Annotated in this window: 57 protein-coding genes (2 of these 57 only partly in view); 25 read left to right on the top strand and 32 right to left on the bottom strand. The window is 54.7% G+C overall.

Going from position 1 to position 56956, the window contains the following annotated elements; genetic code table 11:
- From FE839_RS04245 to feoC, 4 genes are all read left to right on the top strand, one after another.
- Positions 1-1866 carry the 3' portion of a Tex family protein gene (locus FE839_RS04245; protein ID WP_138359468.1) on the top strand. It extends 468 nt beyond the left edge of the window, so only the last 1866 of its 2334 coding nucleotides appear in the window; its start codon lies beyond the left edge, outside the window; the stop codon is at positions 1864-1866.
- A gap of 553 nt (positions 1867-2419) precedes the next feature.
- The gene (gene feoA, locus FE839_RS04240; protein ID WP_138359466.1) at positions 2420-2647 is read left to right on the top strand and encodes a ferrous iron transporter A; all 228 of its coding nucleotides are present in this window, start codon (positions 2420-2422) and stop codon (positions 2645-2647) included.
- A 27-nt stretch (positions 2648-2674) separates the two neighbouring features.
- Entirely contained in the window at positions 2675-4993 is a 2319-nt protein-coding gene (gene feoB / locus FE839_RS04235; RefSeq protein WP_138359690.1) for a Fe(2+) transporter permease subunit FeoB, read from the top strand.
- A gap of 9 nt (positions 4994-5002) precedes the next feature.
- The gene (gene feoC / locus FE839_RS04230; protein WP_138359464.1) at positions 5003-5239 is read left to right on the top strand and encodes a [Fe-S]-dependent transcriptional repressor FeoC; all 237 of its coding nucleotides are present in this window, start codon (positions 5003-5005) and stop codon (positions 5237-5239) included.
- A 131-nt stretch (positions 5240-5370) separates the two neighbouring features.
- On the opposite strand, the gene bioH is transcribed toward feoC, so the two are convergent.
- Positions 5371-6153 (bottom strand): pimeloyl-ACP methyl ester esterase BioH, encoded by a 783-nt coding sequence (bioH, locus tag FE839_RS04225; protein WP_138359462.1) that lies wholly within the window; start codon positions 6151-6153, stop codon positions 5371-5373.
- A 36-nt stretch (positions 6154-6189) separates the two neighbouring features.
- Between bioH and gntX the strand changes: the two genes are divergently transcribed.
- The 5 genes from gntX to rsmJ all read left to right on the top strand — a co-directional run bounded on the left by gntX (position 6190) and on the right by rsmJ (position 12172).
- Entirely contained in the window at positions 6190-6864 is a 675-nt protein-coding gene (gntX, locus tag FE839_RS04220; protein ID WP_138359460.1) for a DNA utilization protein GntX, read from the top strand.
- A 58-nt stretch (positions 6865-6922) separates the two neighbouring features.
- Positions 6923-7498, top strand: coding sequence for a Fe-S biogenesis protein NfuA (gene nfuA, locus FE839_RS04215; protein WP_138359458.1), 576 nt, complete (start codon positions 6923-6925; stop codon positions 7496-7498).
- Between the two features lie 365 nt (positions 7499-7863).
- Positions 7864-9180, top strand: a complete 1317-nt coding sequence (gene gntT, locus FE839_RS04210) for a gluconate transporter (protein WP_138359456.1) — start codon at positions 7864-7866, stop codon at positions 9178-9180.
- A 192-nt stretch (positions 9181-9372) separates the two neighbouring features.
- Positions 9373-11415: an oligopeptidase A gene (prlC, locus tag FE839_RS04205; protein ID WP_138359454.1), complete on the top strand. Its 2043-nt coding sequence runs from the start codon at positions 9373-9375 to the stop codon at positions 11413-11415.
- Between the two features lie 4 nt (positions 11416-11419).
- Positions 11420-12172: a 16S rRNA (guanine(1516)-N(2))-methyltransferase RsmJ gene (gene rsmJ, locus FE839_RS04200; protein WP_138359452.1), complete on the top strand. Its 753-nt coding sequence runs from the start codon at positions 11420-11422 to the stop codon at positions 12170-12172.
- 83 nt (positions 12173-12255) lie between these two features.
- On the opposite strand, the gene uspA is transcribed toward rsmJ, so the two are convergent.
- Positions 12256-12693 (bottom strand): universal stress protein UspA, encoded by a 438-nt coding sequence (gene uspA / locus FE839_RS04195; protein WP_138359450.1) that lies wholly within the window; start codon positions 12691-12693, stop codon positions 12256-12258.
- Between the two features lie 378 nt (positions 12694-13071).
- Between uspA and uspB the strand changes: the two genes are divergently transcribed.
- Positions 13072-13407: a universal stress protein UspB gene (gene uspB / locus FE839_RS04190; protein ID WP_138359448.1), complete on the top strand. Its 336-nt coding sequence runs from the start codon at positions 13072-13074 to the stop codon at positions 13405-13407.
- 263 nt (positions 13408-13670) lie between these two features.
- Here the strand turns inward: uspB and pitA are convergent, their stop codons facing one another.
- Complete coding sequence (gene pitA, locus FE839_RS04185) at positions 13671-15164, bottom strand: inorganic phosphate transporter PitA (protein WP_138359446.1); 1494 nt, start codon at positions 15162-15164, stop codon at positions 13671-13673.
- 228 nt (positions 15165-15392) lie between these two features.
- On the opposite strand from pitA, the gene FE839_RS04180 reads away from it, so the two are divergent.
- The 6 genes from FE839_RS04180 (at position 15393) to FE839_RS04155 (ending at position 22063) form a co-directional block, all read left to right on the top strand.
- Positions 15393-16586, top strand: a complete 1194-nt coding sequence (locus tag FE839_RS04180) for a BaiN/RdsA family NAD(P)/FAD-dependent oxidoreductase (protein WP_138359444.1) — start codon at positions 15393-15395, stop codon at positions 16584-16586.
- 523 nt (positions 16587-17109) lie between these two features.
- Positions 17110-17784 carry a helix-turn-helix transcriptional regulator gene (locus FE839_RS04175; RefSeq protein WP_138359442.1) on the top strand — a complete coding sequence of 225 codons (675 nt, stop codon included), beginning with the start codon at positions 17110-17112 and terminating at the stop codon, positions 17782-17784.
- Positions 17785-17951: 167 nt separating this feature from the next.
- Positions 17952-19031, top strand: a complete 1080-nt coding sequence (locus tag FE839_RS04170) for an alanine racemase (protein ID WP_138359440.1) — start codon at positions 17952-17954, stop codon at positions 19029-19031.
- 18 nt (positions 19032-19049) lie between these two features.
- The gene (locus FE839_RS04165) at positions 19050-20210 is read left to right on the top strand and encodes a M20 family metallopeptidase (protein WP_138359438.1); all 1161 of its coding nucleotides are present in this window, start codon (positions 19050-19052) and stop codon (positions 20208-20210) included.
- Positions 20211-20225: 15 nt separating this feature from the next.
- Positions 20226-20687: a RidA family protein gene (locus tag FE839_RS04160; protein WP_138359436.1), complete on the top strand. Its 462-nt coding sequence runs from the start codon at positions 20226-20228 to the stop codon at positions 20685-20687.
- Positions 20688-20779: 92 nt separating this feature from the next.
- Complete coding sequence (locus FE839_RS04155; protein ID WP_138359434.1) at positions 20780-22063, top strand: MFS transporter; 1284 nt, start codon at positions 20780-20782, stop codon at positions 22061-22063.
- 138 nt (positions 22064-22201) lie between these two features.
- Here FE839_RS04155 and FE839_RS04150 read toward each other — a convergent pair whose 3' ends face one another.
- Positions 22202-23116, bottom strand: coding sequence for a LysR family transcriptional regulator (locus tag FE839_RS04150; protein ID WP_138359432.1), 915 nt, complete (start codon positions 23114-23116; stop codon positions 22202-22204).
- Between the two features lie 102 nt (positions 23117-23218).
- Here FE839_RS04150 and FE839_RS04145 point away from each other — a divergent pair, with 102 nt between their 5' ends.
- Complete coding sequence (locus FE839_RS04145; protein ID WP_138359430.1) at positions 23219-24127, top strand: DMT family transporter; 909 nt, start codon at positions 23219-23221, stop codon at positions 24125-24127.
- Positions 24128-24233: 106 nt separating this feature from the next.
- Here FE839_RS04145 and FE839_RS04140 read toward each other — a convergent pair whose 3' ends face one another.
- The 8 genes from FE839_RS04140 to FE839_RS04105 form a co-directional block, all read right to left on the bottom strand.
- Positions 24234-25658 carry a DNA cytosine methyltransferase gene (locus FE839_RS04140; RefSeq protein ID WP_138359428.1) on the bottom strand — a complete coding sequence of 475 codons (1425 nt, stop codon included), beginning with the start codon at positions 25656-25658 and terminating at the stop codon, positions 24234-24236.
- Between the two features lie 127 nt (positions 25659-25785).
- Entirely contained in the window at positions 25786-26202 is a 417-nt protein-coding gene (nikR, locus tag FE839_RS04135; protein ID WP_138359426.1) for a nickel-responsive transcriptional regulator NikR, read from the bottom strand.
- A gap of 4 nt (positions 26203-26206) precedes the next feature.
- On the bottom strand, positions 26207-26992 hold the full coding sequence (nikE, locus tag FE839_RS04130) for a nickel import ATP-binding protein NikE (RefSeq protein WP_138359424.1): 786 nt from the start codon (positions 26990-26992) through the stop codon (positions 26207-26209).
- The gene (gene nikD, locus FE839_RS04125; protein ID WP_138359422.1) at positions 26992-27753 is read right to left on the bottom strand and encodes a nickel import ATP-binding protein NikD; all 762 of its coding nucleotides are present in this window, start codon (positions 27751-27753) and stop codon (positions 26992-26994) included. Before nikD ends, nikE begins: the two co-directional genes overlap by 1 nt.
- A complete protein-coding gene (gene nikC, locus FE839_RS04120) occupies positions 27753-28586 on the bottom strand; it encodes a nickel ABC transporter permease subunit NikC (RefSeq protein ID WP_138359420.1) in 834 nt (277 codons plus the stop codon). The genes nikD and nikC overlap by 1 nt, the downstream gene beginning before the upstream one ends.
- Entirely contained in the window at positions 28583-29527 is a 945-nt protein-coding gene (gene nikB / locus FE839_RS04115) for a nickel ABC transporter permease subunit NikB (RefSeq protein ID WP_138359418.1), read from the bottom strand. Before nikB ends, nikC begins: the two co-directional genes overlap by 4 nt.
- Positions 29527-31095 (bottom strand): nickel ABC transporter substrate-binding protein, encoded by a 1569-nt coding sequence (gene nikA / locus FE839_RS04110; protein WP_138359416.1) that lies wholly within the window; start codon positions 31093-31095, stop codon positions 29527-29529. Before nikA ends, nikB begins: the two co-directional genes overlap by 1 nt.
- A gap of 250 nt (positions 31096-31345) precedes the next feature.
- Positions 31346-32206 carry a LysR family transcriptional regulator gene (locus tag FE839_RS04105; RefSeq protein WP_138359414.1) on the bottom strand — a complete coding sequence of 287 codons (861 nt, stop codon included), beginning with the start codon at positions 32204-32206 and terminating at the stop codon, positions 31346-31348.
- 97 nt (positions 32207-32303) lie between these two features.
- Here FE839_RS04105 and FE839_RS04100 point away from each other — a divergent pair, with 97 nt between their 5' ends.
- The 8 genes from FE839_RS04100 (at position 32304) to arnF (ending at position 40590) form a co-directional block, all read left to right on the top strand.
- Positions 32304-32810 (top strand): phenolic acid decarboxylase, encoded by a 507-nt coding sequence (locus tag FE839_RS04100; protein WP_171034819.1) that lies wholly within the window; start codon positions 32304-32306, stop codon positions 32808-32810.
- A gap of 401 nt (positions 32811-33211) precedes the next feature.
- A complete protein-coding gene (gene arnB, locus FE839_RS04095; protein ID WP_138359688.1) occupies positions 33212-34351 on the top strand; it encodes a UDP-4-amino-4-deoxy-L-arabinose aminotransferase in 1140 nt (379 codons plus the stop codon).
- A 1-nt stretch (position 34352) separates the two neighbouring features.
- Entirely contained in the window at positions 34353-35336 is a 984-nt protein-coding gene (gene arnC / locus FE839_RS04090; RefSeq protein ID WP_138359410.1) for an undecaprenyl-phosphate 4-deoxy-4-formamido-L-arabinose transferase, read from the top strand.
- On the top strand, positions 35333-37315 hold the full coding sequence (gene arnA / locus FE839_RS04085) for a bifunctional UDP-4-amino-4-deoxy-L-arabinose formyltransferase/UDP-glucuronic acid oxidase ArnA (RefSeq protein WP_138359408.1): 1983 nt from the start codon (positions 35333-35335) through the stop codon (positions 37313-37315). The genes arnC and arnA overlap by 4 nt, the downstream gene beginning before the upstream one ends.
- Entirely contained in the window at positions 37315-38199 is an 885-nt protein-coding gene (gene arnD, locus FE839_RS04080; protein WP_138359686.1) for a 4-deoxy-4-formamido-L-arabinose-phosphoundecaprenol deformylase, read from the top strand. The genes arnA and arnD overlap by 1 nt, the downstream gene beginning before the upstream one ends.
- Before the next feature lie 17 nt (positions 38200-38216).
- Positions 38217-39872, top strand: coding sequence for a lipid IV(A) 4-amino-4-deoxy-L-arabinosyltransferase (gene arnT / locus FE839_RS04075; protein ID WP_138359684.1), 1656 nt, complete (start codon positions 38217-38219; stop codon positions 39870-39872).
- Entirely contained in the window at positions 39869-40207 is a 339-nt protein-coding gene (gene arnE, locus FE839_RS04070) for a 4-amino-4-deoxy-L-arabinose-phosphoundecaprenol flippase subunit ArnE (protein WP_138359406.1), read from the top strand. The genes arnT and arnE overlap by 4 nt, the downstream gene beginning before the upstream one ends.
- The gene (gene arnF, locus FE839_RS04065; protein WP_138359404.1) at positions 40207-40590 is read left to right on the top strand and encodes a 4-amino-4-deoxy-L-arabinose-phosphoundecaprenol flippase subunit ArnF; all 384 of its coding nucleotides are present in this window, start codon (positions 40207-40209) and stop codon (positions 40588-40590) included. The genes arnE and arnF overlap by 1 nt, the downstream gene beginning before the upstream one ends.
- On the opposite strand, the gene acpT is transcribed toward arnF, so the two are convergent.
- The 20 genes from acpT to FE839_RS03965 form a co-directional block, all read right to left on the bottom strand.
- Entirely contained in the window at positions 40559-41161 is a 603-nt protein-coding gene (gene acpT / locus FE839_RS04060) for a 4'-phosphopantetheinyl transferase AcpT (protein ID WP_138359402.1), read from the bottom strand. The genes arnF and acpT overlap by 32 nt on opposite strands.
- Before the next feature lies 1 nt (position 41162).
- Positions 41163-42392 (bottom strand): beta-ketoacyl-ACP synthase, encoded by a 1230-nt coding sequence (locus tag FE839_RS04055; protein WP_130028252.1) that lies wholly within the window; start codon positions 42390-42392, stop codon positions 41163-41165.
- Entirely contained in the window at positions 42389-43120 is a 732-nt protein-coding gene (locus FE839_RS04050; RefSeq protein WP_012135608.1) for a 3-ketoacyl-ACP reductase FabG2, read from the bottom strand. Before FE839_RS04050 ends, FE839_RS04055 begins: the two co-directional genes overlap by 4 nt.
- A complete protein-coding gene (locus FE839_RS04045) occupies positions 43117-43593 on the bottom strand; it encodes a hotdog family protein (RefSeq protein ID WP_104868076.1) in 477 nt (158 codons plus the stop codon). The genes FE839_RS04050 and FE839_RS04045 overlap by 4 nt, the downstream gene beginning before the upstream one ends.
- On the bottom strand, positions 43590-44759 hold the full coding sequence (locus tag FE839_RS04040) for a beta-ketoacyl-[acyl-carrier-protein] synthase family protein (RefSeq protein WP_138359400.1): 1170 nt from the start codon (positions 44757-44759) through the stop codon (positions 43590-43592). Before FE839_RS04040 ends, FE839_RS04045 begins: the two co-directional genes overlap by 4 nt.
- A 1-nt stretch (position 44760) precedes the next feature.
- Positions 44761-45312 carry a DUF3261 domain-containing protein gene (locus FE839_RS04035; protein ID WP_096753934.1) on the bottom strand — a complete coding sequence of 184 codons (552 nt, stop codon included), beginning with the start codon at positions 45310-45312 and terminating at the stop codon, positions 44761-44763.
- A gap of 122 nt (positions 45313-45434) precedes the next feature.
- Positions 45435-47759, bottom strand: a complete 2325-nt coding sequence (locus FE839_RS04030; protein ID WP_138359398.1) for an MMPL family transporter — start codon at positions 47757-47759, stop codon at positions 45435-45437.
- On the bottom strand, positions 47728-48333 hold the full coding sequence (locus FE839_RS04025) for a LolA family protein (RefSeq protein ID WP_138359396.1): 606 nt from the start codon (positions 48331-48333) through the stop codon (positions 47728-47730). The genes FE839_RS04030 and FE839_RS04025 overlap by 32 nt, the downstream gene beginning before the upstream one ends.
- Positions 48330-48752 (bottom strand): acyl-CoA thioesterase, encoded by a 423-nt coding sequence (locus tag FE839_RS04020; protein WP_012135602.1) that lies wholly within the window; start codon positions 48750-48752, stop codon positions 48330-48332. The genes FE839_RS04025 and FE839_RS04020 overlap by 4 nt, the downstream gene beginning before the upstream one ends.
- 3 nt (positions 48753-48755) lie before the next feature.
- On the bottom strand, positions 48756-50447 hold the full coding sequence (locus FE839_RS04015) for a glycosyltransferase family 2 protein (RefSeq protein ID WP_138359394.1): 1692 nt from the start codon (positions 50445-50447) through the stop codon (positions 48756-48758).
- Positions 50438-50791, bottom strand: coding sequence for an ApeI family dehydratase (locus tag FE839_RS04010; RefSeq protein ID WP_138359392.1), 354 nt, complete (start codon positions 50789-50791; stop codon positions 50438-50440). The genes FE839_RS04015 and FE839_RS04010 overlap by 10 nt, the downstream gene beginning before the upstream one ends.
- Entirely contained in the window at positions 50778-52139 is a 1362-nt protein-coding gene (locus FE839_RS04005; RefSeq protein ID WP_138359390.1) for a class I adenylate-forming enzyme family protein, read from the bottom strand. The genes FE839_RS04010 and FE839_RS04005 overlap by 14 nt, the downstream gene beginning before the upstream one ends.
- Positions 52136-52717 (bottom strand): COG4648 family protein, encoded by a 582-nt coding sequence (locus tag FE839_RS04000; protein WP_138359388.1) that lies wholly within the window; start codon positions 52715-52717, stop codon positions 52136-52138. The genes FE839_RS04005 and FE839_RS04000 overlap by 4 nt, the downstream gene beginning before the upstream one ends.
- 6 nt (positions 52718-52723) lie before the next feature.
- The gene (locus tag FE839_RS03995) at positions 52724-52975 is read right to left on the bottom strand and encodes an acyl carrier protein (RefSeq protein ID WP_012135597.1); all 252 of its coding nucleotides are present in this window, start codon (positions 52973-52975) and stop codon (positions 52724-52726) included.
- Positions 52976-52987: 12 nt separating this feature from the next.
- Positions 52988-53245, bottom strand: coding sequence for a phosphopantetheine-binding protein (locus tag FE839_RS03990; RefSeq protein WP_023285764.1), 258 nt, complete (start codon positions 53243-53245; stop codon positions 52988-52990).
- A complete protein-coding gene (locus FE839_RS03985; RefSeq protein ID WP_228096617.1) occupies positions 53226-53996 on the bottom strand; it encodes a lysophospholipid acyltransferase family protein in 771 nt (256 codons plus the stop codon). The genes FE839_RS03990 and FE839_RS03985 overlap by 20 nt, the downstream gene beginning before the upstream one ends.
- Before the next feature lie 41 nt (positions 53997-54037).
- Positions 54038-54760: a beta-ketoacyl synthase chain length factor gene (locus FE839_RS03980; RefSeq protein ID WP_138359378.1), complete on the bottom strand. Its 723-nt coding sequence runs from the start codon at positions 54758-54760 to the stop codon at positions 54038-54040.
- A gap of 57 nt (positions 54761-54817) precedes the next feature.
- Positions 54818-55879 (bottom strand): class I SAM-dependent methyltransferase, encoded by a 1062-nt coding sequence (locus FE839_RS03975; RefSeq protein WP_138359376.1) that lies wholly within the window; start codon positions 55877-55879, stop codon positions 54818-54820.
- Between the two features lie 68 nt (positions 55880-55947).
- Positions 55948-56325 (bottom strand): hypothetical protein, encoded by a 378-nt coding sequence (locus FE839_RS03970; RefSeq protein ID WP_138359682.1) that lies wholly within the window; start codon positions 56323-56325, stop codon positions 55948-55950.
- Positions 56326-56791: 466 nt separating this feature from the next.
- A protein-coding gene (locus FE839_RS03965; RefSeq protein ID WP_138359374.1) for an AI-2E family transporter crosses the window boundary here: on the bottom strand, positions 56792-56956 show its final stretch. The gene runs 885 nt beyond the window's last position; only the last 165 of its 1050 coding nucleotides appear in the window; the start codon falls outside the window, past its right edge — the gene reads right to left on this strand; it ends in the stop codon at positions 56792-56794.

Here is a 56956-nt window from a genome sequence, read left to right as displayed (position 1 = left end):
GCGGCCCTCGACGGCGCGCGCTATATCCTGATGGAGCGCTTCGCTGAAGACGCGGCGCTGCTGGCGAAAGTGCGCGATTATCTGTGGAAGAACGCCCATCTGGTGGCGACCGTCGTCAGTGGCAAAGAGGAGGAAGGGGCGAAATTCCGTGATTATTTCGATCATCACGAACCGATCGCCACCGTGCCGTCGCACCGCGCGCTGGCGATGTTCCGTGGCCGCAACGAAGGCGTGCTGCAACTGTCGCTGAATGCCGATCCGCAATTTGATGAGCCGCCGAAAGAGAGCCACTGCGAGCAAATCATCCAGGATCACCTCGGTCTGCGTCTGAACAACGCTCCGGCGGATAGCTGGCGCAAAGGCGTGGTGAGCTGGACATGGCGCATCAAAGTGCTGATGCATCTGGAAACTGAACTGATGGGCTCCGTGCGTGAGCGTGCGGAAGATGAAGCCATTAACGTCTTTGCCCGCAACCTCCATGACCTGCTGATGGCGGCACCGGCTGGCCTGCGCGCGACTATGGGCCTCGATCCGGGCCTGCGCACCGGGGTGAAAGTCGCCGTTGTTGACGGTACAGGCAAACTGGTCGCCACCGATACTATTTATCCGCATACCGGCCAGGCGGCTAAAGCGGCGGTGGCGGTTGCCGCGCTGTGCGAAAAACACAACGTTGAGCTGGTGGCGATTGGTAACGGCACGGCGTCGCGTGAAACCGAGCGTTTCTTCCTTGACGTGCAGAAACAGTTCCCGAAAGTGACGGCGCAGAAAGTGATCGTCAGCGAAGCCGGAGCATCAGTGTATTCCGCTTCCGAACTGGCGGCGCTGGAGTTCCCGGATCTGGACGTTTCGCTGCGCGGCGCGGTCTCTATCGCTCGTCGTCTGCAGGATCCGCTGGCGGAACTGGTGAAAATCGATCCGAAATCCATCGGCGTCGGCCAGTATCAGCACGACGTCAGCCAGACCCAGCTTGCCCGTAAACTGGATGCCGTTGTGGAAGACTGCGTAAACGCCGTCGGCGTCGATCTGAACACCGCGTCCGTGCCGCTGCTCACCCGCGTGGCGGGCTTAACGCGCATGATGGCGCAGAATATCGTCGCCTGGCGTGATGAAAACGGTCAGTTCCAGAATCGCCAGCAGTTGCTGAAAGTGAGCCGCCTGGGGCCGAAAGCGTTTGAGCAGTGCGCGGGCTTCCTGCGTATCAATCATGGCGATAACCCGCTGGATGCCTCAACCGTGCACCCGGAAGCCTATCCGGTGGTTGAGCGAATTCTTGCCGCGACCCAACAGGCGCTAAAAGACCTGATGGGCAACAGCAGCGAGTTGCGCAATCTGAAAGCGGTGGATTTTACCGATGATAAATTCGGCGTGCCGACGGTGTCCGACATCATCAAAGAGCTGGAAAAACCGGGGCGCGACCCGCGTCCGGAGTTTAAAACCGCGCAGTTCGCCGATGGCGTGGAGACGATGAACGATCTGCTACCGGGGATGATTCTTGAAGGCGCGGTCACCAACGTTACCAACTTCGGCGCGTTTGTCGATATCGGCGTCCACCAGGATGGTCTGGTACACATCTCTTCCTTGTCGAATAAGTTCGTTGAAGACCCGCACACGGTGGTCAAAGCGGGCGATATTGTGAAGGTCAAAGTCATGGAAGTCGACCTGGCGCGTAAGCGCATCGCCCTGACCATGCGTCTGGACGAACAGCCGGGCGAAACCAGTGCCCGCCGCGGCGGCGGCAATAACGAGCGCTCTCAGGGTAATCGTCCGGCAGCGAAAGCGGCGAAGCCGCGCGGTCGCGACGCGCAACCTGCGGGCAATAGCGCGATGATGGACGCGCTGGCCGCAGCAATGGGTAAAAAACGCTAACCGCTTCCCGGCCTCTCTCGCTGAGGGGCCGATTTCCCTCAGCGCTTCACCCTGTTGCGTACACAATTATTAATATTTTCTTATAATCTATTAATAAATATGCGTTGCGCCTGATGATTCAGGAAAAATTATCATTTTCATTTTGTTAACTAACTAAACCATAATTAAACATTGTGTCATTAAGAAAAATGATTAACCCGGTGGCCGTTACAAAATAGAGTTTGCTCAATATCAACAAAAGCTCAATTTCCTGTTTAAAAATAGCGTCAATCGTATTATATGTATTGATGATAAAAACTATTCTCATTATCATTATTTACAGTAATTATTCTGATTCCTTGTTATCTATGCCCTAAATAATTCGAGTTGCGTGACAAACCGGCGAGCCGTTTTGAACAGCGCTTACGCTGGCTCCGAAGGCGTGAGGCCGTAGGCCAGGTCATCCGCAGCCAACGCATATGCAGCTTGAAGTATGACGGGCACATGCCCCTGGGGCGGCACCTCCGCATATACGGAGTACTCTCTTTCGGTTAGCGATATATAAGTAGGTCCTATGCAATTCACTCCTGATAGTGTGTGGAAAATCACTGGTTTCTCCCGCGATATTAGTCCGGCTTATCGGCAGAAATTACTCTCTCTTGGGATGTTGCCGGGTTCTTCTTTTAGTGTGGTGCGGGTCGCGCCGCTTGGTGACCCTATTCATATTGAGACCCGACGCGTTAACCTGGTATTACGTAAAAAGGATCTTGCATTAATTGAACTGGAAGCGGTTGCACAATAATGTCTGACCGGTACTAAGAGCATGAATATGAAAAAATTAACCATTGGTTTAATTGGTAATCCTAATTCCGGTAAGACAACATTATTCAACCAGCTTACCGGCGCGCGTCAGCGCGTCGGCAACTGGTCGGGGGTGACCGTTGAGCGTAAAGAAGGGGGATTCAATACGACGGATAGTCGGGTCACGCTGGTTGATCTTCCCGGAACCTATTCTCTCACCACCATCTCTTCACAAACCTCGCTGGATGAGCAAATTGCCTGTCACTATATTCTTAGTGGCGATGCTGACATGCTGATTAACGTGGTCGATGCGTCGAATCTGGAGCGAAACCTCTATCTGACCCTGCAACTGCTGGAACTCGGTATTCCCTGCGTGGTTGCGCTGAATATGCTGGATATTGCGGAAAAGCAGAACATCCGTATCGATGTCGATGCGTTGGCCGCTCGTCTTGGGTGCCCGGTTATTCCCCTGGTTTCCACGCGTGGGCGAGGTCTCGACACCTTAAAAATGGCTATCGACCGTCATCAGCAAAATCAGTCCATTGAGCTGGTGCACTATCCGCAACCGCTGCTGGATGAAGCAGATAAGCTGGCACAGGTTATGGCGCAGGATATTCCCCAGCGTCAGCGCCGTTGGCTGAGTCTGCAGATGCTCGAAGGCGACATTTATAGCCGTGCCTATGCTGGTGATGCCGCCCATAAACTGGATGTCGCTCTGGCGCATTTGAATGACGCGCTGGACGATCCGGCGCTGCATATTGCCGATGCCCGTTACCAAAGTATTGCCGCGATTTGCGATGCGGTCAGCAATACTCTGACCGTCGAACCCAGTCGTTTTACTGTGGCGATGGATAAAATTATCCTCAACCGCTTTCTTGGGCTGCCGATTTTTCTGTTTGTCATGTATCTGATGTTTTTACTGGCGATCAATATCGGCGGCGCGTTACAGCCGTTCTTCGATGCCGGTTCCGTGGCCATCTTTATCCACGGCATTCAGTGGATTGGCTATACGCTGCATTTCCCGGACTGGTTGACGGTCTTTCTTGCCCAGGGGATTGGCGGCGGTATCAACACCGTGCTGCCGCTGGTGCCGCAGATCGGCATGATGTACCTGTTTCTCTCTTTCCTTGAAGATTCCGGTTATATGGCACGGGCGGCGTTTGTAATGGACCGTCTGATGCAGGCGCTGGGGCTACCGGGAAAATCCTTTGTGCCGCTAATTGTTGGTTTTGGCTGTAACGTACCGTCGGTGATGGGCGCGCGTACGCTTGATGCGCCGCGTGAGCGCCTGATGACCATTATGATGGCGCCGTTTATGTCCTGCGGCGCGCGGCTGGCGATTTTTGCCGTTTTCGCTGCCGCCTTCTTTGGGCAGGATGGCGCGCTGGCGGTCTTCTCGCTGTATGTACTGGGGATCGTGATGGCGATTGCCACGGGTTTAATGTTGAAACACACCATTATGCGCGGCGAAGCTTCACCATTTGTGATGGAACTGCCGGTGTATCATGTCCCACACGTGAAAAGCCTGATTATTCAGACCTGGCAGCGCCTGAAAGGCTTTGTGCTACGGGCGGGTAAAGTCATCGTCGTTGTCAGTATCTTCCTTAGCGCGCTGAACAGCTTCTCGTTAAGCGGGAAGGTGGTCGATAACATTAACGATTCGGCGCTGGCATCGGTCAGCCGTATCATCACCCCCGTGTTTAAGCCGATTGGCGTACATGACGATAACTGGCAGGCGACCGTCGGCCTGTTTACCGGCGCGATGGCGAAGGAAGTGGTGGTGGGGACGCTGAATACTCTCTACACCGCGGAAGATATCCAGAATGCGGAGTTTGATCCGCAGGCGTTTAACCTTGGCGATGAGCTGCTGGCCGCAGTGGATGAAACCTGGCAGAGCCTGAAGGATACGTTCAGCCTGAGCGTGCTGGCGAACCCGATAGAAGCCAGCAAAGGCGATGGCGAAATGGAAACCGGCGCGATGGGGGTGATGAGCAGCAAATTCGGCAGCGCGGCGGCGGCATACAGCTACCTGATTTTCGTTCTGCTCTATATTCCCTGTATTTCGGTGATGGGGGCGATTGCTCGCGAATCGAGCCGTGGCTGGATGTCCTTCTCCATTTTGTGGGGGCTGAATGTCGCCTATTCGATCGCCACGTTGTACTACCAGAGCGTCAGCTTCAGCCAGCATCCGCGCTATAGCCTGGCGTGCATTCTGGCGGTGATCGTGTTCAATATTGTGGTTTTTGGCCTGTTGCGCAGAGCGCGTAGCCGGGTGGAGATTTCGCTGCTGGCGACGCGAAAAACCCCATCCTCCTGCTGCCATAGCCCGGCTGGCGATTGCCACTAAGGAGCGATAATGGCGTCGTTAATTGACGTTCGTAATATGCTGGCCCTGCAAGGGCGGATGGAGGCAGAGCAACTGAGCGTTCGCCTGCACACGCCACAGCCGTTAATTGATGCCATGCTGCTCCGCCTGGAAGCGATGGGTAAAGCGGTAAAAATGACGGAAGATGCCACGGGCTGCCTCTCCGGCAGTTGTAAAAACTGCCCGGAAGGCAAGGCCTGTCTGCGAGAGTGGTGGTCGCTACGCTGATCAGGCGACGGTACCGCTCCGTGCGGTAACCCGGAGGCGCAGTTCGCCGCCTCCGGGTAGCCATGTACATGTAAAAGAGCCAATCACCGTAACAGGCTACGTATTGCGGCCCAGCTTTTTATCCCATTCAGCTAAACACAATGTTCCCACTGATTCTTCAGCGCCACCAGTGGGGCACAAAACGCCTGTGGATGGGAAATAAACGGCGCATGAGCGGCTTTATCGAAGATGATCGACGCACTTCCCGGCCACATGGCGTCGAGAAGCGGGATGATTTTACGCGGGACCAGACCATCCAGACGACCATACATGCGCAAAAACGGCATGGTGAGCGTCGTCAACGGCTGGCGTAAATCGGCGGTTTTGAGGATCTCCAGCCCGCCGTTTAATACCTCCGGCGATGGCATCGGCAACGACAGCACGGCACTTTTCAATGCCCTGGCGTCCTGACGGGCGCTCTCGGTGCCCAGGGTTTGCAGCGCCAGAAAACGTTCCACGGTACGCTGAAAATCTTCGCTGAGCTGCTGCTGGAAACCGCTCAACACGTCGGGTTTAATTCCTGGCCAGCCCGCGTAAGCGCTAAAACAGGGAGAAGAAGCGACGGTGACCAGCGCCTGTACGCGTTCCGGATAAGTTAATGCAATCTGGCTTGCAACCAGCCCGCCCAGGCTCCAGCCGAGCCAAATCGCTTTCTCTGGCGCGTTGGCCAGCACCCGCTGCGCCATCTCCTCCAGCGACAGGGTGCCAAAACCGCCGCTGCGGCCATAGCCCGGAAGGTCGACGAGGTGCAGTGTAAAATGCGAGGCCAGTTGCGGCGCGATGCAATCCCACACCTGGGCATTCAGCCCCCATCCGTGCAGCAGCACAAGATGACAGTTTCCTTCACCAGCGGTTTGCCACCAGATCTCTTTCATCAGTTACTGTTCTCTTTCCACAATATGAGGGGAAATATGCTAACAGCACACAGCTTATGCTGGCTATGTCAAATGCCGCTGGCCATCGCCCGCTGGGGAATCTGCTCACGCTGCACGTCAGCGCTGCGGGTTTCTGTGCCGCTCTGCCCGCAGTGTGGTCTGCCGGCTCAGGCAAGCGCGTTGCCCTGTGGACGATGCCTGCAAAAACCGCCGCCATGGCAGCGGCTGGTGACCGTCAATGACTATTGTCCGCCACTGAGCCGCCTGATTCACCAGTTGAAATTTCATCATCGGCCTGAACTGGCGCCGGCGCTGGCGCGTTTGCTCCTGTTGCGAATCTATCACAGTCGGGTTCTCCCTCGTCCGGACCGGATTATTAGCGTCCCGCTCTGGCAACGGCGCCAGTGGCGGCGGGGGTTTAATCAAAGCGATCTGCTGTGCCGTCCGCTGGCGCGCTGGACAGGCTGCGCCTGGCGTAGCGATGCGCTAACACGCCAGCGTCGTACTGCCAATCAACATCAGCTCAGCGCCAGATTGCGTAAACAGAACCTGAAAAACGCCTTTCAGCTTGAATTGTCGGTGCAGGGTCACCATATCGCCATTGTGGATGATGTCGTCACAACCGGAAGTACCGTCGCTGAGATATCCCGCCTGCTTTTGCGAAACGGCGCCGCGACGGTTCAGGTATGGTGTATATGCCGTACCTTGTAGACCCCTGCTGATGGGCGTATTATAACCCAGTAAAATAGTCAACTATTAGGCCAACGCTATGATCCGTATTTCCGATGCTGCACAAGCGCACTTTGCCAAACTGCTGGCAAATCAGGAAGAAGGGACGCAAATTCGCGTATTTGTGATCAATCCCGGTACCCCAAACGCCGAGTGCGGTGTTTCCTATTGCCCGCCGGATGCGGTGGAAGACAGCGATACTGCGCTGAAGTTTGAGCAACTGACCGCTTATGTCGATGAACTTAGCGCGCCGTACCTTGAAGACGCTGAAATTGATTTTGTTACCGACCAGCTTGGCTCGCAGCTGACGCTGAAAGCGCCAAACGCCAAAATGCGCAAAGTGTCTGACGATGCGCCGCTGATGGAGCGTGTCGAGTACCTGTTACAGTCGCAGATTAACCCGCAGCTAGCCGGTCACGGCGGGCGCGTATCGCTGATGGAAATCACCGAGGACGGGCTGGCGATTCTGCAATTCGGCGGCGGCTGCAACGGCTGCTCGATGGTGGATGTCACCCTGAAAGAGGGGATCGAGAAGCAATTGCTGAACGAATTCCCGGAACTGAAAGGCGTGCGCGATCTGACCGAGCACCAGCGCGGCGAGCACTCCTACTACTAGGCTGTTTCCCACAGGATTACGGAACACAGCCTGGACCCTCCCGGCCCAATAGCCTCTTCGCTGTTGGGCTGTTTTTTGCGTTACCGCACAACATCCCCGCCAGACATCTCTGCAAAAACCGGGCAAAGAGCATGACTTAAGTCTCATATTTGACATTTTTACCGGCAAAGTGATTCTCAAACTTTATATGTTACCCGTATCATTCAAAACAGATGCCATAGGTTAAAAAATAGTCGGCTATCCTTTCTCTGGGTAAGGATAACGCCAGGTTTTATGGCACCAGACATTTTTTGTTCCTGTTGGAACGGATGAAGTCATTGTTGAAACTATAACGTTACCCATAACAAATTAAGGCCAGGTAAATCATGCCATTAGTCATCGTTGCTATCGGTGTTGCCCTGTTATTATTGTTGATGATCCGTTTCAAGCTTAACGGATTTATCGCTCTGGTTCTGGTGGCGCTTGCCGTCGGGCTCATGCAGGGCATGCCTCTGGATAAAGTGATTGTCTCCATCAAAAACGGCGTTGGAGGAACCCTCGGCAGCCTTGCGCTGATCATGGGCTTCGGCGCTATGCTCGGGAAAATGCTGGCGGACTGCGGTGGGGCGCAGCGTATCGCCACGACTCTGATTGCTAAATTTGGTAAACAACATATTCAGTGGGCGGTTGTACTGACCGGTTTTACCGTCGGTTTTGCCCTGTTTTATGAAGTCGGCTTTGTGCTGATGCTGCCGCTGGTCTTTACCATCGCCGCATCAGCCGGTATTCCGTTGCTCTATATCGGCGTACCGATGGCGGCCGCGCTCTCCGTAACCCACGGCTTCCTGCCTCCACACCCAGGGCCAACGGCGATTGCCACCATTTTCCATGCGGATATGGGTAAAACGCTGCTGTTTGGTACAATTCTGGCGATCCCGACGGTGATTCTGGCCGGTCCGGTTTATGCGCGCTTCCTGAAAGGGATCGATAAACCGATTCCGGAAGGCCTGCATAACCCGAAAACGTTCACCGAAGAAGAGATGCCAGGCTTTGGCGTCAGCGTCTGGACCTCTCTGGTCCCGGTTATTCTGATGGCGACGCGCGCCGTGGCTGAGATGGTGCTGCCGAAAGGTCATGCCTTCCTGCCGATTGCCGAGTTCTTTGGCGATCCGGTAATGGCGACGCTGATCGCGGTGCTGATAGCGCTGTTTACCTTCGGCCTCAATCGTGGGCGTTCAATGGAGCAGATTAACGACACGCTGACGTCTTCGATCAAAATTATCGCCATGATGCTGCTGATTATTGGCGGCGGCGGCGCTTTCAAGCAGGTGCTGGTCGATAGCGGTATGGACAAATACATCGCCTCTATCATGCATGAATCCAATATGTCTCCGCTATTTATGGCCTGGTCGATCGCCGCGGTACTGCGTATCGCGCTGGGTTCGGCGACCGTTGCGGCTATCACTGCGGGCGGCATTGCCGCGCCGCTGATCGCCACCACCGGCGTGAGCCCGGAACTGATGGTTATTGCCGTTGGTTCCGGTAGCGTTATTTTCTCTCACGTTAACGATCCGGGTTTCTGGCTGTTTAAGGAGTATTTCAACCTGACAATTGGCGAGACCATCAAGTCGTGGTCGGTACTGGAAACCATTATTTCCGTGTGCGGCCTGATTGGTTGCCTGTTGTTGGGGATGGTGGTGTAAGCAGAGGATAAAACAGGCCGGGCGCAGCGAGGCTGTCCCGGCTTTTTAGCCCAGAGCGAAAACTTATCGCAGTAATACCCCGTTCCGGGCGGTGCCCGACATTGAAATTCACCCAACGATCCCCCATTCTAGATCTCATGCTACAGCGCCGGATGTGCGTTTCATTTACCTATTTCAACAGGACTGCGCAATATGACCAATCCATTACTGACGCCTTTTTTATTGCCGCCATTTTCTGCGATCAAACCTGAGCACGTGGTCCCTGCGGTCACCAAAGCGCTGGATGATTGCCGGGCTGTGGTAGAGCGCGCGGTGGCGCAAGGTGCGCCGTACACCTGGGAAAATCTTTGCCAGCCGCTGGCGGAAGTAGACGATGTGCTGGGGCGTATTTTTTCTCCGGTCAGCCACCTGAATTCGGTGAAAAACAGTCCGGAATTGCGTGAAGCCTACGAGCAAACCCTGCCGCTGCTCTCCGAGTACAGCACCTGGGTTGGGCAACATGAAGGGCTGTACAAAGCCTACCGTGATCTCCGTGACGGCGATCACTACGTCACGCTGAATACCGCGCAGAAAAAAGCGGTTGATAACGCGCTGCGTGATTTTGAACTTTCCGGTATTGGCCTGGCGAAAGAGCAGCAGAAACGCTACGGTGAAATCGCCGCGCGCCTGTCTGAGCTGGGTAACCAGTACAGCAACAATGTGCTTGACGCGACCATGGGCTGGACGAAGCTGGTGACCGATGAAGCGGAACTCGCCGGGCTGCCGGAAAGTGCGCTGGCCGCTGCGAAAGCGCAGGCTGAAGCGAAAGGACAGGAAGGCTATCTGCTGACGCTGGATATCCCGAGCTATTTGCCGGTGATGACCTACTGTGATAACCAGGCGCTGCGTGAAGAGCTTTATCGCGCCTATTCAACCCGCGCCTCTGACCAGGGACCGAATGCCGGGAAATGGGATAACAGTCCGGTGATGGCGGAAATTCTTGCCCTGCGCCACGAACTGGCGCAACTGCTGGGTTTCGACAGTTATGCCTATAAGTCGCTGGCCACCAAAATGGCGGAAAATCCGCAGCAGGTGCTCGACTTCCTGACCGATCTGGCCAAACGCGCCCGTCCGCAGGGCGAGAAAGAGCTGGCGCAACTGCGTGCATTCGCGAAAGCGGAATTTGGCGTTGATGACCTGCAGCCGTGGGATATTGCTTACTACAGTGAAAAGCAGAAGCAGCATCTTTACAGCATCAGCGATGAACAACTGCGCCCGTATTTCCCGGAAAACAAAGCCGTTAATGGCCTGTTCGAAGTGGTTAAGCGCATTTATGGTATTACCGCGAAAGAGCGTACCGATGTCGACGTCTGGCATCCGGAAGTCCGCTTCTTCGAACTGTACGATGAACACAATGCGCTGCGCGGTAGCTTCTACCTTGACCTCTATGCGCGCGAACACAAACGCGGCGGGGCATGGATGGATGACTGCGTCGGCCAGATGCGCAAGCTGGACGGTTCGCTGCAAAAGCCGGTGGCGTATCTGACCTGTAACTTTAATCGCCCGGTCAACGGTAAACCGGCGCTGTTTACTCACGATGAAGTGATCACCCTGTTCCACGAGTTCGGCCACGGTCTGCACCATATGCTGACCCGTATCGACACCGCCGGGGTTTCCGGCATCAGCGGGGTGCCGTGGGATGCGGTCGAGTTGCCGAGCCAGTTTATGGAAAACTGGTGCTGGGAGCCGGAGGCGCTGGCGTTTATCTCCGGTCATTATGAAACCGGCGAACCGCTGCCGCAGGAACTGCTGAATAAAATGCTGGCGGCGAAAAACTACCAGGCGGCGATGTTTATCCTCCGTCAGCTTGAGTTTGGGCTGTTCGATTTCCGTCTGCATGCGGAATTTATCCCGGAACAGGGCGCGAAGATTCTGGAGACGCTGGCGGAAATTAAGCAGCAGGTCGCGTTGATTCCCGGGCCGTCGTGGGGCCGTTTCCCCCATGCCTTCAGCCATATCTTTGCGGGTGGTTATGCGGCGGGTTACTACAGCTATTTGTGGGCCGACGTGCTGGCGGCGGATGCCTTCTCGCGCTTCGAAGAAGAGGGTATTTTCAATCGCGAAACCGGACAGTCGTTCCTCGACAACATCCTCAGCCGCGGTGGTTCCGAAGAGCCGATGGTGCTGTTTAAACGCTTCCGTGGCCGTGAGCCGCAACTGGATGCGATGCTGGCGCATTATGGGATCAAAGGCTGATTGAGTGAAGATCTGCTTAATTGATGAAACGGGCGCCGGAGACGGCGCCTTATCTGTTCTTGCCACTCGCTGGGGGCTGGAGCAGGATGATGATAATCCGATGGCGCTGGTGATGACGCCAGCGCATCTGGAACTGCGTAAGCGTGACGAGCCGAAGCTGGGCGGCATTTTCGTTGATTTTGTCGGCGGGGCGATGGCTCATCGACGCAGGTTCGGCGGCGGTCGCGGCGAGGCGGTGGCGAAAGCGGTCGGAATTAAGGGCGACTACCTGCCGGATGTGGTCGACGCCACGGCGGGGCTGGGGCGCGATGCTTTTGTGCTGGCTTCCGTCGGCTGTCGCGTGCGGATGCTGGAGCGTAATCCGGTCGTTGCAGCGCTGCTCGACGACGGCCTGGCGCGCGGCTATGCGGATGCGGAAATTGGTTCGTGGTTGCAGGCGCGTTTGCAACTGATCCACGCCTCCAGTCTGACGGCGCTGACCGATATCACGCCGCGTCCGCAGGTGGTTTATCTTGATCCGATGTTTCCCCATAAGCAGAAAAGCGCGCTGGTGAAGAAAGAGATGCGGGTGTTTCAGTCGCTGGTGGGAGCGGATTTGGATGCTGATGGTCTGTTGCAACCGGCGCGTCTGTTGGCGACCAAACGCGTGGTGGTCAAACGCCCGGATTACGCGCCGCCGCTGGCGGATGTCGCGACGCCAAACGCAGTGGTAACCAAAGGTCACCGGTTCGATATTTATGCCGGCACAATGGAATAGGGATTATTTATCCGATGATTTTTGGCTGCAAAATGCCCGCATAAGCGGGCGTTGGTCATCAGTGAAGTTAAGTAACCCTCTGTTTATTCCTCTTCTTCGTCACGCAGTGGAACAATGAGCATATCGACGTGAACGGTATTGATGAGCTGACGAGCAGAAGACATCAGCTTGCTCCAGAAATCCTGATGATGACCGCAAACCACCAGATCCATATCATATTTTTTAATCGCATCAACGAGAACCTGACCAAGATCGCCGCTACCACTCAGGGTTTCAGTGATCGGATAGCCGGCGTTTGTAGAGAGTTCGTTTAATGCGTGGTGAGTCTCTTCGGAAATGCGTTTCTGCATGTCGCCCAGATTGACATCAATAAGCCCGGTGTAGAGATCGGAGTAATTTACATCCACGTGGATCAGGGAAATTTTTGCATTATAAGGACGAGCCATAGAAACGGCTTTTTCGACCAGAACTTTGCTTTCCGGGGACAGGTCTACTGCAATAAGGATATGTTTATAAGCCATAGTGTTACTCCTTCCATAAGTTGTCGATGACCATTGGACCTGACAGCCTGTGCTGCCGTTTCGCCCGCGTCCTGCGTGCTACACGCGCGGGGGAGTCCTTAAAGACTTAATTGTAGAAGATATTTCTACCTTATAGTGCCCCTTGCGATCCGTCAATCCACCTTGTTCAACAAACAGTTAAACAAATATATCTGACTTATGCATTGATAATGGTTAACGATGTGGTAAAAAAATTAACTGATCTCCTACACTATTTAATGAGCCGGTCGGATAAATAAAAGTGATCGGAATCGCACTCTTTAACACTACAGTCGGTTTGATATTGGGGAGCGGTAGTCCCGGAGGAAGCCTCTGAGGACAGGTCGCCGGGGAGGAAGTATGATCAGCACTATTGCGCTGTTTTGGGCCCTGTGTATTGTTTGTGTGGTGAATATGGCACGCTACTTCTCGTCACTGCGTGCATTATTGATTGTGCTACGTGGTTGTGACCCTTTGCTCTATCAATATGTTGATGGCGGTGGTTTTTTCACATCGCATGGGCAACCCAGCAAACAGATGCGTCTGGTATGGTATATCTACGCCCAGCGCTACCGCGATCACCATGATGATGAGTTTATCCGTCGCTGCGAGCGGGTTCGGCGGCAATTTATTCTTACCAGCGCGTTATGTGGCCTGGTCCTGGTGAGTATGATTGCCCTGCTTATCTGGCACTAGTCTGGTTAAAGCAAAAAATTGATCCCGGCTTCATGATGCGTATAACACCAGCGATGAATTTGTGGCGATTCGCGTGTTGAGGGGCATAAAAAACAGACGATAGCCGCATCACGCGCGTGGCAGGCAAAACAATTAACTGCGTTGAACACACTTGCGCTGACCCCGAAAAGACGCGTCCCCAGTCACACCGATATTCGTGCTCCTGAGGACGCGTGGCCTTTCTGCAACCTGAAATATATCAGGTCTGTATATGGCGTATGCGTTTAGATAATCTGCAGCGCAAGCCAGTACAGCGCGCTTGACAGCAGAATCGCTGCGGGCAAGGTCAGTACCCATGCCATCAGAATACTGGTGACGGTTTTCTTCTGCAGCCCGCCGCCATCAACAAGCATTGTTCCTGCCACCGAGGAGGAGAGGACGTGGGTGGTAGAAACAGGCATCCCGGTGTAGCTCGCCAGACCGATTGAGACGGCGGCGGTCATCTGGGCTGACATACCCTGTGCATAAGTCATCCCTTTTTTACCAATTTTTTCGCCGATGGTGGTGGCCACGCGACGCCAGCCGATCATGGTGCCGATACCGAGTGCCAGAGCCACTGCCATAATAATCCAGATAGGCGCGTACTCAATGGTACTCAACATATCGGTTTTCAGTTTCTTCAGCAGACGTTTATCATCGGCGCTCACTTCCGGCAGCTTCGCCACTTTATCCGTGGTATCGGCGATGCAGAGCATAATACGACGCAGATGGCTGCGCTGTTCCACGGTGAGCGCATCGTAGCTTTCGATGCCGGTCAGCATTGTCTTCACGCGGTCAAGTGCGTTAATGGTGTTCGCCGGGTGGCAGTGGAACTCGCCGTTTGCGGCAGTTGCTTCCGGTGGCGGGATGAGCTGCTCCGCGCCGGTTGCAATTTGCAACAGATCAGCGCGCTGCTGGAAGAAGTTTTCCACGTTGTTGACTGCATCGCGAGTACGGGTGATTTCGTAACCGGACGCGTTCATATTGACCACGAAGCCCGCTGGCGCAACGCCGATGAGCACCAGCATTACCAGACCAATGCCTTTCTGACCATCGTTGGCGCCGTGCGAGAATGCCACGCCAATGGCGGACAGAATCAGCGCAATACGTGTCCAGAACGGGGGTTTTTTCTTACCGTCTTTCTTTTCTCGTTCGGCAGGCGTCAGGTGAATACGGGCACGCTTTTTCGTCCCGCTCCAGTAACGACGCAGAAGGAAAATCAGCCCGCCCGCGATCACCAGGCCAACGATTGGCGAGATAATAAGCGAACCAAAAATACCGATGACTTTCGGGATGTTCAGCGCATCGACGACTGAGGTGCCGGTCATTAGCGCATTGGTTAAACCAATGCCGATGATCGCGCCGATCAGCGTGTGCGAGCTGGAGGCCGGGAGGCCGAAGTACCAGGTTCCGAGGTTCCAGATGATTGCTGCGAGCAACATGGAGAAAACCATGGCGAGGCCATGAGCTGAACCCATATTAAGCAGTAAGTCGGTCGGCAGCATATGCACAATGGCATAGGCTACGCTAAGACCGCCCAGCAGAACGCCGAAGAAGTTAAACAGGGCTGCCATTGCTACCGCAAGCTGAGACCGTATTGCACGCGTGTAAATCACCGTTGCAACTGCGTTTGCGGTATCATGAAACCCATTAATCGCTTCGTAAAAAAGCACGAAAGCCAGAGCAAGCAATAATAGTATCCCGGTATGTAAATCCAGACCGGCGAATAAATGTAGCATAGGACGTTACGCCATTTTGAGGACATGAACGCGGCGCATTATCAGTGACTTTGGCTGTGCGGGCAAAGTGAAATGTAGACTTTTTTGATTTTCTTTCTGTTTTAATTGTAGCCCGTTGGGAGTATTCCTATATCTTTCAACAAGGTACATAAAAGTGTTTTTTTCATTCTGGTGCGACCAGAGTGAAAAATTTACAATTCCCGACAATCGGGATATGAGGAATGTTGTGTGGAAAGGTTTGATGCCATTGTAATCGGCGCCGGAGCGGCGGGAATGTTTTGTGCAGCGCAGGCAGGGCAGGCGGGCTGCCGCGTACTGTTGATCGATAATGGTAAAAAACCTGGGCGCAAAATTCTGATGTCCGGCGGTGGCCGCTGTAATTTTACTAACATCAATATCGAACCCGCGGCATATCTCAGCCAAAACCCACATTTTTGTAAATCCGCGCTGGCACGTTACACGCAGTGGGACTTTATCGACCTGGTTGGTAAATACGGTATTGCCTGGCATGAGAAGACCTTAGGCCAGCTTTTTTGTGATGATTCCGCCGGGCAAATCGTTAACCTCCTGCTGGCGGAGTGTGAAAAGGGCGGGGTGCAAATTCGCCTGCGCACTGAGATTCTTTGTGTTGAGCGGGATGACGAAGGTTACACCCTGCAACTTAACGGTGATACGGTGGCGGCGAAAAGTCTGGTGGTCGCCTCCGGCGGCCTGTCCATGCCCGGTCTGGGCGCTTCTCCGTTCGGGTATCAGCTTGCTGAACAGTTCGGCCTGAAAGTGCTGCCGACCCGCGCCGGGCTGGTGCCGTTCACGTTGCATAAGCCGCTGCTGGAACAGTTGCAGGTGCTTTCCGGGGTATCGGTTCCGTCAACCATCACCGCGGCAAACGGTATGCGCTTTCGCGAAAATCTGTTGTTCACTCATCGTGGGCTCTCCGGTCCGGCGGTGCTGCAAATTTCCAGCTACTGGCAGCCTGGGGAGTTTGTCAGCATCAATCTGCTTCCGGACTGCCCGCTTGCTGATTTCCTCAATGAGCAGCGCGCGGCGCATCCGAATCAGAGCCTGAAAAACACCCTGGCGATGCAGTTGCCGAAGCGTCTGGTCGAGTGTTTGCAGCAACTGGGCCAGCTTCCGGACGTCACGCTGAAACAGCTTAATCCCCGTGAGCAGCAGACGCTGGTGGATACGCTGACCGCATGGCGCGTGCAGCCGAACGGCACCGAAGGCTATCGCACAGCGGAAGTGACCCTCGGCGGCGTGGATACCAATGAACTCTCTTCGCGCACCATGGAGGCGCGTAAGGTACCAGGCCTTTTCTTTATCGGCGAGGTGATGGATGTCACCGGCTGGCTGGGGGGCTATAACTTCCAGTGGGCGTGGTCGTCAGCGTGGGCGTGCGCCCAGGCGCTGGTGCGTTGCTGATGATCTGGATACCTGTAATGAATTTACTTTCCGGGAAAGCACTCGCTACTCCTTTCGGAGAAGTGACATTCTTTAGAGCCTATCCCATTAGGGCTATTTTGCTTGTCATTTTGAACCTGGGCAGTGCTCAGAATCCTCACGCACTACTTGTACGCTCCGGTTCTTCCGCGCTGGCCGTGTTCAAACTGTCTGCGCCAATAACGCCTGGTGGGACAGGCTCTTAATCTGAAAAAATCACCGGCTTCTGCAGACCTGGCTCACCGTTAGCCGTACTTTTGGCTGGGGAGCCGGAGTGCCGGCAGGGCTTTCAAAAGATCATCTGCGGTAAATCATTCCTTACTTGCCATCATATCGGTTTAAATCGCCACCTTACAAAAAGTTTGTTTAAAAGGCTGAATCTTACAAAAAGTAAGAATAAAAAAGTGAAGTTGATCACTGAACGTCAACTTTTTGATTGCTTGCTTAATTTCTGAACGTTATACATAACAAAAAGTTTGAATGTCTAACTTAAATTTAGGTCGATATGGAAAACATCAAAGAGAACTTAGATTTCCTCATTCCCATGATGGAGGGCATTGCTAACCAGTTTGGGGATAATTGCGAGGTTGTTCTTCATGATCACTCTGAAGGGCTGGAAAGTAGCATCATTGCTATTATCAATGGCCATGTAACGGGAAGAAAGGTGGGAGATCCCAGTAGTAACCTCGGTCTTGAGGTGCTGCGTGGCACTGATGTGAATGGCGATCGACATAATTATTTTACCCAGACAAGAGATGGCAAAACGCTGCGCTCCACGTCAATTTACATCCGCAATTCCCACAAAGAGGTGCTGGGGGCGTTGTGTATTAATCTGGATATCAGTGACATTGTTCTTGCCGAGAAGATGTTAAATAAAATGACAGGCCGCCCGGACATATCACCGACACGTTCGGAAGAAGTAAGCGAAGTATTCGTTAAAGATGTAAATGAGTTACTGGATTACCTCATCGGCGAGTGTATGAGCTTAATTAACGTACCTGTTTTACATATGACCAGGCACGATAAACTTAATGCCATTAAATTTTTTGATGAAAAAGGCGTTTTTCTTATCAAGAAATCTGGCGAAAGAATCTGCGAGTTTTTAAATATTTCAAAATATACCCTCTATGCATATTTGGGGGAAATTCGAGAGGAAAGCCCGACTATAAACCCTGAATAATTTGAGTTGCAGGATAAAACGGTTAACCGTTTTGCGCAGTGCTTATGCTGATCGCAAAGCGGTGGCCCGTAAGGGTGAGTCTTATGGATGAGATGGATCACTTCGCAGCAATGTGCAGGTAACTTGAAGTATGACGGGTATAGACGGTTAACTATCAGGAGTCAAATATGTTTACTACGCCATATGTTGCGCTGGATATGGATATTATGGAGAAAAATATCACTTCCATGATTTCTGGCCTTAAGTTGAATAATATTCAGCATTGGCCACATATTAAAACCCACAAGTCAGTACAGTTGGCCCGGCTTGAGCAAGAATTGGGTGCGACGGGTATTACTTGTGCCAAGCTTTCTGAAGCCGAAGTGATGGCGGAGGGAGGAATTACATCAATATTGCTCGCCTATCCGTTAATAGGTGAAGACAAGTGTCAGCGTTACGCTGAACTGGCAAGAAAAATTAATATCCGCACTATCGTTGATAGTTTATATGGTGCACAGGGCTTATCTAAAGCGGCTCAGCAAAATGGCCTTGTATTTGATATTGATATTGCAATTGATTATGGCGCGCATCGTGAAGGTATTCAGCCTGAGAACCTGCTGCAATTTGCAAGGGATGTCGCCACGTTGCCCGGTTTGAAAATAAAAGGCGTATTTACTTATGCCGGGACAATTTATCAGTATCGGAATGAGTCAGATATTCGTAAAGCAGCGAAAGCGGAAGCAGCATTGTTAATGAATAGTCGAGATCTGCTTAATGCCCATGGTTTCGAAATTGAGGTTATGTCAGGTGGATCAACGCTTTCATCTTTTTATGCTAATGAGTTGAATGGTATTACGGAGTCAAGGGCCGGTAACTTCATCTTTGGTGACATGAATGCTATTAATGGCGGAATTTATACACCTGCTAACTGTGCTCTGACTATATGTGCGACGGTGGTGAGTATTCCCCTTGCAGGTTATGCCACCATTGATGCTGGTACGAAATCACTAACGTCTGATCTCTCTGCATTACCTGGCTCTTACGGGTTTATTCAGGAGTACCCTGAGATTGAGTTAGTCAAGCTTAATGAGGAACATGGCTATTTACGTTATGACCCTGAACACGTATCCCTGTCTATTGGACAGGAGATACATATTATTCCGAATCATTGTTGTGTCGTAGCAAATCTTGTCGATAAAATATTCGGATTCCGCAACGGAAAATATAGCGAAACTATTAACATAGATGCTCGCGGAAAAAGTTACTGATTATCTGAGGATATTTTAATGAAAAGCATTAATTTAACTGCTGAAGAAAGGCAGGAGCTTGTTACACTCCTCTGTCAGTTAATACGGCACCCATCCGAGAATCCGCCGGGGAATGAAAATGCGGTGGCATTATTCATTGCTGAGGTATTACGTCGTGAGAGTATTGAAGTGGATGTGCAGGAAGTTGTGCCCGGTAGACCTAATGTGGTCGCGCGGATAACGGGTAACCGACCAGGTAAGAGACTGATATTCAATGGTCACTCAGACGTTGTACCGTGTGGGGAGGGCTGGTCTGTTGATCCGTTTGCGGCGGTGATTGAGGGGGATCGCATCATTGGGCGCGGCGCGGCGGATATGAAGTCCGGTGTTGCGGCGATGATGTTTGCGGCAATGTTGATCAAGCGCCGTAACTACAGCTTTGCCGGTGAAATTACGCTGCTATTTAATGTTGATGAAGAGCGTATCAACATGGGTATGGAACATTTCATTGCGCGGGGGGTGACAGCAGATTACGCTATTATCGGCGAGCCGACGTCTTTGGAAATTTGTATTGCCCATAAAGGGGTGAGCCGAACTCGACTCACTACGCATGGTACGGCAGGGCATGCAGCGAAAACGCGCGAGCCGGACAGCGCGATTGATAAAATGGCGATTCTGCTACCGGAAATTATCCAGGAATGTCATCGGGTGAAGCAAAAACAACATGAACTGTTGGGTAATGCTTCAATGCTTGTAACCACTATCCAGGGCGGAAGCGCCCCGAATATTGTGTCTCAGTCATGCTTAATAGAGATCGATCGCCGTGTTATCCCAGGTGAAAAACGCAACGAAATTAATGAAAGTCTGGCTGAGGTACTGGCAAAATCAGGCCTGACGCCCGAAAAGGACTATTCATACGAGAACTACCTTTTTATACCCGCGTCTGCTATTGATGAATCACATATTCTCGTCGATGCGGCCTGTCAGGTTGTTGATTCGGTAACGGGAACCGCCAGGAAAACGATCTTTGAAGCAACCTGTGAAGCACCATTTTTCTCGGTAGACTGTCAAATTCCGACCATTATTATGGGGCCGGGCGATTTATCTCAGGCCCATGTAAAGGATGAATTTGTTCGTATTGAAGAACTACATCAAGCAGCACAAATATACACCTCACTGGCTTTAAAATTATTGAGCTGAAAATCAGGAATAGTTATGAATATTGAAGCGCGCTTAGCTGAGTTAGGTATAACGCTTAGTGAAGTCACTATGCCTAAGTTTTCCTACATCGCGATTAAGCAAACAGGAAATCTCTTATATACATCGGGTAATGATTGTCGTCTGGATGGTGTTCTGATTCATAAAGGCACGCTTGGCGCGAATTTAACTATTGAAGAAGGACAAGCCGCCGCTCGTCAGTGCATGATTAATATCTTGTCCTCAGTCAAGCATTATATTGGTGATCTTAACCGGGTAGTGGGATGCGTAAAAATGCTGGGTTTTGTACAAAGCTCAGATGATTTTAAAGATCAGCCCTATGTTATGAACAGTGCGTCTGATCTTTTAATTGATGTATTTGGTGAATCAGGTCGCCATGCTCGCTCTGCCATTGGTACTAATACTTTACCATTTGATACACCTGTAGAAATTGAATTAATTCTGGAAATTAAAGACTGATTCGCGAATTAAATAACTAAGTATTGTGCGATCCCTTTGTACCCATATTATTTATTAATAATAGAATACCTTAACTTACATAAGGATAATATATGTCCAGTCAAGCAAGTTCTCGCCTACGGCGGTTGCAATTAATGGCTTTATTGTTTTTACTCGTTGCAGGTATTATTAATTTTCTGGATAGAACGTCACTTTCGATTGCAAATACTACTATTCGTCAGGAAATGGGATTATCTGCGACGGAAATGGGCCTGTTACTTTCGGTCTTTTCATTTGGCTATGCATTATGCCAGTTGCCTATTGGCATGGTCATGGAACGATTTGGCGTTAAGCGGGTTTATGGCTTCGGTATTTTACTATGGTCTCTCGCTCAGACCGCGCTCGGGCTGGTGGGATCATACAGTCAGATGATTGTTTCACGTATTGTGTTGGGTATCGGGGAAGCGCCGCACCTGCCGACAGGGGTTAAAGTCGTCAATGATTGGTATAACATTCGAAAACGCGGGGTGCCAATGGGGATCGTTAATATGTCCTCCACGCTGGCGCAGGCGCTGGCTCCGCCACTGCTGATCGCCATGATGCTCGCGTTTGGCTGGCGAATGATGTTTATCATCATCGGGTTGAGCGGTGTGATTCTGTCAATTCTGTGGTTTATTTTTTACCGGAACCGTGAAGATGCGGGTTTATCAGATACAGATATTACGCACCTCGAAGAGGAGACGCCGCCTTCCAGTAAGGAGAAAGTGACTCTTAAGGATTGGGCCGGTCTGTTTAAGCAAAAATCCATGTGGGGGATGATCATTGGCTTTAATGGCGTGGGTTATATGGTATGGCTATTCCTGACCTGGTTGCCTTCATATCTTGAGATGTCTCGTGGCCTGAGTTTGCAAAAGACGGGTTGGGTTGCCGCCATTCCATTCTTGTTTGGAGCGGCGGGTATGCTGGTTAACGGTGTGGTCGCGGATTGGGTGATGAAGCGTGGCGCGGATAAAATGAAAAGCCGCAAATGGATGATTTGCCTTGGCCTACTGTGTGCAGCTGGATTTACCTTACCTGCTGCCTATACAGAAAGTACGGTTGTTGCCGTAGGCTGTATCAGTCTGGCGCTGTTTTCCATTCACTTTGCCGGTACATCCGCATGGGGACTGATTCTGGTTTCCGTCCCCTCACGGCTCGTGACGTCTGTTAGTGGGATCCAGAACTTTGGTGGCTTTATTGGTGGATCGTTTGCTCCCATTATTACCGGCATCATTCTGGATAAAACAGGTTCGTTTACGCTCGCACTGGTTGCATCCTCTGCGATCGCTTTCCTGGCATCACTGGTCTACTTCTTCATGGTCAATAAGCCTATAGAAGATCCTGCCGTTGTCAGATAACGATTTCAGGGCCGGCTGGCTGACCGGTCTGATTTTTATCTATCGTTAAATCCACTTTCTTAATCTTCTATCCTGTGAGCGCTGGACATCGGTCTGGCGCCTTCTCTCTTTTTCGACCTCCAGGCGTTTTTTAGCTGCTCAGGGCTGACCGTCAAACCGATGTATCGCCTGACGCAGGAAATCCACAACTCGCCGGGCTTCAGGGCGCAGTGCCGTTAGCCGCAGGTTTACCACGCCGACATCCATCCATGTCATACAATCGTCGACTGTGCGCCGCATAACACGAAGCCCTTCAAGCGACCAGGGACGCCAGACCAGGTCCGAAAGAATGGTAACGCCTTTACCTTGCGACACAAAAGTACGAATGGCCTCAAAGGAGTTGGTACGGTAATGAATATCCGGTTGCCCGCCGCGCTGCCGCCAGACATCAAGGATCACGGTGGGATAATCATCAGTCTCAAGCAGTAGAAACGGCACCTTCGCAATATCAGACAGCCGCAGCACCGGTTGGCTAAGTAAAGGATGGCCGACAGGCGCCCACAGGCGACGCAGCGAGCGCAGAAAAGTGTCGATACTCAGGTCATCATCGTGGCGAATATTTGATGTCAACACCAGGCAAAAATCGACCTCCTGCTGGCGCAAAGCCGTCATCAGCGCCTGGGATGAGCCTTCCTGAAAGTGGAGCGCCAGCAACGGAAAACGGCGTTCCAGCTCGCTATAAATACCGGGCAGCAGATAAGCGGATAGCGTTTCGGCGATGCCCACCCGCACGCAGCCGGTAGTCATTTCCGGCTGGTTGTGCAAGTCGTTAATCGCGGCTTCGCTATCGGCGATGATTTTGCGCGCATGAACCAGAAAACGTTCCCCATCGACGGTCAGCGCAATGCCCTTTGGATGACGAACAAAGAGTTGCGTATGCATAATCGTTTCCAGATTACGCATCGCGACCGTCATTGATGACTGAGAGATATGACAGCGTCCGGCCGCTTTTGAGATTTGCAGCGTTTCGGCCAGGGCGATATAGAATTCCAGCTGTCTTAGGGTGAACTTCATCGTTTCAAACCATACACCTGAATGAAAACTTTATATTAGCACTGGCCTGTTTGTCAGCAGTAACCTGAATGACGTAGGTTTAAGGGACATCAAGGAGGTGGTATGCCTTATCTTTTGCTCGCCCTGGCTGCGTGTTTCTGGGGAGGAAATTATGTCATTGGTCGTCTGCTGGTATCGCAAGTTGACCCTATTGTACTCTCGGCGCTGCGCTGGTGGGTTACCGCTATCCTGCTGATGATTCTCTATTTCCGTCAGGTTCAACAACAGTGGTCAGCGATAAAACAGGCGAAAGGCATTGTCTTCTTTTTGGCGCTGTGCGGCCAGGTGTTATTTCCGCTGACGCTCTATATTGGCCTGCAATATACTTCATCATTGAATGCGGCGATTTATTTATCGACAACCCCGGCAATGGTGCTACTGATTAACCGCTTTATCTTTCACGAACGTATTTCGACGGGAAATATCGCTGGCGTAATATTAAGCACCTGCGGCGTTATCTGGCTTATTTTGCAAGGGAATGTGACGAACGGGGCGATTTTGCACCATCTGAACCAGGGCGATCTCTGGACTATGGGCTCGGCGATGAGTTGGGCGGCCTACTGTGCTTTTTTACGACTGAAACCGAAAGCTGTAGTCGGCAACGGTTTTGTCGCCGTTTGCGCCAGCGTGGGGGCAATAATGCTGCTGCCGGTACTGACGGTAAATATGCTACAGGCTGCCAAACTGGATTTGGCCCCTTATTTAACGCCAAATTTTCTACTCGGGCTGGCTTATCTGGTGATTTTCCCTTCCTGGCTCTCTTATTTACTGTGGAATAAAGGTATTGCGGCGATCGGCGCCACCCGCGGGGAAGTATTTTCACACCTTATTCCCCTTAGCGGCGGCCTGTTCAGTATTCTTTTTCTGCACTCACCGCTCTATATGTATCATCTGATCAGCGGGCTGGCGATTGTCTGCGGTATTGCTCTGTGCTCGCGTTCGCGCCGCGAAATTGTATCGCAGGCCCCATGAGTGGGGGGAATGGTCTTTAGTCGGCAAACACGGCAAATGGCCGTGATGCAAGCCGGGCTGGCCTGACGTCATCGCTCCCCCGGAAAATATCGGGGGAGCGGCGCTACTATTTTTTAGTGGTCGGGGCGGTGGTCGCTTTCATAATATAAGGTTGCAGCAGTTTTGCCACGGCTTCAAATACGGGGACCACCACCGAATTGCCAAACTGGCGGTAGGCCTGAGTATCTGAAACAGGAATACGAAATGGCTTGCCATCTGGTTGCTCAAATCCCATCAGTCTGGCGCATTCACGAGGCGTCAGCCTTCTTGGCCTTTTTTTCTGGTTCTCTGGATGAGAAAAATCGATTTCACCGAGCGCTCTATCCCATCCTCTGTCAATAAGAATTTCTGAACCATCTTTATGATAGCGAGCGGATAAGGTCCTGGCGATACTGCTTTCATTATTGGGATCAACCAGACTGAAACCAAACCCATTACCTTTGGCGGCATGCTTTTTGGCATAGTTATAGAGATATCCCCATAACTTAGGGCTCAGAATATATTTATCGTCAACGGCAGGTTCCAGAAGTTGACCAAATGTTGGTCTTTTTTCAGGATAGAATTTATGGATATTCTGTAATGTGAACCCCTGATGGATATTAAGATCCCGGCGGAATCCCACCAGAATAATACGTTCACGATGCTGGGGTAGAAAATGTTTCCCATCAATGATTTTAGGATCGTCTTTTCCCATGATACTGGCGTCTGAAACTTCATAGCCTAATTCATCAAGGGTATCCATAATCACGTTGAACGTTTTACCCTTATCATGGCTCTTAAGGTTTTTAACGTTTTCCAGCACAAAAATGGCTGGCTGCTTAGCCTTAATTATTCGGGCGACATCGAAAAAGAGCGTTCCTTGTGCTTCACATTCGAATCCATGTGCGCGACCGAGCGAGTTTTTCTTACTCACCCCGGCGAGGCTGAATGGCTGGCAGGGAAAACCAGCCAGCAGAACATCATGATCCGGGATCTGTTGATCAATATGAGCATAAGCGCTCTCTTCGGAGATGCCGTTTTCGCCGCTCAGCGTAACTTCCCGAATATCCAGATTGAAAGTGTGTGCGTCTTCATCATTGTACCAGTTCGCTTTATAGGTACGTACAGCTTCTTTATTCCATTCGCTGGTAAAAACGCATTGCCCGCCGATAGCTTCGAATCCTTTACGGATACCACCAATACCGGCAAACAGGTCAATAAAGCGAAAAGCATAGTCAGGATGATGTGCGGGTTTTTCCGGCAGCATTTTCCGTAACAGAGTCTCTTCAGCGATGGTGAGCGATTTTGGTTCACATTTGCCATTTACCCAGCGGTTAAGCGTTTCGCGACTCCAGTCATTTTTGCCGACTTTTCTCAGTCGCTCTGCGACATACTTTTGTCCATAAATCTCAAGTACTCGATCAATCAATTTTCTGTCGTGTGCTTGTCGTCGTTTTTCTTCAGCTTTTGTTTTTTCGAGCAGTTCCTGAGCAAATAAATCGAATTCAGACATAATTCCTCCCTGGGTTTTATGGGTGAAAATATATCACTCATTTGACCCAGATTAAATGACTCATATCTGGATATTTAATCAGTATATGGAGGTAAGAATCGCACTCGTTGTGATTGTCTGGCCGACTTTATGAGTCGGAAGATGCGTCCTCCGTCGGCAGACACTGCAAATGACCGTGGCGCACGCCGCGTTGCGCGATAACGTCATCGGCGAAATGCTGAATATCGCCCATGTCGCCTTTCAGAACGGCAATTTCCAGGCAGTCGTCGTGATTGATGTGGACGTGCAGGGTAGCGACGGACAAATCGTGATGATGATGCTGGGTGGAGACTAAGCGGCTGGCTAAATCCCGCTTCTCATGTTCATAAACATAGGAGAGCACCGCAAACCCCTGAGCGCCGTGATCCTGGATGGTTTCCTGAGCCAGCGCACCGCGCAGGATATCGCGAATAGCTTCGGAGCGGTTATGGTAACCACGGCGCTGGCTCAGGCTATCCAGCGTTGCCAGTAAATCGTCATCGAGGGTGATCGTAATACGTTGCATCTGTTTATACCTTAGCGCGGCTATGAGGGGGTATCGCTGCAGGAAATGCAGGAAGTACCGCATTTTGTAACATGCGCCCGGCATGGGAAGAAAACGTTAATTTGTCACCTACTGTTTGTGTCTCGACGATACGCCCCGCGTCCATCACCATTACCCGCTGGCAAAAGCGTTCTACCAGGCGTAAATCATGAGTGATAAACAGGCAGGCGGTGCCAAACTGCTGTTGCAGTTTTTTGAGCAGGCGGATCACGCCAGCCTGTAGCACTAAATCCAGGCTGGACACGGCTTCATCCAGGATCAGCAGTTTAGGTTCTACCGCCAGCGCCCGCGCCAGGCAGACGCGCTGGAGTTGCCCGCCGCTCAGCTGCGGTGGGCGTTCGTCGAGCACGCCGCTGTCGAGATCCACGGCTTTAAGCATTTCGCGGGCCCGCGCGATTTGTTCTGCTTTGGTCAGCGACAGCAGATGGCGCATAGGCTCGCGTAAAATATCCTCGACAGTTTTACGCGGGTTTAGCGCGCTGATGGCATCCTGAAACACCATCTGAATATCCCGGCGAAACGCCTTTTGCTTTGTGCGATTCAGTCGGGAAAGGGGTTCGCCGCGCCAGCAGATGCTGCCCTGGCTGGGGGATTCCAGGCCGACGAGCAGCCGTGCCAGCGTACTTTTTCCGCAGCCGCTGCGTCCCAGCAGGGCAACGGTTTCGCCACTTTTCAGCGCTAAAGAGACATCCTGTAGCACGTTTACACCTGTATATTGATGGCTAATCGCCGATACGCTCAGTAATGTCATCAGGCCAGCTCCAGACCATAGAGGGCGAGATGCGCGGCCACCAGATTACGGGTGACGCTGTGCTGCGGGGCGCTGAAGATCGCGCTGACGCTTCCCTGTTCCACGATACGGCCGTTATCCATCACCGCGACATCGTCAGCCAGTCGTGCGACCACGCCCATATCGTGCGTCACCAACAGCATCCCCGGCGCGCGGTTTTGCATAATGCTTGCCAGCAGGTCAAGAATGCGCGCCTGGGCGACCGCGTCCAGATCGGTCGTCGGCTCATCGGCGATGATAAACGGCGCGTCGCACAATAGCGCCATGGCAATCATCATCCGTTGCAGCATACCGCCGCTCATCTCGAACGGGTACAGCTTCAGCACCCGCTGCGCGTTCTCCAGACCCACGGCTTCCAGCGCCGCGAGAAGCGTGGCGTCGTCGGCGGGTTTATCCAGCGCCAGACAGGTCTCCCGGGCATGAGACATCATGGTGTGCAGCGGATTAAAGGCGCTACGCGGGTTTTGCATGATAGTGGCAACGTTGATACCCCGCAGTTCACAGGGCGCAACCGGCCTGCCATCGGCGAGGATTCTCCCTGCGGTTTGCCGTACCCCAGCGGGCAGAATACCCAGGGCCGCCGCGCAGGTCAGTGATTTACCGCTGCCGCTGCCGCCCACCAGCGCCAGCACCCGTCCACGCTTAAGCGATAACGAGACACCGTGTACCAGCGGCTGCCGGGCCTGTAACACAATATTTTGTAATTCAATCTGTTGCGGCATCAGTGGGCATGCTCCGTGATCAGATGAGGATCGAGGCGATCGCGCAGGGCGTCACCCACCATGTTGAAGGCCATCACGGTGATAAATAGCGCCAGACCCGGCCAGAACATCTGCAACGGTTGGGTCCAGATGTACTGGCGGGCGTCGTTAATCATGACGCCCCATTCAGCGGTTGGTGCGGTCACGCCGAGGCCGAGGAACGACATGCCGGCGACGTGTAGCATCATATGACCAATATCCAGCGTCGCCAGCACCAGCAGCGACGGGATCGCCGCGCTGGCCAGATGATCGATAAACACCCGGATATGCCCTGCACCGGCAAGCCGGGAGGCGAGGACGAATTCACGCTGGCGCAGGGAGATCACCAGACTTCTCACCATTCGCGCATACCACGCCCAATGCGACAGAGCGATAGCGATAATGACATTGGTGAGGCCAGTTCCCAGTACGCCAACCATAAAGAAAGAGAGAATGGAGGTCGGGAAGGTCATAAACATATCCGCGACGCGCATGGCCGCCTGATCGATGCGGCCGCCGATAAGCCCCGCGCTGCCGCCGATGACCAATCCGAGGGCAAGCACCAGCAGCAGGCAGGCCATCACGGAACCGAGCGAGACGCGGGTCGCAGCCAGTAAACGCGAGAAAATATCTCGTCCCAGATGGTCAGTGCCCAGCCAGTGCTGGCCGTCAGGCGCCAGCAAACGCGAAGGTAAATCAATCGCCTGCGGATCATAGGGGAGCCACCACTGGCAGGTGAACGCAATCACTGCCAACAGAACGATGATGATTAACGACAGGCGAACAGGCCAACGTGAAGAGAGAAAAAAGTTCACGAGTGCGCTCCTTCATAACGGCGAATACGCGGATCCAGCGCGGCGTTCAGCAGGTCAACCATCAGGTTACAGACCACAAACACGATGACCATTATTAGCGTAAAGCACTGAATGACCGGATAGTCGCGGTTAAATATCGCCGAGACGGCATAGCGACCCACGCCGGGCCAGGCAAAGATATTCTCAATGATCATCGTGCCGCCAATCAGTTCACCGATATGCATCCCGACGGCGGTGATCAGTGGCAGAGAGGCGTTACGCAGAATATGACGACGCTCCGTTTGCTTCTCGCTCAGACCGCGCAGTCGCGCCCAGGTCACATGACGCTGCCCGGCCACCTCCAGCATGCTGGCGCGCAGCAGGCGAGCGTTAATGGCCAGTGACATAAACGCAATCGACATCGCAGGCAGAATAATATGTTGCCAGCCGCCATAGCCCATAGCAGGCAGCCATTGCAGGTAAACCGAGAAGAACATCACCAGCAGAAAGGCGAGCCAGAAGTTAGGCATCGACACGCCGAGGAAGGCAATAAAACGCACGGCGAAATCCGGCAGGCGATCGCGGTGTCTCGCCGCCCAGATGCCGAGCGGCACGGAGGTGAGCAGGATTAATACCAGCGCCGCGCCTGCCAGCTGTAGCGTGGCGGGCAGGAAGTTAAGCATGTCGTCCAGTACCGGACGTTGAGTCGCGAACGAGATGCCAAAATCCAGATGCAGCGCCTTCCATAGCCAGGTGCCGTACTGTACGACAAGCGGTTGATTCAGCCCCAGCATCACGCGGGTGGAGGCCACCATCTCTGGCGTCGGCGGCAGGTTAGATAAACGTAAATAGTCGAGTGCCGGATCGCCGGTTCCCAGACGCAGCATCAGGAAAATAATCACCGAGGCGGCGAAAACCATCGGCACCAGCAGCGCAATGCGCCGCAACGCATAGCGCAACATCAGGGTTTCACCGGTTTAATCTGTTCGAACGGAATTTCAGAAGCAATCGGCGCATAAGGGATCGCGCCGAGCTTCGGCCTGGAGACCACCATCATTGAGACATAGCTGATGGGGAGATAGACCGCGTCGTTGTGCAGCCGCGTCAGAATGTCGCGGTACAGCGCCTGACGCTGCGTTTCGTCGGTGGTTTCCAGCACTTCGCCAATCTCTTTATCAATAATGGGCTTATCGGCTAAACCCTGCTGGGCCTGGAAGTCGGCGTGCGACGGTACGCGCATTGAACTCATAAAAGCGTGCGGATCGTATGGCGCGCCCCAGGTACGGTTGAAAATCATACCAAAGCGACCATCGCGCTGGCGGGCGTAAATGCTGCTCTCTTCCTCGCCGACCAGCGTCACGTCCACGCCAATCTGGCGCATATCGGCCTGGATAATTTCCGCCATTGATTTACTCAGCGCGTCGGTGCCAATAAACGACAGCTCAATGCGTAACGGCTGGCCATTTTTTTCACGGATCGCTTTACCGTCAGGCTGTATCCAGCCTGCTTTTTCCAGCAAGGCCTTTGCCTGCTGCGGATCGTACTCGCGTGGCTTCAGGCCAATATTGGCGTAAGGAACGGTGGGCGCAAACAGCGTACCGGCAACCTGCTGAGTGCCGTAGAGGACATTATCAATCAGCGACTTTTTGTTTACCGCATGGTTCAGCGCTTCGCGCACCAATAGTTCACTGGTTGGCGGCTTCGCGGAGTTCAGCGCCAGCATCACCGTCTCTATTGGTTGGGAAAGCTGGGTACGGTATGCCGGATTGTGACTGAAGCGCGCGAAGGTATCGAGCGGCAGCAGCCCCTCATTGCCGTACAGCAGATCGATGTCGCCGGTCTCAAAGGCCACCGCGCGGGTGGTGGGATCCGGGATCACGTTGACGGTGATTTGTTGAATCTGCGGCTTTTCACCCCAGTAGCGATCGTTACGTACCAGCACATCGTACTGGTTGAGTTTTGATTCTTTTAACACCCATGGACCGGTGCCAATCGGCGCTTTAATGCCGTGCATGGTCTCATTATCTTTAAACTGCGACGGGGCGATAAAGCGGAATGGACGCGGCAGCGCCAGTTCCTGCAAAAACGGGTAGTAGGCGCTTTTCAGGGTGATTTGCAGTTGGTTTTTGTCGAGCGCTTTAACATCTACGATCTGATTGACCAGCTCCAGCCAGGCGTGGCGCTGGCGGTTATCCAGCACCACGCGGAAGTTCTCCGCCGCGGCACGGGCGTCGAACGCTTCGCCGTTGGAGAATTTAACATCATCGCGCAGGGTAAAGATCCAGGTTTTGCCGTCCGTCGAGTGGCGCCAGCTTTTGGCCAGCCAGGGTTTTACCGAACCATCCGCCTGATACTTCACCAGCGGTTCATAAACCATACTCTGGGCGAACATCTGGTTGGGCGTATAAAGATGCGGATTGAGCGGCCCCACATTAACCGGCCATGCGGTGGTGATTTCATCGGACGCAGCGTGGGCCAGCAAAGGCACACAGGCGAACAGCGCCAGCAGAGTAGTACGGATGATAGACAAGGCTTTTTCTCAGCGACAGGAAAGTATGACGATTTTAATGATTTATCATATTTCCGGCGTAAGCTGGATCAATATATAGCCTGAAAGTATAAGAAAATAGTATATACCCGTCATACTTCAGGTCGCCTGCGTACTGGTCATCCTTCTGCATATTCCCTGGCCCTGCGCCTGTGCTGCCAGCGCAAGCGCTGTTTAAAACCATTCTGCAGCGTAAATGATTTTGCGTATTCTTTCGCAGCCCGTAGATTCATCAAGACGCTCTGAACAACGCCAGCAGGGTGGCCACCTGTTCATCAATAGGCGTTAAATCACGTTTGACAATCAGATGCAGCGGTGTTGCCCGCCGTGCGCCGTGGCCCAGCGGCAGTACCTTCAGAATTCCTTGTTTAAGTTGCGGGCGAATACGCTCTTCCGGTAGCCAGCCGAAACCAACCTGATACAGCACCGCATCAATGGCGGCATCGATGGTGGAAAATGTCCAGGCGTCACGGGGGGCCTGCCGATCGTTGCTACGATCGGTAATGCGTACCAGCGGCCAGAGGGCCAGCGTGTTATCGTCCAGCGGCCCATCGAATGCGGCTAGCGGATGATCGCGATGAGCGACGGCGACAAAATCAATGTTCATCAACCATTCACCGCGACCGGTAATATCCTGGCGGCGGGTCAGGACCATCACATCGGCCTCGGTGCGGGCCGGATGCTCCTGCTCAACATTTTCCAGGACTTCAGTCAGCCTGACCTGGGTTTGCGGATAGCGTTGTTGAAACTGACGCAGAATAGCGAACAGCCGTTCGCGAGGAAAAATACTGTCAACGACCAGATCCAGCCGGGTTCGCGCACCGTCGCGTAGTGTGGCGGCATGCGTTTCAACATAAGCGAAGGCCTGTAATAATGGCTTAACCTGGGTGAGCAACTGCTCACCCGCCGGGGTCAGCACCGCACGGCGGCCCGATGGCGTGAGAAGCGGAACGCCCAGACGCGCCTGCAATAGCGCGAGATTATAGCTGACCGATGACTGGCTGCGGTGGGTCTCTTCCGCCGCTTTCGCAAAGCTACCCAGCTCGACAACTTTTTCCAGTAGCGCCCATTGTTCAAGGGTGGTCTTATGCATAACTCATCTAAAAAGTGGTTTAATTTAATTCAAACATAGCGTTATTTATTCATTTTTTAAAGCAGTATGCTGGTTCTCACCCAATAGAGGAGAACAGATTATGCGTACTTTCGATAAACATGACCTGAGTGGATTTATCGGTAAACATCTGGTTTATACCTACGATAATGGCTGGAACTACGAGATTTACGTTAAAAACGGCACAACGCTGGATTACCGTATTCATAGCGGTATCGTGGCTAACCGTTGGGTGAAAGATCAGCAGGCCTGGATTGTTCGCGTCGGTGAAAGCATCTATAAAATTTCCTGGACCGAGCCGACGGGTACCGATGTGAGCCTGATCGTTAACCTTGGCGACAAACTGTTCCATGGCACCATTTTTTTCCCACGCTGGGTGATCAATAACCCGGAAAAAACCGTCTGCTTCCAGAACGATCATATTCCCCTGATGGTCTCTTACCGTGAAGCGGGTCCGGCTTACCCGACAGAAGTTATTGATGAGTTTGCGACTATTACCTTTGTTCGTGATTGCGGTGAAGATAATAACGAGGTGATTAATTGCCCGGCTAACGAATTACCGGATAACTTTCCTGGCAATCTGTAATAATTTCGAAATATTTTTCAGCTAACACCGGAACGTTTATATTTAGTAAGCAACGTTTAAAAGTGGATTTATTAGAGTCTGGTTTAATATCTGTTTACTTTCCGCCAATACGTTTCTGTCGGTTTTTCATCCGACAGAAACGTTCCTGCTTCTGAAACACCGCCAGAAAAATCTCTATTTCATTGATTTTTAATATTAATGAAATTTCTCCCTCGTCAATGTTCATGTCTTAATCTTATTTTAAGAAAACCAGGCTAAATTTAAGGATATCTGAATGTCCGGCAAAAAAATGTATCAGTAAACTGATTTTGATTTCATTTTCATTTTGTTTAAGTCAGCTGGCGCAGGATATTTGCTGGAATTCCCTATTTCCTTTGAATTATTTACAGAACAGGAAAATGATGAGCGACTTTTTGCCGTTTTCGCGCCCGTCGATGGGCGACGCAGAGCTGGCTGCGCTGCGTGAAGTTTTGCAATCGGGCTGGATCACCACTGGACCGAAAAATTATGCGCTGGAAGAGGCGTTTTGCACGTTAACCGGCAACCGTCACGCTATCGCCGTCAGTTCGGCGACCGGCGGCATGCACGTCACGCTCATGGCGCTGGGTATCGGGGCGGGCGATGAAGTGATTACTCCTTCACAAACCTGGGTCTCGACGCTGAATATGATCTGCCTGCTGGGGGCGACGCCGGTGATGATCGATGTCGATCCCGATACCCTGATGATCACGCCAGAGGCGGTTGCGGCGGCGATCACGCCGCGAACCAAAGCGATTATTCCCGTGCATTATGCGGGCGCACCGGCGGATATTGATGCGATTCGCGCGATTGGTGAACGTCACGCTATTCCGGTGATTGAAGATGCCGCCCACGCGGCGGGAGCGTATTACAAGGGCCGCCATGTCGGCTGGCGAGGCACCGCAATCTTCTCATTCCACGCCATCAAAAATATGACCTGCGCCGAGGGCGGCCTGGTGGTGACCGATGATGACGAACTGGCTGCGCGCATCCGTAGCCTGAAGTTCCACGGACTCGGCGTAGACACCTGGGATCGACAGACTCAGGGCCGCGCCCCGCAGGCGGAGGTCATCACGCCGGGCTTTAAATACAATCTTGCTGATATCAATGCGGCGCTGGCGCTGGTGCAACTGGAGAAGCTTGCCCATGCTAACCAGCGTCGCGGCGAAATTGCCCAACGCTATCTGGACGAACTGGCGGATACGCCGTTCAGGCCGCTCACGGCGCCATCATGGGCCCATCAACACGCCTGGCATCTGTTTATTATCCGCGTCGATGAAACCGCCTGCGGCATCAGCCGCGATGTCCTGATGGAAAAATTGAAAACCATGGGGATTGGCACCGGTCTGCACTTCCGCGCGGCGCACACGCAAAAGTATTACCGCGAGCGTTTCCCCGATGTTTCATTGCCGCATACGGAATGGAACAGCGCGCGTATTTGTTCTCTTCCGTTGTTCCCGGACATGACCGATGACGATGTCACTCGGGTGATTTCCGCGCTACGCCAGCTGTCAGGATGTTGATATGTTTAGCTATCCTCCCGTGAAAAAAGTGTCGATCGTTATTCCGGTTTATAACGAACAGGAGAGCCTGCCGGCACTTATCCACCGTACCGACACCGCCTGTGCGACGCTCGGACGTCAATATGAAATTCTGCTGGTCGATGACGGCAGTAGCGATGATTCGGCACGGATACTGACCGAAGCCGCTGAGGCTGAAGGTAGCCACGTGGTGGCGGTGCTGCTGAATCGCAACTACGGCCAGCATTCGGCGATTATGGCCGGTTTTAGTCATGTCACCGGCGACCTGATTATTACCCTTGATGCCGACCTGCAAAATCCGCCGGAAGAGATCCCGCGGCTGGTGGAGAAGGCCGATGAGGGTTATGACGTGGTGGGTACCGTACGTCAGAACCGTCAGGATACCTGGTTTCGTCGAAGCGCCTCGAAGATGATCAATCGCCTGATTCAGCGCACCACCGGAAAAGCGATGGGCGACTACGGCTGCATGCTGCGCGCCTATCGCCGCCATATTATCGACGCGATGCTCAACTGCCATGAACGCAGTACCTTTATCCCGATTCTGGCGAACACCTTTGCCCGCCGTGCGGTGGAAATCCCGGTGATCCACGCCGAGCGCGAATTCGGCGATTCCAAATACAGCTTTATGCGCCTGATTAACCTGATGTATGACCTGGTGACCTGCCTGACCACCACGCCGTTGCGTCTGCTGAGTCTCTTCGGCAGCGTCATTGCGCTGTTGGGCTTCGCCTTTGCTCTTTTGCTGGTGGTGCTGCGCCTGATGTTGGGGCCGCAGTGGGCGGCAGAAGGGGTGTTTATGCTGTTCGCGGTGCTGTTCATGTTTATCGGCGCCCAGTTTGTGGGTATGGGGCTGCTCGGCGAGTATATCGGTCGTATTTATAACGATGTTCGCGCGCGCCCCCGCTATTTTATTCAACGTGTTGTTCGCCAGCCGGAAACGGCATCTCAAGAGGAAGATCGTTCATGAAAGCCGTAGTCTTCGCTTATCACGATATGGGTTGTGCAGGTATTCAGTCTCTGTTGGATGCCGGGTATGACATCGTCGCTATCTTTACCCATCCGGATAATCCTGGCGAAAACCCTTTCTTTGGCTCCGTGGCGCGTCTCGCCGCTGAGCAGGGCATTCCGGTATGGGCGCCGGATGATGTGAATCACCCGCTGTGGATCGAACGTATCCGCGAAATGAAGCCGGATGTGTTGTTCTCGTTCTACTACCGCAACCTGCTATGCAATGACATTCTCAATCTCGCGCCGCAGGGCGCGTTCAACCTCCACGGTTCGCTGTTGCCGAAATACCGTGGTCGTGCGCCGCTGAACTGGGTGCTGGTGAATGGCGAAAGCGAAACCGGCGTGACGCTGCACCGTATGATTGGCCGCGCAGATGCCGGGAATATCGTGGCGCAGAAAAAGGTGGCTATTGGCGCGGATGATGTGGCGCTGACGCTGCATCGCAAACTCTGTGCCGCGGCGGCGGATCTCCTGGGCAAGGCGCTACCGGCAATCCGCGAAGGCAAAACCGAAGAGCGTGTGCAGGATGAGCGTCAGGCGACGTACGTCGGGCGCCGTACGCCGGAAGATGGCCGTCTTGACTGGCAGCAATCCGCCCAGACGTTGCATAACCTGGTGCGCGCGGTTTCCGATCCGTGGCCGGGGGCGTTCGGCTATGCCGGGGCGAACAAATTTATCGTCTGGAAGTCCCGTGTGCGCCACGATCTGGCTGCAGCTAAACCGGGCACGGTGATCTCCGTTGCGCCGCTGATCGTCGCGTGTCTGGACGGGGCGCTGGAAATCGTCACCGGGCAGACCGGGCGTGGCGTCTATATGCAAGGTACGCAACTGGCGCAGGCGCTGGGACTTGTGGCTGGCGCGGTGCTGAGCAGTAAACCTGTCGTGGCGATTAAGCGCCGTACCCGCGTGCTGATCCTCGGGGTGAACGGGTTTATCGGTAATCACCTGACCGAGCGCCTGCTCGCCGACGACAACTATGAGATTTACGGTCTGGATATTGGCTCTGACGCTATCGGCCGCTTTCTTGCTAATCCGCGTTTCCACTTTGTTGAAGGGGATATCAGCATCCACTCGGAGTGGATTGAGTATCACATTAAGAAGTGTGATGTGGTGCTGCCGCTGGTGGCGATTGCCACGCCGATCGAGTACACCCGTAACCCGCTGCGCGTGTTTGAGCTGGATTTCGAAGAGAACCTGAAAATTATCCGCGACTGCGTGAAATACGATAAACGCATTATCTTCCCGTCGACCTCTGAAGTGTACGGTATGTGTACCGATAACAACTTCGATGAGGATACTTCCAGTCTGGTGGTCGGGCCGATCAACAAACAGCGCTGGATCTACTCGGTCTCCAAGCAACTGCTGGACCGCGTGATCTGGGCATATGGCGATAAAACCGGCCTGAAGTTTACTCTGTTCCGCCCGTTCAACTGGATGGGGCCGCGTCTCGATAACCTCAACGCCGCGCGTATTGGCAGTTCTCGCGCCATCACCCAACTGATCCTGAATCTGGTGGAGGGTTCACCAATTAAATTGATTGAGGGCGGGAAGCAGAAGCGCTGCTTTACTGATATCAGCGACGGTATCGAAGCGCTGTTCCGGATTATCGAGAATAAAGACGGGCGTTGCGACGGGCAGATTATCAATATCGGCAATCCGGATAACGAAGCCAGCATCAAAGAACTGGCGGAAATGTTGCTGGCCTGTTTTGAACGCCATCCGTTGCGCGACCGTTTCCCGCCGTTCGCCGGTTTTCGCGAAGTGGAAAGTAGCGATTACTACGGTAAAGGTTATCAGGACGTCGAGCATCGTAAGCCGAGTATTAACAACGCTAAGCGCTGCCTGAACTGGGTACCGACGGTGGCAATGGAAGAGACCGTTGAGCGTACCCTCGACTTTTTCCTGCGTACGGTTGAACTGACGGACGACGGTAAATGATGAAACAGGTCGGCTTACGCATTGATGTTGATACCTTTCGCGGTACGCGGGACGGGGTCCCGCGTCTGCTGACACTGTTGGGTCGGCACGGGATTCAGGCGAGCTTCTTTTTTAGCGTTGGGCCAGACAATATGGGGCGTCATTTATGGCGCCTGGTAAAACCGAAGTTTCTATGGAAGATGCTGCGCTCGAAGGCTGCTTCGCTGTATGGCTGGGATATTTTACTGGCCGGAACCGCCTGGCCGGGGCGGAGGATCGGCGCGGGGAATGAAGAGATTATCCGCGCCGCCGCACAGGCGCATGAAGTTGGCCTGCATGCCTGGGATCACTACAGCTGGCAGACGTGGAGCGGTATCTGGCCGCCGGAACGGCTGACGCTGGAGGTGGATCGCGGGCTGCTGGAGCTGGAGCGGATTATTGGTCGCCCGGTAACCTGTTCCGCCGTCGCTGGTTGGCGAGCCGATCAGCGGGTGATCGAGGCTAAAGAAACGTTCGATTTTCTCTATAACAGCGACTGTCGGGGAAGGGCCCCATTTTTGCCGCAACTCGGCAGCGGCATGCCGGGAACCGTGCAGATCCCGGTGACCTTACCCACCTGGGATGAAGCGGTGGGTCGTGTGGTGGATAACGCAGGTTTCAACCGTTACCTGTTGGATTGCGTTCATCGCGATACCGGGACGCCTGTTTATACCATTCACGCAGAAGTTGAAGGGATTGCCTGTGCCGAACAGTTCGATGAACTGTTGACCATGGCCGCACAGGAAGAGATCCGGTTTTGCCCGTTAAGCCAGTTGTTGCCTGCCGATTTGCGCACGCTGCCACAGGGTAAGGTGGTGCGTGGTGAACTGGCTGGCCGGGAAGGCTGGCTTGGATGTGAACAATGACTGAATTCGGTTATTCAATGAAAAGCATTCGCTATAGCATCTCTTTGGCTGCTCTTTTTGTGATCTACTATTTACTGCCACTCAATTTCCGTTTGCTGTGGCAGCCGGATGAAACCCGCTATGCGGAGATTAGTCGCGAAATGCTGGCGAGCGGCGACTGGCTGGTGCCACATTTCCTTGGGTTGCGTTATTTTGAAAAGCCGATTGCCGGATACTGGGTTAACAGTATCAGCCAGTGGCTGTTCGGTCATAACAACTTTGCGGTGCGGTTCGGGGCGGTCTTCTCCATCTCCGCCACCGCCCTGCTGGTGGCCTGGCTGGCGTGGCGGCTCTTTCGCGATAAACGCCTCGCGATCCTGTCACCGGTCATATTCCTGACCGCGCTGCTGGTCTACGGTATCGGCACCTATGCGGTGCTGGATCCGATGATCACCATGTGGATGGCGCTGGCGATGTGCAGTTTCTGGGGAGCGGCGCAGGCGCAAAGCCACCGCGGCAAAATCCTCGGCTACGTCTTGCTGGGTGTTGCCTGCGGTATGGGAGTCATGACCAAAGGCTTCCTCGCGCTGGCAGTGCCGGTCATCGGGGTGTTGCCATGGGTGATGGCGGGCAAACGCTGGCGCGAAGTGCTGACGTATGGCTGGCTGGCGGTAGGGGTTTGCGTGCTGATCGTCCTGCCGTGGGGGCTGGCTATCGCCAGGCGTGAGCCGGACTTCTGGCGCTACTTCTTCTGGGTTGAGCATATCCAGCGTTTTGCCGAAAAAGACGCCCAGCATAAAGCGCCGTTCTGGTACTACATTCCGTTTCTGCTTGCCGGTAGCCTGCCGTGGCTGGCGCTGTTGCCGGGGGCGTTGAAGCGCGGCTGGACCGAACGCGAGGCATCGCGCGGGGCGCTCTATTTGTTGGGATGGGTGGTGATGCCGTTTCTGTTCTTCAGCATTGCTAAGGGTAAACTCCCGACCTACATCCTGCCATGTTTCGCGCCGTTATCGATTCTGATGGCGCGTTATGCGCTGGATGCCGCGAAATCAGGGGCAAGGGTGTTGAAAATCAACGGCATGATCAACCTTGCCTTCGGCCTGATGGGGCTGGTCGCCGTACTGGTGGTCTCGCCATGGGGCTTTATGCACAGGTCGCTATGGCGCCATATTGAGCTGTATAAGTGCCTGCTGGCGGCGCTGATATTCGTCTTCTGGGCGCTGATGGGCTGGCTGGCGATAAAAGACACTGCCCGGCGCTGGACGCTCGCCGCCTGCTGCCCGCTGGCGCTGGCGTTGTTGATAGGTTTCGCTATTCCCGATCGGATTATCGACAGTAAGCAGCCGCAGTTTATGGCGGATATCGTCAGAGACTCGCTGACGCCAAGCCGTTATGTGCTGAGCAACAACGTGGGGATAGCCGCGGGTTTAGCGTGGGAGCTAAAGCGTAGCGATATCATCCTGTATGACAAGCAGGGTGAGCTGCAGTACGGGCTGGCCTGGCCGGATGCGCAGGGCCGCTATGTGAGCCAGCGTGACTTTACCCGCTGGCTGGCCGCGCATCGCCAGCAGGGGCCCGTTTCGCTGGTTCTGCTGATGGATAAAGGGGAGAGTATGGGCGATTTACCGCTACCGAAACCGGACAACTTTTATGTGCTGGGGCGGATGGTGTTTATCCAGTACCTGCCGCAATGAGCGTCTGGATCTGTCTGGTTTTCGCCAGCCTGCTGAGCTGCGCCGGACAACTGTGCCAGAAACAGGCAACCCGCCCGTCTAAATCCGGGCGGCGCGGGCATCATATTTTCGGCTGGCTGGGGTTAGCGCTGCTCTCTCTGGGCGGCAGCATGCTGTTATGGCTGAGTGTGTTGCAGTCGATCCCGGTCAGCATTGCCTACCCCATGCTGAGCCTCAATTTTGTCTGGGTGACGTTTGCCGCATGGGGGATCTGGCACGAGCCGGTCGCGCGGCGCCACTGGTTTGGCGTGGGGCTGATCGTCATCGGGATCGTTATTCTGGGGAGCGGCGTCTGATGGGGTTAATCTGGGCGTTATTCAGCGTCGGTCTGGCGAGCGGCGCGCAGCTACTGCTGCGTAGCGCGATGATCGAGCTACCTCCGCTGACGGATTTACTCACCTTCCTCAGTCACCTGCTGCATCTGCGGGCGGGCGCTTTTAGCCTGTTGCTCGGCCTTATGGGATATCTGTTGTCAATGGTGTGCTGGTATTTTGCCCTGCAACAATTGCCGCTGGCCAAAGCCTACGCGTTGCTAAGCCTGAGCTACATTCTGGTATGGGCCGCCGCGATTTGGCTCCCCGGCTGGCATGAGCCTTTCCACTGGCAATCACTGCTGGGCGTGTTGTTGATTGTCGCCGGGGTGCTGACTATTTTCTGGCCAGTGAAACGGCGGGGGTAATCTGTTTGATATTGTCGGTGGTTAAAAGAAATGGCGTTGGCGTGCAGACCGCAAGGCTGAGTGAGCCTATCTGAATCTGACTGAGCGACAGCGCGGAGGGCTGCGCGCTGTCGATGCCGCTTATCTGCCAGGCACTGCCGCCACGCTGTTTGAGAATAGCTTCTTTGCGCGTCCAGATTCGCCAGAAGGCCGCCAGTTGTCCTTCTGGCTGTTCGGTCTCTATCTCTGCCTGTTCACCTGCGCTAAAAATTGTATCGGCCAGCGCACGCCAGTTATTGCGTGGTCGCACCACTTCAATATCGCAACCCACTTCTCCTTCGTCACTTAACAGCAGAGCGATATTATCGCCGCTGTGGCTGAGGTTGAACCAAAGCGGCGTTGTAGCGGCGAAGGCGGGTTTGCCGTGCTCTCCATAGATCATTTCCGGCAGCGGTGACAGGAAGTGGGAAAGCAGCATGCGACCAGCCAGCCAGCGCGCGCGGCGAGCGCCCTGCGGCGCCTGTGCGTACAGTGGCGACGGCAGCGCGCCTGTGCTCAGTGTCGAAACTTTTCCCAGAACAATCCGGTACATATCAGGGCCAACGTTTAATAATGATAGAAGTATTGATGCCGCCAAACGCAAAGTTGTTGCTTTGCAAAAATTCACAATCAATCTTGCGGGCTTCACCCATGATGTAATCCAGCGCGCCACATTGGGTATCCGGCTGACTCAAGTTTAGCGTAGGTGCAAACCAACCTTCACGCATCATTTGCAGACTCATCCAGGCTTCCAGTGCCCCGCAGGCGCCAAGGGTATGCCCAAAGTAGCTTTTTAGCGAGGAGATCGGCACATTATCGCTATAAATTGCGGCCGTTGCCTGACTTTCTGCGATATCGCCCCGATCGGTCGCCGTGCCGTGGGCGGAAATGTACCCTATATCCCGTGCGCTTAAGCCTGCTATTTTCAGCGATTGTTCCATGCAAATCTGCATGGTTTCACGCTGTGGCTGGGTGATATGCGCGGCGTCGCAGTTAGTGGCAAAGCCGATGATTTCGCCGTAAATGGTCGCCCCTCGGGCTTTGGCATGTTCCAGTTCTTCGAGAATCAGCGTCCCTGCGCCTTCGCCAATCACCAGGCCGTCGCGCTTTTCATCGAACGGCGAAGGCGTCGTTTTCGGTTCGTCATTGCGCTGGCTGGTGGCGAACAGCGTGTCAAAAACCGCCGCTTCAGACGGGCATAACTCTTCTGCGCCGCCGGCGACCATCACCGTCTGGTAGCCGTGACGAATCGCTTCCCAGGCATAACCAATCGCCTGACTGCCGGAGGTGCAGGCGCTGGACGTCGGGATCACGCGACCCCGCAGGCCAAAGAACAGCCCGGTATTGACGGCGGTGGTGTGCGGCATCATCTGCACGTAAGTGGTGCCGGTGATGTTGTTGGTGTGTTTTTCCGTCAGCATGGTGGCGAATTCGCTCACCGGGCCGGTACTGCCGGTAGAAGAACCATAGGCAATTCCGGTTTCGCCGTTAGTCAGCACCGTATCGTCGATAAGCCCAGCCTGCTCCAGCGCCAGTTCGGTGGCGCGGGTGGACATGAGCGACACGCGGCCCATCGCCCGAATACGCTTGCGGGTATAGTGTGCCGGTAGGGTGAAATCATCGACTGGCGCGCCAAGTAGCGTATGCAGTCCGTCATAAACCTGCCATTCCGGCATCTGGCGCACGGCGTTTTCGTAAGCTTTCAGTCTGGTGGAAACGTCCTGCCAGTTCTCGCCAAACGCGGTGACGCCGCCCATGCCTGTAATCACAACGCGACGCGTCATAACATCCCTCCATTGATGGATATGACCTGGCGGGTAACGTAACCCGCAATATCCGACATTAAATAACTGGCCAGCCCTGCTACTTCATCTGCCTGGCCCATACGTTTCATTGGGATGATGGACATCGCCTCTTTCAGCGCGGCCTCTTCCATTGCGATCATGCCGGTGTCAATCAGCCCCGGCGCGATGCAGTTGACGGTGATTTTACGTTTTGCCAGCTCAATCGCCAGCGCTTTTGTCGCACCGATAATGCCCGCTTTTGCGGCGCTGTAGTTAACCTGACCACGGTTGCCCATCACGCCGGAAACGGATGACAGGGTAATGATCCGTCCACCCTGACGTGCGCTAATCATCGGCATGATGCACGGCTGAATCACATTGTAAAAGCTGTCGAGATTGGTGTGGATCACGGCATCCCAGTCGTCGTCGCTCAGCGCCGGAAAGGCGGCGTCGCGGGTGATCCCGGCGTTGCTGACCACGCCATACCACGGGCCATGCGCGTCGATATCCTGCTCCAGCACCTCGCGGCACTGCTCGCGACTGGCGACGTCAAAACTGAGCAGACGGCCTGCGCCGCCGACGGCGAGAATGGCGTCCAGCGTTTCTTGCGCGCCCTGCGCGTCACGGTGATAGTGAACCCCGACAACAAAGCCGTCAGCCGCCAGTTGACGGGCGATGGCGCGACCGATGCCTTTGCTGGCCCCGGTAACCAGAACGGAACGACTCATGTTGCAGCTCCCTGTTGAAATAGCGTGGTGAGTTCTTCCTGCGTGGGCTGGAACGTATTTACGCGGCCTGTCGCCAGCGTGTTATCCCCCACGTCGATTGTGCATTCAAAGCTGCCGAAACGCTCATCCTGCATGAGTAATGTGGCTCTGATGGTCAGCGTTTCCCCGGCGGGGAGGGCGCCTGCGGCGCAGACGAGTTCACGCGCGCCGAGCACCATGCCCAAAGAGATGGCGCTCTGACCCTGTTGATGACGATGCCAGCCTGACCAGACGCCGACGGTTTGCGCCATCAGTTCCAGCGCGAACCAGCCGGGCAGATTGCCCTGCGGGTCAAGAAACGGGGCCAGCACGCCGCCTGGCGCTACGGTGACGCGGCAGGCGGCGGACTCGTCCGTGACGCACTCGACGTCTTCGAGCAGCAACATGGGGGCGTCATGCGGCAGATACTCGCCGGGTGATAAATAGCGACTCATAAAACCCTCCCGAGCAGAATGCTGGCGTTGTTGCCGCCAAAGGCGAACGAGTTAGATAAGATCACCGGGCGTTCAAGCGCGCGCGGTTGTTCGATGATGCCGCAGCGCGGCAACGCCGGGTCACGCGGCGAATCGCTGAAATCCTGCGGCGGCAGCGGCAAGTCGCGTTGCAGAATCAACATGCTGAGGGCGGCTTCGGTGATTCCCGCTGCGCCCAGTGTGTGCCCGGTCAGATGTTTGGTGGAGCTACAGGGCACATTCTCGCCAAACAGTTCACTCACGACTTTCGATTCGATCTGGTCGTTGAGCGGCGTGGCGGTGCCGTGCAGGTTGATATAACCCACCTGCGTCGGCGTGATGCCTGCGTCATTGAGCGCCTGGGTAATCGCGCGAATCGCGCCTTCACCTTGCGGATGCGGCGCGGAAATATGGTACGCGTCGCTGGACTCGCCGACGCCCAGCAGCGCGACAGGCTGTGGTTCGCGGGTCAGCAGTATCAGCGCGGCCCCTTCGCCGATGGTAATGCCGCTGCGATCCCGGCCGAACGGCAGGCATCGCGTTGGAGAGAGCGACTCCAGGCTGTGGAAGCCGTTAATCGGCATCCGGCTTAAGGTGTCCGCGCCGCCGACAATCGCCACGTCCGCCAGACCAGCTTCGATCAGTCGGCGTCCGCTGATGATCGCTCTGGCGCTGGAGGAACAGGCGGTGGAAAGGGTAAACGCCGGGCCATCAAGCGCCAGCCAGTGGCTGAGAAAGCGCGACGGGTCGCCCAGCTCCTGCTGCGGGTACTGCCAGGAGAGGCTTTCCTGGCCGTTTAGCGTCAGGTTGACATGGGCATCACCTTCGTCGAGGCCGGAGGTGCTGGTGCCGAGCACCACGGCGACGCGATCGCGGCCATACTGCGCGATGGCTTCATCCACCCGGGGCTGGATCTGCGCGAGCGCGGCCAGCAGCAGCTGATTGTTGCGCGAACGGTGAGCGGCAAAGTCATCGGGGATGGCGGGCAGTTCGCCGTCAACACCGGCGAGCACCGCCTGTGGATGCCCCTGTAGCCAGCCGGAGCGAGGGCGCATGCCAGGCGCCACGCCGCGCGTCAGGTTCGTGGCGATCTCATCCGTATCGTTGCCCAGCGCGTTGATCATACCGACCGCAGAAATATAGATCATATCAGTCACCCAGATATTGAATGGTGATGTGGTATTTGAACACATGCTGCTCAATGCTGATCGGCTCGCGTTTGCCTTTGCGGTTCAGATAGATAATTTCCGTCACCAGCTTACCGCTGGCATTGCGCAGCTCGCGTTTGTCGCCGTTGTCGGTGAGCGTCCAGCCCGTCGGCAACTGCGGCTGCCAGGCGCTAATCGGCCAGTGGCTGAGCATCACGTCGGCCAGAACCTGGCTGGCGGGCGGTAGCTGCGGCACCACGATGGACTGCTCGGTGTGCAGCCCTTTCTCATCATAGGTGACAAGGAACAGGCGGATGCCAACCGACGACAGTCCGGCAAGGGTGATTTTTTGCTCGTCGGCATTGAGCATCACCAGCAGCGACTGGGTTTTGCCGTTAAAGCTGCCGGTGAGCAGTTGTTGCGAACTGACCGCCGGAGAGATGCCCGGCGCAGGCAGCGTGACGCGCGCGCCGGGTTCCAGCCACGCCTGCGGGCGGCCTTCCGGCGCTTTCTGCGAGTGGCTGCATCCGGTCAGAATGAGCGCTGCGGTCATCAGCAGAAACAGCCGGATGGCACTACGCTTATCCGGCCTGCGGTTTGTGCGCTGGCGTAGGCCGGATAAGGCAAAGCCGCCATCCGGCAAAAGGTGTCTCAACCAGCGCGCTGTTTGTTTGATCATCTTCTTTTTTTCTCTTTTTTACCGGGCATTGCCAGAGGCGATAACAGAAATGCGGTGAAAATCCCGCTGACCAGTACGATACCGAAACTGCTGATGGCCTGGGTGGCGCTAAAGACCAGCATGCCGAGGGTCAGCAGCGTGGTCATCATCGCCAGCGTAATCGCCAGCAGCGAGGTCAGCGGCGTTCCGCGTGGGTTGCTGAAAAACAGCGTATAGTTGATGCCAATCCCCAGCACCAGCACCAGCGCTAATAGCGAGAACAGATTGACCGCATGGCCGCTCAATGTCAGTGCCGCCAGACCGCAGCCCAGCGACAGCACTGACGGCACCAGGCTTACCAGCCCTTTGCGCCAGCCAAGCCTGATCATCGCGCCGCAGGCAATGACCGCCAGCGCCACAAACAGCAGTCCCGTCAGCACATTGCGATAGAGGGCGAACAGCGTGTCGAAGGTGCTTTTTCGGTCAACCCACGCCACGCCGGAATATTGCGTGGCGAGGGCGTTCAGCGCGGCGCTTCGCTTCACGCCGTCTACCGGCACCAGCACGCCGCTTTCGCCATTTTCCCGCGTCAGCCACAGCAGCCGCCAGCCTTCGCTGGCCGGGCTGGCAAGCCAGGCGTCCACCGTTACCGGCATGGCGTTCAGATCCGGGTTAACCGTGGAAAGCCCGGCATTCTGTAGCGCGCGGCTCACCGCCGGAGCGGCGTTTTTCAGTAGCTTCAGATCCTGCTGCTGACGGGCGAGCGAGTTGATCGGAAGCGTGCGATAGCCGTTGAGCAGCCCGTCACGTTTTGCCTGTTCCAGCGCAGGGGTAAAGGCTTCCAGCCGCTCCAGCGTTTGCTGTGCGGACTGACCGTAAACCACAAACCATTTCTGATCGACGCTCTGCCCGGTCAGGGCGGTGATCGCTTTTTCCTGCGCCAGAATCTGCTGCGGCAGCGCCTGTAGCTGTGAAATATCGTCATCCACATGCAGCGTTGCGATGCCCGCCAGCGAGAAGATCGCCAGCGCCACCGGCAGGCCGATGGACAGTTTTTTATTGCGCCGCCACGCCGCCAGCCAGCGCAACATCAGCACCATTGCCGGAACGGGGCGCACAGGCAGCCCGCGACACAGCCACGGATGCCAGAAAATGACCGTCAGGCAGGAGGCGCTTAATCCCACGGCGGCAAATACCGCCATCTGGCGAATGCCGGGGAAAGGGGCGAGCATCATGATCAGATACGCCGCGACGGTGGTCAGCAGCGCCAGCAGCAGGGCGTTGCGCACTTTGGCGAGGCTCTGCCACGGCGACGCGTCGTTGCCGTGCACCATGCGCTCGGTCAGGTAATAAAGCGTATAGTCGGCCGAAATACCGATGATGCTCATGCTCATCACCAGCGTCATCAGATGCAGCTCGCCGAAAATCAGCAGGGTGACGACGGTTCCGGCCAGCGCGCCGACGCCAATCGATATCAGGCACAGCAGCAGCGGGCGCAGCGAGCGAAAGACCGCCACGATCAGCAGAATCACGCCCAGAACCGTCGCCACGCCAAGGGTGGAGATATCCTGTTTCGCCTGCTGGCTGGCGTAATCACTGTAAAAAACCGTACCGCGCGACAGCAGCTGCGCCTGCGGATAACGCGTTTTTAGTTCACCTTCCAGCGCGCTGAGCGTGGTGACGAGCTGGTGCGTTTGCTGCATATCAAACGACGAACCGGCCAGCTCGCCGTGCAGCAGATACCAGTAGTGCCCCTGCTCATCCTGAGTGACCAGCCAGCCGTCCATCAGCCGCAGACGCTGGCCGTTTTTCGCCATCGCCAGCTGCGAACCGCGCATCAGCATCAGCGGATCGTTTTGCAGCTCTTTACCGCTCACCCCGGAGAAGGCGGAATACAGCTGAGACAGAATCCACTGCGCCTGCGCGTCGCCGCCGTTTTGCAGACGAGCGCGGGTGGCCTCATCGATCAGGCCGTTGCGATGCTGCCAGAAAAAGGCGCCCCATGCCTGCTGGCTGTCGGCGTCCATCGGGCCTTTGACGTCCGCCAGCGCGTGGGATTTTTGCAACAGCGCGAGCCAGTCGCGCGCCACCTGCGGATCGGCCTGTTTACCCGGGCTTACCAGCCAGACCAGCTGTTGGTCGAGGCGCTGCATGAAACCGTCGTTCAGGCCAGGCGGAATATTCCCTAAAGCCTGTTTTGGCAGCATTGCCAGCACGCTGCTGTTCAGCCGTGACTGGGGCAGCAGCGTCAGCAATGCGCCCAACATAATCAGGCAGGCGACACCCCATAGCAGCGCGAGGCTTTTACGGCTATTGCGCGGTAAAACGTTGGCGTTCGTCATCGGTCAGTTGAGCGGGCGTCAGTTGGTGTTGAGTGAGTGCGATATCCGTGCGATCGCCTTGTTTATCATTCAGTTGGATTGACTCCAGATACGTTTGTCCGGCCAGGTCAATCGTGGCGAAAATCTTGTCCAGCGGCGTGGTGATCGGCGTCAGTCGCAGCGTCCAGCGTCCCTCGCCTTTATCGGCGAAATCGACGCGGAAGTTCTGCTCCAGCACGCTGCGGTCAGCCTGGAACAGCGCGCGCAGCAGGTGATTAAACTGGAACATCTGCGGGTTGTTTTCGGCGGTGATGACCTGCGGCGGCTGGCCGTTGATCACCTGTACCATCCGTTTGTCGTCCAGCAGCAGTTGCATCGGGAACGGGGCGGTTTGATCCCACAGCAGCCCCTGGTCGCGAGCGATCAGCATCCTGCCCTGGGATCGCAGCGGCTGCGGCAGATCCTTAATCGTCCGGGTTTGATCGAAGTGAGCGCGGACAACCGGCTGTTCGGTAAAGCGCTGTTGCAGATCGTCGAGCGTCAGCCCGCTCACGAACGGGCTGATGATCAGCGCCAGCAGCGGCAGGAATCTCATGGCGTTACTCCCATACGTTCAAACAAAATATCCGGGCTGACGAAGCACATCTCGCGGCTTTTCTCTTCTACCGCCACCTGGATGGTGTAACCCGTCGTGGCGCGTTTTCCCGTCTGCGCATCAAAAATTTCGTAGCCGATGCGCAGGCGGTTTTCGTACTCTTCAAGGCGGGCGCGCACCCGAATGCGTTGTTCGAATGTCAGCGCGTTGCGGTACTTCACGCGGGTATCGACCACAGGCCACAGGTAGCCGGACGCTTTCATCTGGCGGTAGCCGTAGTCGAACTGGTTGAGCAGCGCCTCACGGGCAATCTCGAAGTAGCGGAAATAGTTGCCGTGCCACGCAACGCCCATCATATCGACGTCGTGGAACGGAATGGTCAGCTCTACTTCAGCAGTAAAACGGGGATCGTTAAGCACCCTTTACTCCTTGTTTTTGGCATCCGGCAGTTGCCAGAAATCGAAAAAATTAAACCAGTCGAGAGGCGACTGTAGCGCGTAGTGCTCAAGGCGTTCGGCGTAGCGGTCGATGGCCTGCTGTAATGCCTGCTGGCGTTCGGCGCGCGGCAACAGCAGCGGGTCGGCGAACGGTTCACAGTGGATATGCCGTTTCCCGTTCTGGCGCAGAGCGAAAATAAGCTGAACCGGGCAGCGCAGGATGGAGGCCAGAATAAATGGCCCCTGCGGAAACGGCGCGGGCTGACCCATAAAACGGCTCCAGCAGACGCGCCACTCGCCGCCACGCTGTGGGTTAACCGCAATACGGTCGCCAACAATGGCGATCCACTCGCCGCGTTCCAGCTTCTCTTTCAGCAGGATGGCGGTGTCCGGGCCGATGTCGGTGACGGGCATCAGGTTCAGCCCGGCCTGCGGCGCCGTCTCGTCCATAATCTGTTTAAAACGTTGGGCATTGTCGCTGAACACCAGAGCGTTGATGGTTTTGCTGCCCTGCAATTGCGCCAGCGCGCGGCAGGCTTCGACATCGCCCAGATGCGAGGCCAGCAGCAGTTTGCCCGTCGGCGCCGTGATGTTGAGCGTTGCTTCTGCGCCCGGCGCAAAGACCACATCGCGGCCAAACTGTAGCTCCCCGCGCCAGCTGGCGATTTTATCCAGCATCGCTTCGCCAAAACGCAGAAAGTGGTGGAAGCTGGTCAGCCGGGACGGAACGGGGCGCTGGCGTGACGTCAGTTGCGTTCGCACGCGGGCCAGCCAGTGTTGCGACGCTTTGCGGGCGTGCGCTGCCGTCAGCCAGTAGACGCCGACCACCGGATAAAGCAGCAGCGAGAACGCCTTACGCCCAAGCAGACGCCAGACCAGCAGCATCAGACGCATTCCCCACAGCCCTTTAACTTCCTGCTGGCGCGCCCAGTGCGGCGACGAGCGGCGAAACAGCAAAGACGGGATGCGCGGCAGCATGCCGAAGAACAAGCGGGTGTGCATCAGTGAAATTCGGCAGTTGTCTTTTAGCGCGTCAAAATGGGACAGTCCGTCCAGCGGGTAGGTTACGCGGGTCGGGACAAAATAGCTGGTGTTGCCCTGCCAGTAGAGGCGCACCATGACTTCGGTGTCGAAGTCCATCCGTTTGCCGAGCGTGACGCGCTGCGCCAGTTGCAGCACAGGGGCGACCGGATACACGCGAAACCCGCACATGCTGTCTTTCAACCGGAACGAAAGCGTTTCAATCCATACCCAGACGTGGGTTATCCAGCGACCGTACAGGCGCGAACGGGGAATGGAATCGTCATAGATCGGCTGCCCGGAGATCAGCGCGGTTGGGTTTTTCTGCGCCAGTTCAAGCAGCTTCGGAATATCTTCAATGGCATGCTGACCGTCGGCGTCCACCTGCACCGCGTGGGTAAATCCCGCGTCTGAGGCCGCCTGTAGCCCACGAATCACCGCAGCGCCTTTGCCCGCGTTTTCCGGCAGGCGGATCAGCGTCAGATTCGGTTCCTGAGCCGCCAGCTGTGCTAATTGCCGACGTGTTGTTTCGTCACTGCCGTCATCCACCACAATGCAGGGCAGTTTAAACGGCTGTAGCCGCGCCAGCACCCGCGCCATCATCGCGCCGTGGTTGTAGCAGGGGATGAGCACGCAGGGAGTGAAGGTCAACGGCATAACCGGATCTTCCCGCTGCTGGTGGTATGCCGCGCGTCGCCATCGTGGCGCTGATAGCTAAACGTCAGGAGCTGGCGCGTTTCCTGCCAGCTCAGGGTCAGCGTCACCGTGGTTTCAGGCAGCAGCGGCGCCTGGAATTTGACGTTCTGGATGCTGTGAAAACGCCAGCCGGGCGTGAGCAGCGTGGTGGCGTAATGCATCACCCAGTCCAGCTGCGCGACGCCGGGCAGCAGCGGTTGTACGGTAAAGTGACCGCTGAACCAGAACAGAGAAGGGTCGAGATGCAGGACGATCTCAAGCTGTTGGGGTTGTGCCTGATGGCGCTCAATTTCATGGGGTATCATGAAATAACTCCTGTAATTGCGCATAGACACGCTTGTTCATACTGTTGACCGGGATCTTGTCGATCACGCGCCAGTAGCGAGGTACGGCAACCGGCTCCAGCCACGGCAGCAGCGAGCGACGCCAGGTCAGTTCCTGGGCTTTGCCGCCGCAGCGCTGCCATTGTTGGCGGGTTTCGTCATCCAGCACCAGCAGAACGCCAATGCCCTGACGACCGCCGCGTGAAACAGGCAGCGCGACCGCCTCGCGGATGCCCTTCAGCTCCAGCAGCCGCTGTTCAACTTCGCTGAGCGAGATCCGTTTCTCTTCAATTTTGACGACGCGCCCCCGGCGTCCCATCAGGCGGAACTGGCCGTTCTCATCAAACTGGAGGATATCGTCGAGCAGCAGGCCGTCCTGCTGCACGATCAGCGGCGAAAAGGCGCGAAATGCTTCGCCCTCCGGCTGGAAATGTACGCCGGGGAAGGGGAGCCAGGCGATCTCCTCCTGCTGGCGGTAGCGCCAGGCGAGAATGCCGGTTTCGGTGCTGCCATAGATTTCATCCGGCCAGATATTGAGCCAGGCGGCAGTTTGCGTGACATCGCCCCAGGGCAACATACCGCCTGCGGAAAGGATCATGTTGACCGGCGGCGGCGTGAGCCGGTGGTCGAGGCGTTTCAGGAACGCCGGACTGCTGATAAACGCATAGCGGTGGTCGTGGCTTAGCGCGGCAAGCTGCTCTGCGTAGTAGAGCATTGCGGCATGAAGCGGCAGGCCGAGCGCCATCGGCAGGAAAATACGGAAAGTCAGACCGTACAGATGCTGAGGAACGACTGACGCCACGACGCGACAGCCTGCCAGGCGGTCGGCAAAACGCATCGCCAGCAGTTCGGCCTCGCAATCCAGCCGCGCGATGGGTTTGATGATGCGCTTGGGCTGACCGGTGGAGCCAGAGGTAAACAATTCAACGAAGGCATCGGCGGCAATATCGTCGAATGTGAAGGCTTCTGCGCTGAACTGTCGTGATGTATTGACCACCAGCAGCGGGCCGTGCCAGCCAGACGTCTTATCGCTGAGCACGCCGTTGAACAGCGCGCGCTGCTCATCCAGCAGAGAGACGCGGTTATGCCCCGGAATAACGGGCGTTTTTCCGCTATGCAGCGTTGCCAGCAGCGCAACAATAAACAGATAGCTGTTCTCAAAACACAGCGCCCAGCGCTCGCCCTCCTGCTGTTGCAGGTGTTTCACCAGCTGCGCGACGTCATGGCGCAGGTGGCCCAGCGTCCAGGTGTCCTCACCCAGCCAGGCAACAGGCGTTTCATCCGGGCGTGGCGCGGTGAGCCAGCGGGAGAGCGGAAGGGTCTGCTTCATTGTGTTTCTCGTTTAATCACCTGGCGGCGCACCAGCCACTCGCCCGCCATCAACGCGCCCATCAGCAGATAGGCAATCATGCCGTTCCAGGCGGTCCATAGCGCCATGTCGCCGTGTAGCGCGGTAAAGAGCGCAATACCGCCGTTGCCGATGAAAAAGGCGCACCAGATTTGTGTTACGCGACGGGTGTAGCGCACTGCGGCTTCCGGCAGCGCAGGTTCATGCAGTCGTGCCAGACGTTCGACAATCGGCATGGATGTCCACAGCGAGCCGCCAAAAACGGCAAGCATGACGCCGTTAACAACGACCGGGTAAAACAGCAGCAGTTGATGTGTTTTAAGCAGATAGCTGGCGACGCAAAGCGCTATGCCCGCCACCGCCGCCACTTGGGTGACGACGCGCAGCGGCCCCGCCTGTCGCCGGGTCTGACGAAAGCGTAAAAAGAGCAGCAACGCCATCAGCGGCAGCAGCCAGTGGAGGCTGTTATGCGTCAGCCCAAACCAGATCAAAAATGGCCAGGCCAGCAGCATCAGGCCGGTCAGCAACTGAATACCCATACGCGCGTGAGCGCCTGACATGGCGTATTACGCTTCTTTCAGCAGGCGTTCTACGGCGTCGACGACATCCTGCACGGTACGCACCGCTTTGAACTCTTCCGGCTTGATTTTCTTACCGGTTTTCTTTTGCAGATGCACGATCATGTCAACGGCGTCGATGCTGTCCAGCTCCAGATCTTCATACAGGCGCGCCTCAGGTTTGATGTCCTGAGGGTCGATTTCAAACAGTTTGACCAGCAGCGCGGAGACTTCTTCATAAATGGCATGTTGTTCTGTCATAACGGACTCGCCTCAGACTCGTTGAGCGTGAATGAAAGATGCCAGCGTGGCGACGGAAAAGAAGTGCTGACGCATCTCTTCGCTCTCTGCGGAGAGCACCACGCCATACTGGTTTTTCACCGCCAGCCCCAGCTCAAGGGCATCGATCGAATCCAGTCCTAAACCATCACCAAAGAGCGCTGCCTCGGTATCGATATCGTCAGCGGACAGCTCGTCCAGATTCAGCGTATTTATTATGAGATTTTTAATTTCAAGGTAGAGCGCTTGCATCATTAATTCCTGAAAGAGGTGTAGCACCTGGTTGTAATTGAAGCAAAAGATGCCGGTTCAACTGCCTTGCCGCCAGCGCCGGTTCTTGTAAATTTGCGTCGTTAAACGGGTCGATCGCGATCCGCTCGCGCACCTCTACGGTAAACAGAGGTTTCGCGGGAGGCACGTCATACCATTTGCTCTGCTTATCCAGCAGATGCTCGCTACAGTGGATAGTCACTACGCGTAAATCGCTGCCGCAGCGCACGGCGATATTGGCCGCGCCGCGTTGCAGCGTCATTTTTTCACCGGGTCGCGTTCGCGTCCCTTCGGGGAAAATCAATATTGTGTCGCCCTGATCCAGACGCTGCTGGCAGGCCGGTAACAGCGCGTCGGCCTGGCTGTTGATCAGGTAATCCGCTGCGCGAATAACGCCGCTGACGAACGGGTTTTTCAGCAGTGCGCTCTTCACCAGGCAGTCGGTTTCGGGCATGACGGAAGCCAGCAGCACGTAATCGATAAGCGTAGGATGGTTCGCCACCACCAGACACCCTTTCTCCTGTCGCAGCACGTCGCTCCCCTCAATGCGGTAGTCCAGAACGCCAAGCGTTTTCGCTACCGTTAAAAAGGCGCGAAAACTGGCCGCAATGCTGCGTCGGGCCAGGCGGCGGCGTCTGACGGGGTTCCATACCAATAGTAACAATAAGTTGAACCACACGACAGAAAGCAACAGCCCGCCGATGCCGAACAGGGCAAAACAAAAACCGGTCATCACCAGTCGCCATGCCCAATCCAGGCGCGCCAGAAACGTGTTCACGCGCGGCTCCACTGCCACTCTACCCGCTCGCCCGGCAGCGTAAAGGCGTCGGCGTTTTGTAAGTAACGCTGTAAAAACAGCAGGCTTTGCGGAAGCGGCGTTTCATTCTGAGGCGCGCCGGGCCGCGTGGCGCAGGACAGCGAATTCCCCGCTTCAATGACAAAGGCGACGGCGTAAGGCCAGGTCGGCATCTGCGGCGGTAATCGCGGATGGTAAAACTCGGGCAGGAAGCCGTCGAAATCGACCATCAGTACCCGCTGATAACCCGCCTGAAGCAGGCACATCACTTCGCACAACCCTTGCTGGAAGGTGTCTCTCCCGGCGGAAAGCGAGGATGAGACAACTGGCTGTTTTGCGGCAATGGTCAGATTACCGACTGCGGAATTGTGTACTGACAGGGCGAAATCGGTGGGAGAGAGCGCCTGTTCCATCGCCAGCGCGTGCAGGATGCGGTAGTTACGCTCCAGTTCGCCGTGGCGGCTGGTATAGAGCACCGCGTCGATATCGTGGCGACGCAGCATGGCCAGCCCGCACTCCACCGCCAGTTTGCTGCCGGAACTGAGCCGCCGGGCGGTCATCATCGGGAGTTCGTGCAGTTTTGCCTGCGGCGCGGCGGGATCGATGGCGTACGGCTCCCGCGACCACTGCTGCCACTGGGTCGCTTCGCTAAGTCCTGGGGCTCTGGCCTGCCAGTCTGTTATGTTTAGTGCAAATTTCATCAACGCGCGTCCGCGGTAATCCGGTGATACCAGTGACGTTTTTTTAACGTCACTTTGTTATTTTTTCTTTTGGCATATCAATAAAGTATGCCCAACGCCCAGGTTGTCATGGCGTTCATCCACCTGGAACCCTGCCATGTCCAGATAGTGATAAAACTTCTCTACGCTGTAGAAACGGCTGTTGCCATTTGCCATACAGGTAAAATAAAGCGAAGCCGCATTCAGGCTAAATGACGCCGCTTCAAATTTCTGTGTATCCCAGAACAGCTCTATAATGCAGAGTTTTGAGCCAGGTTTCATTACACGGGCAATTTTGCTGAGAATAGTGATAATTTGTTCAGGAGAAAAACAGTCCAGAAACTGACTCATCCACCAGATATCGGCCTCTCCAGGTAAAGGCGTATCTCCCAGCATATCCACTGCATGGAAATCTATGCGATGAGATAATCCTGCATTTTCGATATTTTTACGGGCAAGTGCAATTTGTTGTGGCAAATCTAATAATGTGACCGCGATATTTTCATCAAACTGGCAGCAACGTAGTGCCCATTTGCCGGTATTTCCGCCCACATCGTACAGGGTTGCCGGGCGACTGGCGAATACATAAGGCAGCGCGGCGTCAAATGCGCCGTCGGAATAGTAATGATCGAAGGCGAACCAGCTGTCACGCGCCGCTGGCGGTAATTGTGATAGCGCGGGATAAATTGTTGGCCAGTCGCCGAATATTTTCAGTCCTGACGGTTTGCCTTCCTTGAGCGCATTTTCCAGATAAAACAGCCCCTGATAGCAAACATCCTGGGTGAAATTCATATTCACACGCGTCATTGTATCGTGTAAAAGGAAATGACCGATTTTGGCGAGGTAATAATATCCTTCTTTGTAGGTGATGATTCGCCCACTTAATCCCATATCCAGCAGTATACTGGCGGCATATTCGTTGATGGTGCTGTTTTCGGTAATCTCTTCGAGAGTAGCGCCGCATTTGCCTTGTTTATCCAACCAGGTGAGCACGCCCGCATTTCGCAGACACAACGCGGTTTGAAAAAGCATTGGCGCAAATGCAATACGTTGTGCTTCAGTTATCGCATCCAGTGCGCTGAGAGAGTCCTGTTCGTACATGTGGGGCAGCCCGTTGAATGGTAAAGAAGAATATTATCGGGCCTGATGCGGCCCGACTTTAAGCGTAATTACAGATTGGCGCCCGCTGACAGGTTGATCTGAATATCTTTATCCAGATTGCGTACCCAACGATTGTAGTTTTTGTGAATTTTCCCGCCAGAAGCCAGCAGATTGAGACTGTTGTCGTATTTGATATCATAGCTGGTGGCGGTATAGGTGATCCGCACTTCAGCTACGTGATCGCGGGTTTGTTGACGTGCTTTGATGACCCCGGGACCCGCTTCAGACATAATCCACTGGCGTTGAACACCGGCTTTCAGGATCGCATTTTTCACCTGGTTCTGAGTGTGTCCCGCGCTAACAGTGGTATGAATTTGATCGATTGGCGCAGTGCGCGCGCAACCAGCCAGGGCACCAACAACCGCGATAGCGGCGAACCATTTAATATACTGTTTCATTAAAACTCCCTATCAAAGTATTGTTTATACGTATGAATAATAAGCTTCGAAAAGATTATCACCCGCGGCCATGAATTATTTTATTTCAGCCAAATTAGTGGGTAGTACCACATAACCGATCGCGGGATGATGGGGTTATCATGTTGTAATATTTATGACTTTCTTCAATGGAAAGTAATGGCACGTCAATATCGTTGCAAAGTATAGGTTGTTCATCCCAGTGTATCAATGAAAATAATCTGCGATAAAGCATCATCTAATTTGAAGGACATTTATTGTTTTTATCTGTTTTGTCAGGCTAATGCTTTAGTGCCCGTCTTCTTGAGTTGAACGACTAAGAGACAATATCATCATCGCTATCTGTTTAAGGTAAACGGGTACATATTTTTGCATGTGTACCAGTTTAACCGCCAAATAAAAAGATAAAAACTACCGTGGTTGGTAGGTTGTCCTGTTAACCCGGCAATCGACTTTTTGGGCGTCCCGGTCCGAGTAATATTGCCAGCTTACTCCCCCCTTTGGTCGTTTCCATCCAGATTTTACATACGCTGGTCAATGGCACCGAAAGCAGCATACCGACTGGACCAAGCAACCAGCCCCAGATCAGCAAGGACAGAAA

Source organism: Klebsiella indica (assembly GCF_005860775.1).
Taxonomy (GTDB): Bacteria; Pseudomonadota; Gammaproteobacteria; order Enterobacterales; family Enterobacteriaceae; genus Klebsiella; species Klebsiella indica.
Note: the sequence above shows the minus strand (reverse complement) of the source record. Positions and strands in the feature narration are given on the sequence as shown.

Excerpts from the sequence above, each read along its gene's own strand:
- feoA (WP_138359466.1), top strand. The coding sequence starts at position 2,420 with ATGCAATTCACTCCTGATAGTGTGTGGAAAATCACTGGTTTCTCCCGC.
- feoB (WP_138359690.1), top strand. The coding sequence starts at position 2,675 with ATGAAAAAATTAACCATTGGTTTAATTGGTAATCCTAATTCCGGTAAG.
- feoC (WP_138359464.1), top strand. The coding sequence starts at position 5,003 with ATGGCGTCGTTAATTGACGTTCGTAATATGCTGGCCCTGCAAGGGCGG.
- bioH (WP_138359462.1), bottom strand. The coding sequence starts at position 6,153 with ATGAAAGAGATCTGGTGGCAAACCGCTGGTGAAGGAAACTGTCATCTT.
- gntX (WP_138359460.1), top strand. The coding sequence starts at position 6,190 with ATGCTAACAGCACACAGCTTATGCTGGCTATGTCAAATGCCGCTGGCC.
- nfuA (WP_138359458.1), top strand. The coding sequence starts at position 6,923 with ATGATCCGTATTTCCGATGCTGCACAAGCGCACTTTGCCAAACTGCTG.
- gntT (WP_138359456.1), top strand. The coding sequence starts at position 7,864 with ATGCCATTAGTCATCGTTGCTATCGGTGTTGCCCTGTTATTATTGTTG.
- prlC (WP_138359454.1), top strand. The coding sequence starts at position 9,373 with ATGACCAATCCATTACTGACGCCTTTTTTATTGCCGCCATTTTCTGCG.
- uspA (WP_138359450.1), bottom strand. The coding sequence starts at position 12,693 with ATGGCTTATAAACATATCCTTATTGCAGTAGACCTGTCCCCGGAAAGC.
- uspB (WP_138359448.1), top strand. The coding sequence starts at position 13,072 with ATGATCAGCACTATTGCGCTGTTTTGGGCCCTGTGTATTGTTTGTGTG.
- pitA (WP_138359446.1), bottom strand. The coding sequence starts at position 15,164 with ATGCTACATTTATTCGCCGGTCTGGATTTACATACCGGGATACTATTA.
- FE839_RS04175 (WP_138359442.1), top strand. The coding sequence starts at position 17,110 with ATGGAAAACATCAAAGAGAACTTAGATTTCCTCATTCCCATGATGGAG.
- FE839_RS04170 (WP_138359440.1), top strand. The coding sequence starts at position 17,952 with ATGTTTACTACGCCATATGTTGCGCTGGATATGGATATTATGGAGAAA.
- FE839_RS04165 (WP_138359438.1), top strand. The coding sequence starts at position 19,050 with ATGAAAAGCATTAATTTAACTGCTGAAGAAAGGCAGGAGCTTGTTACA.
- FE839_RS04160 (WP_138359436.1), top strand. The coding sequence starts at position 20,226 with ATGAATATTGAAGCGCGCTTAGCTGAGTTAGGTATAACGCTTAGTGAA.
- FE839_RS04155 (WP_138359434.1), top strand. The coding sequence starts at position 20,780 with ATGTCCAGTCAAGCAAGTTCTCGCCTACGGCGGTTGCAATTAATGGCT.
- FE839_RS04150 (WP_138359432.1), bottom strand. The coding sequence starts at position 23,116 with ATGAAGTTCACCCTAAGACAGCTGGAATTCTATATCGCCCTGGCCGAA.
- FE839_RS04145 (WP_138359430.1), top strand. The coding sequence starts at position 23,219 with ATGCCTTATCTTTTGCTCGCCCTGGCTGCGTGTTTCTGGGGAGGAAAT.
- FE839_RS04140 (WP_138359428.1), bottom strand. The coding sequence starts at position 25,658 with ATGTCTGAATTCGATTTATTTGCTCAGGAACTGCTCGAAAAAACAAAA.
- nikR (WP_138359426.1), bottom strand. The coding sequence starts at position 26,202 with ATGCAACGTATTACGATCACCCTCGATGACGATTTACTGGCAACGCTG.
- nikE (WP_138359424.1), bottom strand. The coding sequence starts at position 26,992 with ATGACATTACTGAGCGTATCGGCGATTAGCCATCAATATACAGGTGTA.
- nikD (WP_138359422.1), bottom strand. The coding sequence starts at position 27,753 with ATGCCGCAACAGATTGAATTACAAAATATTGTGTTACAGGCCCGGCAG.
- nikB (WP_138359418.1), bottom strand. The coding sequence starts at position 29,527 with ATGTTGCGCTATGCGTTGCGGCGCATTGCGCTGCTGGTGCCGATGGTT.
- FE839_RS04105 (WP_138359414.1), bottom strand. The coding sequence starts at position 32,206 with ATGCATAAGACCACCCTTGAACAATGGGCGCTACTGGAAAAAGTTGTC.
- arnB (WP_138359688.1), top strand. The coding sequence starts at position 33,212 with ATGAGCGACTTTTTGCCGTTTTCGCGCCCGTCGATGGGCGACGCAGAG.
- arnC (WP_138359410.1), top strand. The coding sequence starts at position 34,353 with ATGTTTAGCTATCCTCCCGTGAAAAAAGTGTCGATCGTTATTCCGGTT.
- arnA (WP_138359408.1), top strand. The coding sequence starts at position 35,333 with ATGAAAGCCGTAGTCTTCGCTTATCACGATATGGGTTGTGCAGGTATT.
- arnD (WP_138359686.1), top strand. The coding sequence starts at position 37,315 with ATGAAACAGGTCGGCTTACGCATTGATGTTGATACCTTTCGCGGTACG.
- arnT (WP_138359684.1), top strand. The coding sequence starts at position 38,217 with ATGAAAAGCATTCGCTATAGCATCTCTTTGGCTGCTCTTTTTGTGATC.
- arnE (WP_138359406.1), top strand. The coding sequence starts at position 39,869 with ATGAGCGTCTGGATCTGTCTGGTTTTCGCCAGCCTGCTGAGCTGCGCC.
- arnF (WP_138359404.1), top strand. The coding sequence starts at position 40,207 with ATGGGGTTAATCTGGGCGTTATTCAGCGTCGGTCTGGCGAGCGGCGCG.
- acpT (WP_138359402.1), bottom strand. The coding sequence starts at position 41,161 with ATGTACCGGATTGTTCTGGGAAAAGTTTCGACACTGAGCACAGGCGCG.
- FE839_RS04055 (WP_130028252.1), bottom strand. The coding sequence starts at position 42,392 with ATGACGCGTCGCGTTGTGATTACAGGCATGGGCGGCGTCACCGCGTTT.
- FE839_RS04050 (WP_012135608.1), bottom strand. The coding sequence starts at position 43,120 with ATGAGTCGTTCCGTTCTGGTTACCGGGGCCAGCAAAGGCATCGGTCGC.
- FE839_RS04045 (WP_104868076.1), bottom strand. The coding sequence starts at position 43,593 with ATGAGTCGCTATTTATCACCCGGCGAGTATCTGCCGCATGACGCCCCC.
- FE839_RS04040 (WP_138359400.1), bottom strand. The coding sequence starts at position 44,759 with ATGATCTATATTTCTGCGGTCGGTATGATCAACGCGCTGGGCAACGAT.
- FE839_RS04035 (WP_096753934.1), bottom strand. The coding sequence starts at position 45,312 with ATGACCGCAGCGCTCATTCTGACCGGATGCAGCCACTCGCAGAAAGCG.
- FE839_RS04030 (WP_138359398.1), bottom strand. The coding sequence starts at position 47,759 with ATGACGAACGCCAACGTTTTACCGCGCAATAGCCGTAAAAGCCTCGCG.
- FE839_RS04025 (WP_138359396.1), bottom strand. The coding sequence starts at position 48,333 with ATGAGATTCCTGCCGCTGCTGGCGCTGATCATCAGCCCGTTCGTGAGC.
- FE839_RS04015 (WP_138359394.1), bottom strand. The coding sequence starts at position 50,447 with ATGCCGTTGACCTTCACTCCCTGCGTGCTCATCCCCTGCTACAACCAC.
- FE839_RS04010 (WP_138359392.1), bottom strand. The coding sequence starts at position 50,791 with ATGATACCCCATGAAATTGAGCGCCATCAGGCACAACCCCAACAGCTT.
- FE839_RS04005 (WP_138359390.1), bottom strand. The coding sequence starts at position 52,139 with ATGAAGCAGACCCTTCCGCTCTCCCGCTGGCTCACCGCGCCACGCCCG.
- FE839_RS04000 (WP_138359388.1), bottom strand. The coding sequence starts at position 52,717 with ATGTCAGGCGCTCACGCGCGTATGGGTATTCAGTTGCTGACCGGCCTG.
- FE839_RS03995 (WP_012135597.1), bottom strand. The coding sequence starts at position 52,975 with ATGACAGAACAACATGCCATTTATGAAGAAGTCTCCGCGCTGCTGGTC.
- FE839_RS03990 (WP_023285764.1), bottom strand. The coding sequence starts at position 53,245 with ATGCAAGCGCTCTACCTTGAAATTAAAAATCTCATAATAAATACGCTG.
- FE839_RS03985 (WP_228096617.1), bottom strand. The coding sequence starts at position 53,996 with ATGACCGGTTTTTGTTTTGCCCTGTTCGGCATCGGCGGGCTGTTGCTT.
- FE839_RS03980 (WP_138359378.1), bottom strand. The coding sequence starts at position 54,760 with ATGAAATTTGCACTAAACATAACAGACTGGCAGGCCAGAGCCCCAGGA.
- FE839_RS03975 (WP_138359376.1), bottom strand. The coding sequence starts at position 55,879 with ATGTACGAACAGGACTCTCTCAGCGCACTGGATGCGATAACTGAAGCA.